Source organism: Streptomyces montanus, from assembly GCF_005786655.1.
In the GTDB taxonomy this organism is placed as follows: Bacteria; Actinomycetota; Actinomycetes; order Streptomycetales; family Streptomycetaceae; genus Streptomyces; species Streptomyces sporangiiformans.
Window position 1 is genome coordinate 10,338 of record NZ_VBZC01000018.1, and the last position, 57,671, is coordinate 68,008.

The window sequence follows — 57,671 nt, forward strand, 5'->3', positions numbered from 1 at the left end:
GTCTGCCTTGCGGCCTCGTCCTCAAGCGCCGGACGGGCTGATTGATGTCGGCCTCGGCTGAAATGTTCAGCCCTGCCCTCGGCCCCAGCGCCGATCTTCAGCCCCGGGCCCCGAGGCTCGGCCGGCGCCTGAATGCTCAGCGTGGGCCGCGAGAATTCAGCCCCTCTGGGGGCACCTCCCAGCGCTGGCTGGGGGAGTTTGAGAGGCGGGGGTCCGGGGGCCGGCCCCCCGGAAACGGGGTCCGGGGCGGAGCCCCGAGTGGGCAAGGGGGCGCAGCCCCCTTTGGCGGGGTCTGGGGCGGAGCCCCAGAAGGATGGGACGGGTAGGGGCGGCGGGGGCGAAAAACCCCGTCACCTAGGGACCCGCACCACGCCCTCCTGGATCACCGAGATCGCCAACCGCCCGTCCCGCGTGTAGATCCGGGCCTGCCCGAGCCCCCGTCCCCCGGAGGCCGACGGAGACTCCTGGTCGTACAGGAGCCATTCGTCGGCGCGGAACGGACGGTGGAACCACATCGCGTGGTCCAGCGAAGCACCGACGACGTCACCGACAGCCCAGCCACCCCGCCCGTGCGCGAGCAGGATGGAGTCGAGAAGCGTCATGTCGGAGACGTACGTGGCAAGACACACATGCAGCAGCGGATCAGCGGTGAACTCGTCGAGTTTGCCGTTCGTACGGAACCACACCTGGGAGCGCGGCTCACGCGCCTCCCCCACCGTGGCGAACGGCGGCGCGTCCACATACCGGAGGTCCACCGCCTCCCGCGCCTCCAGCAACCTCTCCAGGACGCCCGGTTCACGGAACACGTCCGCGTACCGGGGCAGCGTCTCCTCCGCGGTCGGCAGCGTCTCGGGGTCGGGCGAGGCCGGCATGTCGGCCTGGTGCTCCATGCCTTCCTCGTACGTCTGGAAGGACGCGGAGAGGTGGAAGATCGGCTGCCCGTGCTGCACGGCCACGACCCGTCGGGTCGTGAAGGAACGGCCGTCGCGGATGCGGTCCACGGTGTAGACGATCGGCGCGCCGGGGTCTCCGGCGCGCAGGAAGTACGCGTGCAGGGAGTGGGCGAGCCGGTCCTCGGGAACCGTACGCCCGGCGGCGACCAGCGCCTGCGCGGCGACCTGCCCGCCGAAGACCCGCGGGACGACGGCGGACCGTGACCGGCCGCGGAAGATGTCCCGCTCGATCCGCTCCAGGTCGAGCAGATCGAGCAGGGACTGAAGTGCCTGACTCATGCCGGTGCCTACAGGCCCATGTCCTTCGCGATGATCATCTTCATGACCTCGCTCGTGCCGCCGTAGATCCGGTTGACGCGGTTGTCGGCGTACAGGCGGGCGATCGGGTACTCGTTCATGAAGCCGTAGCCGCCGTGCAGCTGGAGGCAGCGGTCGATGACACGGTGCGCGACCTCGGTGCAGAACAGCTTGGCGCTCGCGGCCTCGGCCGGAGTCAGCTCGTCCGCGTCGAGGGCTTCCAGGGCGCGGTCGGCGACGGCCTGGGCGGCGTCCACCTCGGCCTGGCAGGCGGCCAGCTCGAACTTGGTGTTCTGGAAGGCGGCGACCGGCTTGCCGAAGACGGTGCGCTCCCGCACGTACTCCTTGGCGAACCGGACGGCGGCCTCGGCCTGCGCGTAGGCGCCGTAGGCGATGCCCCAGCGCTCGGAGGGCAGGTTCCCGCCGAGGTAGGAGAAGCCCTTGTTCTCCTCGCCCAGCAGGTCCTCGACCGGCACCTTCACGTCGACGAACGCCAGCTCGGCCGTGTCGGAGACCTTCAGGCCGAGCTTGTCCAGCTTGCGGCCGACGGAGTAGCCCTCGGCCTTGGTGTCGACGGCGAACAGGGATATGCCGAAGCGGCGGTCGTCCTCGCGCGGGGCGGCGGTCCGGGCGCACACGATCACACGGTCGGCGTGCACACCGCCGGTGATGAAGGTCTTGGCGCCGTTGAGCACGTAGTGCGTGCCGTCGTCGGAGAGCTTCGCGGTGGTCTTCATGCCCGCGAGGTCGGAGCCGGTGCCCGGCTCGGTCATCGCAAGGGCCCACATCTCCTCGCCGGAGACGAACTTCGGCAGGAACCGCTTCTTCTGCTCGTCGCTGGCGAGCATCTTGATGTACGGCAGGCCGAGCAGCACGTGCACGCCGGAGCCTCCGAAGGAGACGCCCGCGCGGGCCGTCTCCTCGTACATCACGGCCTCGAACTTGTACGAGTCGATGCCGGCGCCGCCGTACTCCTCGTCCACGCGGATCCCGAAGACACCCAGCTCGGCGAGCTTGTAGTAGAAGTCGCGCGGAGCCTGGCCCGCGGCGAACCACTCGTCGTAGACCGGTACGACCTCGGCCTCGATGAAGGCGCGCAGGGTCTCCCGGAACGCCTCGTGATCCTCGTTGAACACCGTACGGCGCACGCCGCCCACCTCCACCTGCATTACGTACACGGGGTACATGTCTAAGCGCTTGCTCAGCACCAACCGTACCGGCGAGTACAGACACCCGTCCAGACCAACCACCCCGTAACGCTCGTCACGCCCCGGCCGCCGCGAAGGCCCCCTTCGCCATCCGCCGCAGCAGCGTCGCCGTGGCCGCACGCCCCGGGAGCGAGCCCGGGCGACCGAGATGCGGCGTGGAGTTCAGCAGCCCGAACACCGAGTGCACCGCCGAGCGAGCGGCCGGCTCGGCCAGTCCGGGATACACCTCGCGGACCACCTCCACCCACAGCTCGACGTACTGCCGCTGGAGCTGCCGTACGAGCTTGCGGTCGCTGTCCCGGAGGCGGTCCAGCTCGCGGTCGTGCAGGGTGATGAGGGGACGGTCGTCGAGCGCGAAGTCGATGTGCCCCTCGATGAGCGAGTCGAGGACCGCCTCAGGGCCCACGGGAACCCCGCGAACCCCGGGGGTCCCGGGGTTCCCCCCGCCCTCGGCCTCCTGCAGGCGCCGCTTGGCACCGGTCAGCAGCTGCCCGCTGATCCCCACGAGCAGCTCGGCGAGCATCGCGTCCTTGCCCGCGAAGTGCCGGTACAGACCGGGTCCGCTGATGCCGACCGCCGCGCCTATCTCGTCGACCCCGACGCCGTGGAAGCCGCGCTCGGCGAAGAGCCGGGCGGCTTCCTTGAGGATCTGTTCGCGGCGCGTGGGGGCGTGGGTTCTGGTGGCCATGAAAGCAATTCTAGACAGGGAGGTTAGCGGTCGTTAACCTGAGGGAAAACGCGTTAACGCTCATTAACAAAGTGAGGGGACTCCGCGATGCAGGAGGCACCGGAGCTGACGAGCGCGGCTGATCCCGCGTCGGCGGCCTGGCGGGCCAACGAGGCGGCACACCGCGCGCTCGTCGACGAGCTGCGGCAGAAGCTGGCCACGGCCCGCCTCGGCGGCGGCGAGCGGGCGCGGGCGCGGCACACCGCGCGCGGGAAGCTGCTGCCGCGCGACCGCGTGGACACGCTCCTCGACCCCGGCTCGCCCTTCCTGGAGCTGGCCCCGCTGGCGGCCGACGGGCTGTACGGCGACCAGGCGCCGGCGGCGGGCGTCATCGCCGGGATCGGGCGGGTGAGCGGCCGCGAGTGCGTGGTCGTCGCCAACGACGCCACCGTCAAGGGCGGCACGTACTACCCGATGACGGTGAAGAAGCATCTGCGCGCCCAGGAGGTGGCGCTGGAGAACCGCCTCCCCTGTGTCTACCTGGTGGACTCCGGCGGCGCCTTCCTGCCCCTGCAGGACGAGGTGTTCCCCGACCGCGAGCACTTCGGGCGGATCTTCTACAACCAGGCGCGGATGTCGGGGGCGGGCATTCCGCAGATCGCGGCGGTGCTGGGCTCGTGCACGGCGGGCGGTGCGTACGTGCCCGCGATGAGCGACGAGGCCGTGATCGTGCGCGGTCAGGGCACGATCTTCCTGGGCGGTCCGCCCCTGGTGAAGGCCGCGACGGGCGAGGTCGTCACCGCCGAGGAGCTGGGCGGCGGCGAGGTCCACTCCCGGGTCTCCGGGGTGACCGACCATCTCGCGGAGGACGACGCGCACGCGCTGCGGATCGTCCGCACGATCGTCTCCACGCTCCCCGCCCGCGGACAGCTGCCCTGGTCGGTCGCGCCGGCCGTGGAGCCGAAGGCGGACCCTGCCGGGCTGTACGGCGTGGTGCCGGCGGATTCCCGCACCCCCTATGACGTACGCGAGGTCATCGCGCGCGTGGTCGACGGTTCGCGTTTCGCGGAGTTCAAGTCGGAGTTCGGGCAGACCCTCGTCACCGGCTTCGCCCGTGTGCAAGGGCACCCGGTGGGGATCGTCGCCAACAACGGCATCCTGTTCTCCGAATCCGCCCAGAAGGGCGCCCACTTCATCGAGCTCTGCGACCAGCGCGGTATCCCTCTGGTCTTCCTGCAGAACATCTCCGGCTTCATGGTCGGGCGTGACTACGAGGCGGGCGGCATCGCCAAGCACGGCGCCAAGATGGTCACGGCGGTGGCCTGTACGCGCGTACCGAAGCTGACGGTGGTCATCGGCGGGTCGTACGGCGCGGGCAACTACTCGATGTGCGGCCGGGCGTACTCGCCACGCTTCCTGTGGATGTGGCCGAACGCCAAGATCTCCGTGATGGGCGGCGAACAGGCCGCGTCGGTCCTCGCGACCGTCAAGCGCGACCAGCTGGAGGCGCGCGGCGAGGCCTGGCCGGCCGAGGAGGAAGAGGCCTTCAAGGAGCCGATCCGCGCGCAGTACGAGCACCAGGGGAACGCCTACTACGCGACGGCCCGGCTCTGGGACGACGGTGTGATCGACCCGGCCGAGACCCGGCAGGTACTGGGTCTGGCCCTGACCGCGTGCGCCAACGCGCCCCTGGGTGAGCCCGGGTTCGGCGTCTTCCGGATGTGACCGGGTGAGGGGACGGACGACGATGTTCGACACAGTGCTGGTGGCCAACCGGGGCGAGATCGCCGTACGGGTCATCCGTACGCTGCGGTCGCTGGGCGTGCGCTCGGTGGCGGTGTACAGCGACGCCGACGCGGATGCCCGGCATGTGCGTGCGGCGGACACGGCGGTACGGATCGGTCCGGCGCCCGCGGGCGAGAGTTATCTGTCGGTGGAGCGGCTGCTGGAGGCCGCGGCGCGCACCGGGGCGCAGGCGGTGCACCCGGGCTACGGCTTCCTCGCGGAGAACGCCGCGTTCGCGCGCGCGTGCGCCGACGCCGGGCTGGTCTTCATCGGGCCGCCCGCGGACGCGATCGCGTTGATGGGCGACAAGATCCGTGCCAAGGAGACGGTGCGGGCGGCCGGGGTGCCGGTCGTGCCGGGGTCGAACGGCAGCGGGCTCACGGACGGCCAACTGGCCGACGCCGCCCGCGAGATCGGTATGCCCGTGCTGCTGAAGCCCTCGGCCGGCGGTGGCGGCAAGGGCATGCGGCTGGTCAGGGACGCGGAACGGCTCGCCGACGAGATCGCCGCCGCCCGCCGCGAGGCCCGCGCGTCCTTCGGTGACGACACGCTGCTGGTGGAGCGGTGGATCGACCGGCCCCGGCACATCGAGATTCAGGTGCTCGCGGACGGCCACGGACAGGTGGTGCACCTGGGCGAGCGCGAGTGCTCCCTCCAGCGCCGGCACCAGAAGGTCATCGAGGAGGCGCCGAGCGTGCTCCTCGACTCCGCGACGCGCGCGGCGATGGGCGAGGCGGCGGTCCAGGCGGCCCGGTCCTGCGGTTACGAGGGTGCGGGCACGGTGGAGTTCATCGTGCCCGGCGGTGACCCTTCCTCGTACTTCTTCATGGAGATGAACACCCGCCTCCAGGTCGAGCATCCGGTGACCGAGATGGTCACGGGGGTGGATCTGGTGGAGTGGCAGCTGCGGGTCGCGGCGGGCGAGAAGCTGGCTTTCGACCAGGACGACATCACGCTCACCGGGCACGCGGTCGAGGCCCGTATCTGCGCCGAGGACCCCTCCCGGGGCTTTCTGCCCTCCGGCGGCACGGTGCTCGCGCTGCACGAGCCGCAGGGTGACGGCGTGCGTACCGACTCCGGGCTGAGTGAGGGGACGGAGGTCGGTTCGCTGTACGACCCGATGCTGTCGAAGGTCATCGCGTACGGGCCGGACCGGGCGACGGCGCTGCGGAAGCTTCGCGCGGCGCTGGCGGAGACGGTGACGCTGGGCGTGCAGACGAACGCCGGGTTCCTGCGGAGGCTGCTGGCCCACCCTGCCGTTGTGGCTGGGGAGTTGGACACGGGGCTGGTGGAGCGGGAGGTCGAGGGGCTCGTTCCGGGGGAGGTGCCGGGTGAGGTGTACGTGGCAGCGGGGTTGCTGCGTCAGGCGGGTCTTTTCCCCAAGCGGCCTGAACGGCCTCGTCCTCAAACGCCGGACGGGCTGAGTGGCGTCAGCCCGGGCTGGGTTGATCCCTTCTCGCTACCCAGTGGTTGGCGGCTCGGCGGCGAACCGGCGTGGACTGTGCACCACTTGCGCGTACCAGGGCAGGAACCCGTGACCGTCCGCGTACGCGGCCCTCTGCACGACGCGGACGTCTCTTGGGGGCCTGGGGGCATGCCCCCAGCTTCGGGAAGGGGTGGGCTTGGGGAAGAGGAAGCCCCCTCCACCGCCACCCTCCACCTCGACGGCCTCACCCACACCTTCCACCGCGCCGCCGGCACTTGGCTCGGCCGCGACGGCGATTCCTGGAACGTCCTGGACCACGACCCCGTCGCCGCCTCCCTCACCGGTGCCGCCCGCGCGGGAGTCGACTCGCTCACCGCCCCCATGCCCGGCACGGTCACCGTCGTGAAGGTCGCCGTGGGGGACGAAGTGGCGGCCGGGCAGAGCCTGTTGGTGGTGGAGGCGATGAAGATGGAACACGTCATCTCCGCCCCGCACGCCGGCACCGTCACCGAGCTGGACGTCACACCGGGCACGACCGTCGCCATGGACCAGGTGCTGGCCGTGCTCGAGCCGCTCGCAGCTCGAACCGCGGAGGAGGACACCGCATGACGACCCCCGAACTGGGACTTCCCATGGCCGTTCCGGCACCGGGGCTCCCCGCCACCGTAAGGATCCATGAGGTCGGCGCCCGCGACGGTCTGCAGAACGAGAAGGCCACCGTCCCCACCGAGGTCAAGGCCGAGTTCATCCGGCGGCTCGCCGAAGCGGGGCTCACCACCGTCGAGGCCACCAGCTTCGTCCACCCGAAGTGGGTGCCCCAACTGGCCGACGCGGAGCAGCTGTTCCCCCTCGTACGGGACCTGTCCGACCTGAGCGGCACCGCCCTGCCCGTCCTCGTGCCGAACGAACGCGGACTGGACCGGGCCCTCGCCCTGGGCGCGACCCGTATCGCCGTGTTCGCCAGCGCCACGGAGTCCTTCGCGAAGGCCAATCTCAACCGGACGGTCGACGAGGCGCTGGCCATGTTCGTGCCGGTGGTCGACCGGGCCAAGGCGCAGCGCGCCCACGTCCGCGGTTATCTCTCCATGTGTTTCGGCGACCCCTGGGAGGGCCCGGTTCCCGTGGCCCAGGTCGTACGGGTCTGCCGGGCCCTGGTGGACATGGGCTGCGACGAACTGAGCCTCGGGGACACGATCGGCGTGGCGACCCCGGGCCATGTACGGGCACTCCTCGCCGCGCTGGGCGGGGCGGGCGTCCCCGTCTCCGCCCTCGGCGTGCACTTCCACGACACCTACGGCCAGGCGCTCGCCAACACCCTGGCCGCGCTGCAGCACGGGGTGACCACCGTCGACGCGTCCGCCGGGGGTCTGGGCGGCTGCCCCTACGCCAAGTCCGCCACCGGCAACCTCGCCACCGAGGACCTTGTGTGGATGCTGCGGGGCCTCGGCATCGACACCGGAGTCGACCTCGACCGTCTCATCGCCACGAGCGTGTGGATGGCCGACCGACTGGGCCGACCCAGCCCTTCCCGCACCGTCCGCGCCCTCTCCCACAAGGAGTGATCCCCATGTCACTGGACCATCGTCTCTCTCCCGAACTCGAGGAACTCCGCCGTACGGTCGAGGAGTTCGCTCACGACGTCGTGGCGCCGAAGATCGGCGACTTCTACGAGCGCCACGAGTTCCCGTACGAGATCGTCCGCGAGATGGGCCGCATGGGTCTGTTCGGGCTGCCGTTCCCGGAGGAGTACGGCGGCATGGGCGGCGACTATCTGGCGCTCGGCATCGCGCTCGAGGAACTCGCCCGGGTGGACTCCTCGGTGGCCATCACGCTGGAGGCGGGCGTCTCGCTGGGCGCGATGCCCATCCATGTGTTCGGCACCGAGGAGCAGAAGCGCGCGTGGCTGCCGCGGCTGTGCACGGGCGAGATCCTCGGCGCCTTCGGTCTGACGGAGCCCGACGGCGGCTCGGACGCCGGAGCGACCCGTACGACCGCCCGCCTCGACGCGTCGACGGACGAATGGGTGATCAACGGGACCAAGTGTTTCATCACCAACTCCGGGACGGACATCACGGGCCTGGTGACGGTCACGGCGGTCACGGGCCGCACCCCGGAGGGCAAGCCGCACATCTCGTCGATCATCGTCCCGTCGGGAACCCCCGGCTTCACGGTCGCGGCTCCGTACTCCAAGGTCGGCTGGAACGCCTCGGACACAAGGGAGTTGTCCTTCGACGACGTACGCGTCCCCGCCGCGAACCTGCTGGGCGAGGAGGGCCGCGGTTACGCCCAGTTCCTGCGCATCCTCGACGAGGGCCGCATCGCCATCGCGGCGCTCGCGACGGGTCTGGCCCAGGGCTGCGTGGACGAGTCCGTGAAGTACGCCAAGGAGCGCCATGCGTTCGGGCGTCCGATCGGCGCGAACCAGGCCATCCAGTTCAAGATCGCCGACATGGAGATGAAGGCGCACACGGCCCGCCTCGCCTGGCGCGACGCCGCGTCCCGCCTGGTGAGCGGTGAACCCTTCAAGAAGGAGGCGGCACTGGCCAAGCTCCACTCCTCCACGATCGCCGTCGACAACGCCCGCGACGCCACCCAGATCCACGGCGGCTACGGCTTCATGAACGAGTACCCGGTGGCCCGCATGTGGCGCGACTCCAAGATCCTGGAAATCGGCGAGGGCACGAGCGAGGTCCAACGCATGCTGATCGCCCGGGAGTTGGGCCTGGCTGGCTGATAACTGCCGCAAACCCGCCCCTGCGACACCCGGGCCACGAAGGGGGTGCACAGGGCTCGCACAGGCGCGGACACGGACACCTTCCGACGTTTCCGCAGGTGAACCCCGCCTTCTGGACACCAGATGAGGTTAGGCTAACCTACCTTTGAACTTGTCCGATGGGCGATCCGCCCTGTGCGAAAGCAGTCACCACATGTCCAACGCCCGTTCCGCCCACCTCACCCGCCGCGGCATCCTCGCCGCGGGCGGCGCCCTCGGTCTCGGCGCCGTCCTCGCGGCCTGCGGCGACGAAGACGCGAAAAGCGGGGACTCGGCGGACAACACACAGGCCGCCAAGTCCGGCTCGTGGACCTTCAAGGACGACCGTGGCAAGACCGCCAAGGGTGACAAGATCCCGACGAACATCGTCGCGTTCACCGGTGTCGCCGCCGCGCTCCACGACTACGGCATCGAGGTCAAGGGGGTCTTCGGCCCGACCAGGACCAAGACCGGCAAGGCCGACGTCCAGGCCGGCGATCTCGACATCAGCAAGGTGACGATCCTCGGCAACGAGTGGGGCCAGTTCAACATCGAGAAGTACGCGGGCCTGGCCCCCGACGCCCTGATGACCACGACGTTCGACGACGCGGGCACCCTCTGGTACGTCCCCGAGGAGTCCACGAAGAAGATCCTCGCCGTCGGCGCTCCGAGTGTCGCCATCTCCGTCTACGACCGCCAGTTGACCGAGTCGCTGCAGCGCATGCTGGACCTCGCCGAGTCGCTGGGCGCCGACGTGAAGTCCGACGCGATCACCTCGGCCAAGAAGCGCTTCGAGGACGCCGCCGCCAAGCTGCGCGCCGCCGCCAAGGCCAAGCCCGACATCAAGGTGCTGGCCGGCTCCGCGAGCCAGGACATCTTCTACGTCTCGGGCACGAACCTCTCCATCGACCTGGAGTACTTCAAGGCCCTCGGCGTGAACTTCGTCGAGCCCCCCGCCTCGGCCCTGAAGGACAGCGGCGGCTGGTTCGAGAACCTGAGCTGGGAGAACGTCGACAAGTACGACGCGGACATCATCATGATGGACAACCGCTCCTCGACCATCCAGCCCGCCGACATCACCGAGGCCACCTGGAAGAAGCTGCCCGCGGTCAAGGCGGGCCAGGTCATCGCCCGCGACCCCGAGCCGATCCTGTCCTACGACAAGTGCACGCCGCTGCTCGAAAACCTCGCCGAGGCCATCACAAAGGCGAAGAAGGTCAGCTAGACGCGCCACTGAAAGGCCGGTTGGAAATCTGCGGACCGTTTACGGCTGGTCGCGCCCACGCGGCGGAGCCGCATATGTCGCAGTCCCGCGCCCCTGAAGGGGCGCGCCACGGCCCCCGGAGTCTCATCCGCCCCCTGACGTCTACTCAGGAGCACCCCCATGACGACGGCCGTAGCCGCCCCGTTCCGTTTTTTCTCTCTCCAGGTCGTACGGACGAGGCGGCTCGGCCCGTCTCTCGTCCGGGTCTCCCTCACGGGCTCCGATCTGCACGCCTTCGCCTCCGACGGCCGCGACCAGAGCCTGTCGCTCTTCCTGCCGCGGCCGGGCCAGTCGGAGCCCGCCATCCCGGTCGAGGAGGGCGACGGCTGGTGGCAGGCGTGGCGTGAACTGCCCGACGACGTACGGGCGGTGATGCGTTCGTACACGCTGCGCGCCCTGCGGCGCGACGCGCACGGCAGCACCGTCGAGATCGACATCGACTTCGCGCTGCACGGCGTGGAGCCGGGGGCCGGGACGCCCGCCGGCCCCGCGTCCCGCTGGGCGTCCCAGGCCCGGCCCGGCGACCGCGTCGTCGTGCTCGGCCCCGCCGTCGCCGACAACAAGGCGATACGTTTCCGCCCGCCCGTCGACACCGACCTGGTCGTCATGTGGGCGGACGAGACCGCTCTGCCCGCCGCCACGGCCATCCTGGAGTCGCTCCCGGCGGGGACCAGGGCCCGCGTCTGGCTGGAGGTTCCGCACGCCGGTGACCGCCTGGAGCCCCTCACCGCCGCGGACGCCGAGATCACATGGCTCGTACGCGACGAGGGGGCACCCGACGCCCTCGACGCGATCCGCGCCGCCGAACTCCCGCACGCGAGGGCCCCGTACGCCTGGATCGCGGGCGAGTCGGGCCGCGTGAAGGAGCTGCGCCGGCATCTCGTGCGCGAGCGGGAGCTCGACCGCAGGCGGGTCACGTTCGTCGGCTACTGGCGGCGCGGGATGACCGAGGAGCAACTGCGCGAGCGGGGAGAGGGATAGATCACATCGCTCTGTGATCACCTCTTCACGAATTGAAACTTAGGTTAGCCTAACCTAAGTTGAACCTCGCGTTCCGCCTCTCTTCCTGTCCCCCGGAGGAAACACCCCCATGCGCTCGCACCTGCTCAATGACACGACCACGGAGCGGTACCGCGGCTCCGTGACCGAAGGAATCGAGCGGGTGGCGGCCAGAATCGCCACCACCGACCGTCCGTTCACCGGCGTCACGGTCGACGCCCTGGCTCCCCGCATCGAGCGGATCGACCTGGACCGCCCGCTGCACGACACCACCGCGGTCCTCGACGAGCTGGAGGAGATCTACCTCAAGGACGCGGTCTACTTCCACCACCCGCGCTATCTCGCCCACCTCAACTGCCCGGTCGTCATCCCGGCCGTGGTCGGCGAGGCCGTTCTGTCGGCCGTCAACTCCTCCCTGGACACCTGGGACCAGTCGGCCGGCGGCACCCTCATCGAGCGCAAACTCATCGACTGGACCACCGAGCGCATCGGCCTGGGCCCGGCCGCCGACGGCGTGTTCACCAGCGGCGGTACCCAGTCCAACCTCCAGGCGCTGCTGCTGGCCCGCGAGGAGGCCAAGACCGACTCGAACGCCAAACTGCGCGTCTTCGCCTCCGAGGTGAGCCACTTCAGCGTCAAGAAGTCGGCCAAACTGCTCGGCCTGAGCCCCGACTCGGTCGTCTCCCTGCCCGTCGACCACGACAAGCGCATGCAGACGGTCGCACTCGCCCACGAACTGGAGCGCTGCCGCCAGGACGGACTGATCCCGATGGCCGTCGTCGCCACCGCGGGCACCACCGACTTCGGCTCCATCGACCCGCTGCCCGAGATCGCCGAGCTGTGCGACCAGTTCGGCGCCTGGCTGCACGTCGACGCGGCGTACGGCTGCGGGCTGCTCGCATCGCGGAAGAACCGGGACCGCATCGACGGCATCGAGCGCGCCGACTCCGTCACCGTCGACTACCACAAGTCCTTCTTCCAGCCGGTCAGTTCGTCCGCCCTGCTGGTCCGCGACGCGGCCACGCTGCGGCACGCCACGTACCACGCGGAGTACCTCAACCCGCGCCGCATGGTGCACGAGCGCATCCCCAACCAGGTCGACAAGTCCCTGCAGACCACTCGCCGCTTCGACGCCCTCAAGCTGTGGATGACCCTGCGCGTGATGGGTGCCGACGGCATCGGCGAGCTCTTCGACGAGGTCTGCGCCCGCGCGGCCGAGGGATGGGAGCTGCTCGCCGCCGACCCGCGCTTCGACGTGGTCGTCCAGCCCTCGCTGTCCACCCTGGTCTTCCGCCACATCCCGGCCGACGTCACCGATCCGGCCGAGATCGACCGCGCCAACCTGTACGCCCGCAAGGCGCTGTTCGCCTCCGGTGACGCGGTCGTCGCGGGCACCAAGGTCGGCGGCCGCCACTACCTCAAGTTCACCCTGCTCAACCCCGAGACCACGACGGCCGACATCGCCGTCGTACTCGACCTGATCGCCGGCCACGCCGAGCAGTACCTGGGAGAGTCCCTTGACCGCGCTTCCTGAATCCCCGGAAAAGATCCGCGACTTCGTGGGGATCGGGCTGGGCCCCTTCAACCTCGGCCTCGCCTGCCTCACCGAGCCGATCACCGAACTCGACGGGGTGTTCCTGGAGTCCAAGCCGGACTTCGCGTGGCACTCCGGGATGTTCCTGGAGGGCGCGCACCTCCAGACGCCGTTCATGTCGGACCTCGTCACCCTGGCCGACCCGACGTCCCCGTACTCCTTCCTCAACTACCTGAAGGCGTCCGGCCGTCTGTACTCGTTCTACATCCGCGAGAACTTCTACCCGCTGCGCGTCGAGTACGACGACTACTGCCGCTGGGCGGCCGCACAGCTCTCCGGCATCCGCTTCAACACGACGGTCACCGAGGTCACGTACGCGGACGACGTCTACGTCGTACGGACGGAAGGCGGCCAGACCTACCGCGCCCGCCACCTCGTGCTCGGCACCGGTACACCGCCGTACATCCCCGAGGCCTGTCAGGGTCTCGGCGGGGACTTCATCCACAACTCCCGCTACCAGCAGCACAAGCGGGAGCTCCAGCGGAAGAAGTCCATCACGCTGGTCGGCAGCGGACAGTCCGCCGCGGAGATCTACTACGACCTGCTGAGCGAGATCGACGTCCACGGCTACCGGCTGAACTGGGTCACGCGCTCCCCGCGGTTCTTCCCGCTGGAATACACCAAGCTCACGCTGGAGATGACCTCCCCGGAGTACATCGACTACTTCCACGCGTTGCCGGAGCGGACCCGATACCGCCTCCAGTCGCAGCAGAAGGGCCTGTTCAAAGGCATCGACGGCGAACTGATCAACGAGATCTTCGACCTGCTCTACCAGAAGAACCTCGGCGGCCCGGTCCCCACGCGCCTGCTCACCAACTCCTCGCTCACCACCGCGTCCCACGACAACGGCATGTACGTCCTGGGCCTGCGCCAGGAGGAGCAGGAGAAGGACTACGAGCTGCACTCCGAGGGCCTGATCCTGGCGACCGGCTACCGGTACACCGAGCCCGAGTTCCTGAAGCCCGTACGCGACCGGATCCGCTACGACGCGCAGGGCAACTACGACGTGGCCCGCAACTACGCCATCGACACCACGGGCCGCGGAATCTTCCTGCAGAACGCCGGCGTGCACACGCACTCGATCACATCGCCGGACCTCGGCATGGGCGCGTACCGCAACGCGTACATCATCCGCGAGCTGCTCGGCTCCGAGTACTACCCCGTCGAGAAGGCCATCGCGTTCCAGGAGTTCGCCGTTTGACGTCTCCCCGTCTCTTGGGGGCGGGGACTCCCACGGCTCGCGCCATGGTCTTTCCTGCTTCGTCGCCGACTGCCCGCCCGGAGGAACTCCGTTGAGGTCTTACATCGGCTCCACAGGCCGACACCGCCTGCCCGGCGGCCAGAATGTTCTGGGCGGCATTGTGGTCCCGGTCATGCCAGGTGCCGCAACCTTCGCACGCCCATTCCCGGACGCTGAGAAGCAGTTCGTCGCGAATCAAGCCGCACGTCGAGCATGTCTTGCTCGATGGGAAGAAGCGGTCGATCGCAACAAGTTCGCGCCCGTACCAGGCGCACTTGTACTCCAGCATGGAACGCAGCTCTGTCCACGAAGCGTCGGAGATCGATCGCGCCAGGGTGCGATTGCCCAGCAGATTGTGGACGCTGAGATCCTCGATCACGACCAGTTGGTTCTCCTGGACGAGCCGAGTGGACAATTTATGAAGGAAATCTCGCCGCCGATCGGCGATCCTCGCATGGATCTTCGCTACTTTCACGCGAGCCTTGGCCTGGTTCTTGGACCCCTTCTCTTTACGGGCAAGGTCCCGCTGGGCGACCGCCAGCCGAGCGCTGTCCCTTCTCTCGCACTTCGGGTTAGCAACCTTCTCCCCCGTAGAGAGGGTCACGAGGCTGCTGATTCCAACGTCGATGCCGACCGCGCTGTTGTCGGCCGGAAGAGGCCTCACCGTGGTGTCCTCCACCAGAAGGGACACAAACCAGCGCCCTGCCGCGTCACAGGAGACAGTGACCGTACTCGGCTCCGCGCCATCAGGCAGGGGACGCGACCAGCGAACGTCAAGTGGTGCTCTCATCTTGGCCAGAGTCAGACGACCATCGCGCCACTTGAACGCCGATTTCGTGTACTCGGCAGCCGCCCTGGTTTTCTTCTTCGACTTGAAACGCGGGTACTGCGCGCGCTTGGCGAAGAAGTTCGTGAATGCCGAATGCAAGTGACGCAAGGTCTGTTGGAGGGGCACCGAGGACACCTCGGTCAGATAGGCCAGCGCTTCGGTCTTCTTCCACTCCGTCAGCATCGCGGAGGTTTCCGCATAAGAGATTCGACGGCTTTCGTCCGTCCACGCCCTACTGCGAGCGTCCAGCGCCATGTTGTAGACCTTACGCACGCACCCGAACGTCCGGAACAGCTCCTCCGCCTGTTCCATCGTCGGATAGAAGCGGTACTTGAATGCCCGCTTCACGTGCTGATCTGCCACTCCTCAAACGCTAGCCGCCCTCCCGCGTACGTCGTGTGGTTTTCGTGAAACTCCACCCCTCAATCGATCAACGCGTTTTCCTGTCCCGTCCCCACGACGGGGAGATCTGCACAAGGAGTTCCCGATGAGCGCCGCCTCCCAAGTCGGCACCTTCACCATCCGTCCCCTCGACCCCCTCAAAGACGCCGAACTGCTGCACTCCTGGGTGACGCACCCCAAGGCGGCCTACTGGATGATGCAGGACGCCAAACTCCAGGACGTGGAGCGCGAGTACATGGCCATCGCGGCCAACGAGCACCACCACGCGTACCTGGGGTTCCACGACGGTGAACCCGCGTTCCTGATGGAGAAGTACGACCCCCGGTACATCGAGCTCGTCGGCCTGTACGAACCCGAGCCGGGCGATGTCGGCATGCACTTCCTGGTGGCGCCGACGGACACCCCGGTGCACGGCTTCACCCGAGCCGTGATCACCGCGGTGATGGAGTCCCTGTTCGCCGACCCGCGCACCCGGCGGGTCGTGGTCGAGCCCGACGTCACCAACAACGCGGTGCACGCACTCAACGAAGCCGTCGGCTTCGTGCCCGCACGTGAGATCGACAAGCCGGAGAAGCGCGCGCTGCTGTCCTTCTGCACGCGCGAACGCTTCTTCAACAGGCACAGCTTGGCTGCGCGAGGAGTTTCGATATGACCCTGTCCGACGCCGTGGCGCATCTGTCCCCCCACCGCTGGGCGCGGGCCAACCGCCTCCTCATCCGCAAGGCGCTCGCCGAGTTCGCGCACGAGCGGCTCATCACGCCGGAGCCGGAGCCCTCGCCGCAGGGGGACGAGGGCACTGGCCGGTACGTCGTCCGCAGCGACGACGGTCTGACCCGGTACGAGTTCACCGCCACCCGCCGCGCCCTCGACCACTGGCAGATCGACGCCGACTCGATCACCCGCCACCACGACGGCCGTGAACTCCCGCTCACCGCCCTCGACTTCTTCATCGAGCTGAAGAAGACGCTCGGCCTGAGCGACGAGATCCTCCCCGTCTACCTGGAGGAGATCTCCTCCACCCTGTCCGGGACCTGCTACAAGCTCACCAAGCCGCAGATCCCGGCCGCGGAGCTGGCCCGCTCCGGCTTCCAGGCCATCGAGACCGGCATGACCGAGGGCCACCCCTGCTTCGTCGCCAACAACGGCCGGCTCGGCTTCGGCGTCCACGAATACCTCTCCTACGCCCCAGAGACCGCGAGCCCCGTCCGGCTGGTCTGGCTGGCCGCGCACCGCTCGCGGGCGGCCTTCACGGCGGGCGTGGGCATCGAGTACGAGGCGTTCCTGAGGAACGAGCTGGGCGCCGAGACGGTCGAGCGCTTCCACACCGTTCTGCGCGAGCAGGACCTCGACCCGGCCGACTACCTCCTCATACCCGTCCACCCCTGGCAGTGGTGGAACAAGCTCAGTGTGACCTTCGCGGCCGAGGTCGCCCAGCAGAACCTCGTGTGCCTGGGCGAGGGCGACGACGAGTATCTCGCCCAGCAGTCGATCCGGACCTTCTTCAACAAGAGCGCCCCGGAGAAGCACTACGTGAAGACCGCCCTGTCGGTCATCAACATGGGCTTCATGCGCGGCCTGTCCGCCGCGTACATGGAGGCGACCCCGGCCATCAACGACTGGCTGGCCGGGCTCATCGACAACGACCCGGTGTTGAAGTCCACCGGCCTGTCGGTCATCCGCGAGCGCGCGGCCGTCGGGTACCGGCACCTGGAGTACGAGGCCGCCACCGACCGTTACTCGCCGTACCGCAAGATGCTCGCCGCGCTGTGGCGCGAAAGCCCCGTGTCCTCGCTGCAGGAGGGCGAGTCCCTGGCCACGATGGCCTCGCTGGTGCATGTCGACCACGAGGGCGCGTCCTTCGCGACCGCGCTGATCGAACGTTCGGGCCTGCCGCCGGTGGAATGGCTGCGCCGCTATCTGCACGCGTATCTCACGCCGCTGCTGCACAGCTTCTACGCGTACGACCTGGTGTTCATGCCGCACGGCGAGAACGTCATCCTGGTCCTCAAGGACGGCGTCGTGCGGCGCGCGATCTACAAGGACATCGCCGAGGAGATCGCGGTCATGGACCCGGACGCGGTGCTGCCGCCCGCGGTCGAGCGGATCCGCGTCGAGGTGCCCGAGGACAAGAAGCTCCTGTCGATCTTCACGGACGTCTTCGACTGCTTCTTCCGCTTCCTCGCCGCGCATCTCGCCGGTGAGGGCGTCCTGGACGAGACCGACTTCTGGCAGACGGTCGCCGACTGCGTACGCGACTACCAGACGGCGAGGCCCGAACTCGCCGACAAGTTCCGGCAGTACGACATGTTCGCGCCCGCGTTCGCACTGTCCTGCCTCAACCGGCTGCAGCTGCGGAACAACAAGGAGATGGTGGACCTCGCCGACCCGTCCGGAGCCCTCCAGCTCGTCGGGACGCTGAAGAACCCCATCGCCGGGCTGTAGCCGTAGCACCTGCCACAGTCACGGGGCACCCACAGACAGGCGGGCGCCCCCACGTACGGTCCCAGGGGGCGCCCGCCGTCGTATCAACTAGCGGGTGGGCCAGCGAACTCGCGGAGACCGTAGTAGCGATCTGTTCTCTGTCCATGCTGAGCGCCCGCAGGGCTGCCCGACGGAGCGAGGGAATACGAACAACCGTCCCACGGATCACCAGTCGCGGTGATCGCCGGACAAAGCACGGTCGTGCGTGCGGGTGTCGTACTACGGTCCGGGATTGTGAAGCTGGTGGTGCAGGTGAAGCTCCTGCCGACGCGCGAGCAGGCGTCGGCGCTGGAGGCGACCCTGCACGCCTGCAACCGAGCCGCCACCTACGCCTCCGCCGTCGCCTTCGTCAAGGACCTGACGGACCGCAACGGTCTTCAGAAGGAGGTGTACACGGATCTGAAGGCGACCTTCGGGCTGTCCGCACAGCCGGCGGTGCGGGCGGTGAAGAAGGTCGTCGACGCCTACGCGACTCTGAAGGCCAATCTGCGAGCCGGGAATCTGGGGCCGCCCACCTCCCGGCGATACCGCAAGGCGGTCAGCACCCCGATCGCCTTCCGCCCGGAGGCCGCCCAGCCGTTCGACGACCGCTGCCTGTCGTGGCAGTACGACGCGCGCACCGTCTCCATCTGGACCGTGGACGGGCGAATGAAGTGGCTCCGGTTCGCCTGCTCACCTAACCAGCTCAAGATGCTCGGAGCTCATCGTAGGGGCGAGAGTGACCTGGTCCAGCGGGGCGGAACGTGGTTCCTGATCGCCACCTGCGACGTGCCGGATCCCGAGGTGCGCGATCCGGTCGACTGGATCGGGGTGGACCGAGGCATCGTGAACCTGGCCACGACCAGCGACGGCATCAACCACCAAGGACGGCGGCTATCACGCTACCGGCGCTGGCAGGCCCGCAAACGCGCCGAACTCCAGGCCAAGCAAACCCGCTCGGCCACCCGCCGCCTCGCCCACCGCACGCAGAAGGAGCGCCGCCATGCTACCCAGGTGAACCACACGATCAGCAAGGAGATCGTGTCCGTCGCCCAACGCACCGGTCGCGGCATCGCCGTCGAGGCACTCGACGGCATCCGCGAGCGGGTACGGCTACGCGGCGACCAGCGGGGCATCCTCTCCTCGTGGCCCTTCCACCAGCTCGGACAGCACCTCGCTTACAAGGCCCGGCGGGCTGGGGTGCCCTTCCTTGAGGTGGATGCGGCATACACCTCGCAGCGCTGCCCGCGCTGCGGCCACACCGAGCGGGCCAATCGGCCCGCCCGGGACCACTTCCGCTGTCGTCGGTGCGGGCTCGCTGGCCCTGCCGACGTCGTCGCCGGGGTCAACGTGCGCAACCGCGCACGCTCGGCGTGGGTGTTCGTCACCGCACCCGCACCCTCCCCCTGAAGCTGAGGGGGGATGAGTGGATGCGACCCGTGACCGTCCTGTCGTAGGGGGTAGTCGGGAGCGCGACGAGGTGTGAACGACCGAGTACACAAGCTCGGCCGTTCACGGCCGAGAAGGTGACAAGCGCTCCCTTCCATGAGCTCACCCAAGAGCCCTCCACGAGCCCCGATGGGTATAGACCAACTCTCTCGCGAGACCGATGAAACAATCCCCCGTATGGCGGAAATCATCCAGAAGGACGGCACCTGGGCCTTCGACGGCGATGCCGTGCGGCTCACCCCGGGCCGCGAGAAGAACGTGAGCCTGCTGCGCAAGACGCTGGGCGAACTCACCGTTCCGCTGGGTGCGTTGGCGGGGATCTCCTTCGAGCAGGGCAAGAAGTCCGGGCGGCTCAGAATCCGGCTGCGCGACGGTGCCGACCCGCTGTTACAGGCGACCGGCGGCAAGCTCGTGGACTCCTCCGACCCGTACCAACTGGCCGTCGAATCGGACCGGTACGGCGTCGCCGAGTACTTCGTGGACGAGATCCGCAACGCGCTGCTGCTGGATCAGGTGCCGTCCACCGCCGTCGACCGCTATCTGCTGCCGGGACCGTCCGTGCCGCTGTCGGTGTCCGCCGGGGACGGCACCGCGAGCTTCGACGGGGAGTCCATCCGGCTGGAGTGGAACTGGAAGACCGAGGAGGCCAAGGCGGCGGCCGGCGGCCGCACGCTCGCCCTCGCCGACATCCGGGCCGTGGAGTGGCACCCTGCGGCCGGCCTCGAGAACGGCTACCTCCGCTTCACCGTCCACAACGCCGCGACCAAGGCCCCGCCGAAGTACGACCCCAACTCCGTGGAACTGTGGGGCTTCAAGAAGGACCCGCTCATGGCGCTGGTGGCGGCGGCGGTACAGGCGCGCCTCCCGCATCCGTCGGCCCCACCGGTCGCGGACGCGCCGCCGAAGCGGCACTCCCCCGGCGCCGCCTCCGCCCCGGAGCAGCCCGCCGAGGCCGACCATGACGCCCTGCTGCGCCGTCTGCGCGAGCTCGGCGAGCTGCACAAGTCCGGGGTCCTCACGGACGAGGAGTTCACGCTGGCCAAGCAGGCGGTTCTCAAGCGGATGTAGCGGGCGGTCCTCAAGCGGATGCTCAGGACCGCCCGTCCGCGGCCGGTCAGGCCCGGCGCGCGAGGGTGAAGCGGTCGACCTCCTCGCCCGTCTCGGCGATTCCCCGCACGGTCAGCGTGGCCGTGCGCCCCTTGGGCGCGGGTGTCACATCCACCCGCAGGAACGAGTAGTCCAGATACCGCACACGCGACCAGGCGACCGTCTCCTGCTGCCGGCCGCCGTCCTTGAGGCAGACGAACGACGAGACGGCGTCGTTCTCCTTCTCGTGCCCCTCGTACGACTCGTCGGCGCTGAACGTGTACAGGCTGCGGCCCGCCGCGCCCGCCGTCACGTACACGACGCCGTCCGTCTCCGGGTGGGCGGTGCCGCCGATCGGCAGCTGCCGGGAGACCTCGCCGCTCTTGATCACGTCGGTGCGCTCGTAGACGTGGTTGTGGCCGTTGATCACCAGGTCGACGGTGTACTTCTCGAACAGCGGCACCCACTCCTGGCGCACCCCGCCCTCGGAGGCGTGGGCGGTCGAGGTGCAGTACGCGCAGTGGTGGAAGAAGACGACGATGAAGTCGATGCCCTCCGCGGCGCGGTACTCACGCAGCCGGCGCTCCAGCCATGCCGTCTGCGTGCCGCCGGAGATACCGAGGTTGGCCGGGATCTCGAAGGAGATGTCGTTGGCGTCCAGCGAGATCACGGCGGTGTTGCCGTGCACGAAGGAGTAGACGCCGGGCAGGTTCTTCTTGTCGGGCCCGTTCTCCGGGAGTTGCCAGCGGGCCTCCTCGCCGCCGTAGCCGTTCGGCGAGTACCAGGCCTCCATGTCGTGGTTGCCGTACGACACCATCCACGGCACCTGCTTGGCGACCGACTCGGTCTGGGCGAGGAACTGGTCCCAGACGCGCGAGTCGAAGCCGGTGTCGGAGGTCTTGCCCTGTCCCGTCGGGTCGCCGTACGCGATGTCGCCCGCGTGCAGGTGGAAGGCCGGGTTCTGACCGAGGATCAGGCTGTCGTTGGCCAGCGCGTGGTAGCTGACGCCCTGGTCGCCGAAGGCGGTGAAGGTGAACGGCTCGGCGTACGCGGGCGCGGTGGTGAAGGTGCCGATCGTGCCCGCGAGATGCGGGGCCGCCGGGTCGAAGCCGTCGTGGCCGACGCCGTAGTAGTAGGTACTGCCGGGGCGCAGACCCGTGAGCCGGGCGTGCAGGTAGTACTGGGTGTGGTTGCCGCTCGCGCCGACGCCGGCCGGGGTGAAGAGCGTCCTGACCTCGGCCTCGATCTTGCGCGAGAGGTCCCACGGGTGGGCACCGATGCGGATGTACGGCTTCCGCACCGCGACGGGGACCTGCCAGGAGACGGTCATCTCGGTGCGCGGGTCGGCACCGTAGGCGAGGTGGCGGCCGAGGGGAGCGACGAGGGAACCGTCGACCTCATCGGTGCGCGTCGTCTGACTCGGAACCGCCGCCTCGGCGGTCGCGCCCGGCACGAAGGCGCCGCCCACGACGGCGCCCAGGGTGACGGCACCGCCTCTGATCATCGTTCGCCGGGAGAATCTGGCGCGCAGATACTCGTGCTGCTCGGCCAGGCTCATCCGCTCGGCCAGTTTCTCCGGGACACCCATGCGGGGAATGTTCATGGCCCGAAAGGTCCTCCCCGCACCCTTCGCCCTGCGGGCCACAGAATGAACGGGTTCCGAACAGCCTCCCATGAGAGTTTCAACAGTCATGTGCCCGATATCGGGCAGGATTCTTGCGATTACTCGCGCTTTACCTCAGGATCGACGGGTGCACGATGACCTTGTTGATCACCTGACGCGCTCCTCGGCCCTGAGCCGGGGCGAGGCGCTGCGCGTGATCCAGGATGTGCTCGCCTACTTCGACGAGACGACGGAGGACTACGTCCGTCGCCGCCACCGAGAGCTCCAGGCCCAGGGCCTGGTGAACTCGGCGATCTTCGAACGGATCGCGGCGGACCTGAAGTACCGCGCGGTCGCGCCGCCCGAGCTCACGCTCAGACAGCTGCGCCGCATCGTCTACGGCTGACCGCCGGACGACAGAGCCGAACGAACGACAGAGGGGAACCGAGGGAACGTATGTGCGGAATCGTGGGATACATCGGCAGGCGTGATGTGGCACCGCTCCTCCTCGAAGGACTGCAGCGCCTCGAGTACCGGGGATACGACTCGGCGGGCATCGTCGTGACCAGCCCGAAGACGCCCGGCCTCAAGATGGTCAAGGCCAAGGGGCGGGTCCGCGACCTGGAGGCGAAGGTCCCCGCCCGGTTCAAGGGCACCACCGGCATCGCCCACACCCGCTGGGCCACGCACGGCGCGCCATCCGACGTGAACGCGCACCCGCACCTGGACGCCGAGGGCAAGGTCGCCGTCGTCCACAACGGCATCATCGACAACGCCTCCGACCTGCGCAGGAAGCTGGAGGCCGACGGCGTCGAGTTCCTCTCCGAGACCGACACCGAGGTCCTCACCCACCTCATCGGCCGCTCGCAGGCCGTGAAGCTGGAGGACAAGGTCCGCGAGACGCTGCGCGTCATCGAGGGCACGTACGGCATCGCCGTCATGCACGCCGACTTCCCCGACCGCGTCGTGGTGGCCCGCAACGGCTCCCCGGTCGTCCTCGGCATCGGCGAGAAGGAGATGTTCGTCGCCTCCGACGTCGCCGCGCTCGTCGCGCACACCCGCCAGATCGTCACCCTCGACGACGGCGAGATGGCGACCCTCAAGGCCGACGACTTCCGTACGTACACCACCGAGGGCACCCGTACGACCGCCGAGCCGACCACCGTGGAGTGGGAGGCCGAGTCGTACGACATGGGCGGCCACGACACGTACATGCACAAGGAGATCCACGAGCAGGCCGACGCCGTGGACCGGGTGCTGCGCGGCCGCATCGACGACCGGTTCTCCACCGTGCACCTGGGCGGCCTGAACCTGGACGCCCGCGAGGCCCGCAAGATCCGCCGGGTGAAGATCCTCGGCTGCGGCACCTCGTACCACGCGGGCATGATCGGCGCCCAGATGATCGAGGAGCTGGCCCGTATCCCCGCGGACGCCGAGCCGGCCTCCGAGTTCCGCTACCGCAACGCGGTCGTCGACCCCGACACGCTGTACGTCGCGGTGTCCCAGTCCGGTGAGACGTACGACGTACTGGCAGCCGTGCAGGAGCTGAAGCGGAAGGGCGCGCGGGTCCTCGGCATCGTGAACGTGGTCGGTTCTGCGATCGCCCGCGAGGCCGACGGCGGCATGTACGTGCACGCCGGCCCCGAGGTGTGCGTGGTGTCCACCAAGTGTTTCACCAACACCACGGTCGCCTTCGCTCTGCTCGCGCTGCACCTCGGCCGCACCCGCGACCTGTCGGTCTCCGACGGCAAGCGGATCATCGAGGGCCTGCGCAGGCTGCCCGGCCAGATCTCCGAGATGCTGGAGCAGGAGGCGGACATCAAGAAGCTGGCGGAGGACTACGCCGAGGCCCGCTCGATGCTCTTCATCGGCCGTGTACGCGGCTACCCGGTGGCCCGTGAGGCCTCGCTGAAGCTCAAGGAGGTCTCGTACATCCACGCCGAGGCCTATCCCGCCTCGGAGTTGAAGCACGGCCCGCTCGCGCTGATCGAGCCCGCGCTGCCCACCGTGGCGATCGTCCCCGACGACGACCTCCTGGAGAAGAACCGCGCGGCCCTGGAGGAGATCAAGGCCCGCAGCGGCAAGATCCTCGCGGTCGCCCACCGGGAGCAGGAGAAGGCCGACCAGACGATCGTCGTCCCCAAGAACGAGGACGAGCTCGACCCGATCCTGATGGGCATCCCCCTCCAACTCCTCGCCTACCACACGGCCTTGGCCCTGGGCCGGGACATCGACAAGCCGCGCAACCTCGCCAAGTCGGTGACGGTGGAGTAAATCCACCGGCGCCGCTCACAGAACAGCTCTCCGTGTGTGCCACCCGCACACGGAGAGCCGTTCTTTTTCAGGAGCCGGGGCCGCCCAAACCCCGGCTCGCGGCTGCCTCAGCCGGTGGCCGTCACCCCCCGGCCGGCAGCGCGTCCTCGCGGCAGTGCCGTCGGCCAGTGGGCCAGGGCCGCCGTCGCCGCGTACCAGGCCATCAGGCCGGACGCCGCCGCGAACCAGCCACCGGCCCTGGTGAGCGCTTCGGAGTCGCCGAACCGCGCGACGGCGAGGAGGAGAAGGGCGACGAAGAGCAGTCCGTACGCCCCGCGTGTGAGGGTGGCACCACCGGACGCACCGACGGTCAGGCTGAGCGCGACGAGCGCGAAGAGCAGCAGGAACAGCCCGGCCGCGTTGTCCGTGACCTGGGTGTCCGCGCCGACGCCCCAGGTGAACCAGAACGCCCCGAGCCCGGCGAACGCCGTACCCGTGAACGCGTCGCGGTCGCGCAGCGCGAGGAGACCGGCGACGAAGAGCGCGATGCCACCGACGTAGGTGGCGAGCGAGACGGCGTCCCCGGCTGTCACGCCGTCGATCACTTCGGTGTGACCGAGGCCGAAGGCCAGCAGGGTGACTCCGAGGGCGAGATGACCAAGTGTCGTGGTGGTGCTTCCCGCAGAGACGTCGTTGTCCACGGCGGGCTCCCTTCATGCACGTGCGGTGGTGCGGTGAGGTGCCGGTCGTATGTCCGTCGACCGGCGAACGGTTTGTACCCTTCACAAGGGCACAAACCACCTCTACGCGCCAGTAGATTTGTCCACGTACAGAAGGAGGTTGACGCTCGCGGCGGCTCGTCTCACCTGGGACAACGGCGAGTTACGGAATGGCAACGCCGGAGGCGTCGAGAACGGGCCGGGTGCGCTCGCGCGCGGGCGCGGGCGCGGGGGTCACGGAATGACGATCACCGGGCGCTGTGCGCGCTTCGCGAGCCGCCCCGCGACCGAGCCGAAGATCCGCCCGACGATGCCGTGCGTGGTGCCGACGACGATCGCGTCCGCCTCGTACTCCCGCCCGACCTCCTCGAGTTCGTGGCAGATGTCGCCGCCGCGCTCGACAAGGATCCACGGCACTTCGGACAGGTATTCCGCACAGGCGAGTTCAAGCCCGAGCACCTCGGTGCGGTGGTCCGGAACATCGACGAAGACCGGGGGCTCACAGCCCGCCCACACCGTGGTCGGCAGCCGGTTGGCGACGTGCACGATGATCAGGCCGGAGCCGGAGCGATGCGCCATCCCGATCGCGTAGGCGAGGGCGCGTTCACTGGACGTCGAGCCGTCGAAGCCGACGACGACACCGTGCTTGAACGCCGGATCGCAGGACTGACGTGTTTGTTCCTCCGCCGAGGGCTCGGCCGCCTTGGGGTCGGCGACGGGGCGCTTGCGGTGCGCGGGATCGAAGAATTCTTGTCCGGCCATGAGTGTCTCGGCGTTTTGATCCTCGTGGGTGGGACGACAGGTGCTACGGAGCTGTGTCCGGGAATCATCTTCCCAACCCCATACCCCCAAGGGTACGGCGGCACGCCTCCTCTGCCCAGATCCCGCACTCACCGCGGGAGGGTTCCCCGGAGCATGCACGAGAGAGCGCCCGCAACGCAATGGTTGCTGCCACGTACAGGCGGTTTGCACAGGGTTCCGCTGGGCTTCACCCCGCTCATCGCGTCCCCGGCCGCCCCCGACCGCCGGCCGTGACCGGCCCACCACCGTGACCGGCCGGTCGGCCATGCGTTGAACCCCCGTAACCCGCCGCCCCAGGGAGCCCCACCGTGCCCGGACCCTCGACCGCACCCCGGCCCTCCTCCGGGACACCCGCCGCACAGGACACGGTGAGCGATGTGATCCGCTGGGCGGCCTTCAGCTGCGTCCTGGTGCCCGCGGTGCTCGTCGGGTACGGGACCTCCCTGGCCGGCGCGGCAGGCGCGGCCCTCGGCCTGGCCGCGGTGACCGGGGCGTGCCGGGTCCTGCTGAGGCGCTCCGAGCGGGGCACGCCTCGTCTGCTGAACGAGGAGCGGACGCCGCGTCGCCGGCGGCGCGGCGGGGTCGGCGCGGGAGCACGCAGGAGGTGCCTGTACTCCCGGGGACGCACGCCGGTTGACTGACCGGTTTGCGCGCAAGGACCCATCGGTTTTCAGCCAACTTCTGGGAGCCGCGCATTACTTGGCCGAAGGGGTCATCAACCCCCGTTCGACCTGCACTGAAAGGGGCCCTAAGGGCGCCCGCACCCTACGGGGACCAGCCACGCGGACGAGGCGCACTTCCCTGTAGGACCCACGAGTGCAACGCTTCGTGATCGAATGCTTCACGCCAAGTTGCCATGTCGACAATGTGCCGTGTGCCGAACTGGTCACCCAGGCACCACTGGACACAGTAGATTCGATCTTGACTGTCTTACGGCGGGGGACTCGTGCAGGACCGAGGGGAAACGTGCAGGAGCGACACAACCGAGGAGCCGCGACCACCGAGGGGGGCTTAGCAGTATGAGCCACGACTCCACTGCCGCGCCGGAAGCCGCGGCCCGGAAACTTTCCGGGCGACGCCGCAAGGAGATCGTCGCGGTGCTGCTGTTCAGCGGCGGCCCCATCTTCGAGAGTTCCATACCACTGTCGGTGTTCGGGATCGACCGCCAGGACGCCGGCGTGCCGCGCTACAGGCTGCTTGTCTGCGCGGGGGAGGAAGGGCCCCTGCGGACGACCGGGGGACTCGAACTGACCGCGCCCCATGGGCTGGAGGCGATCTCCAGGGCGGGCACCGTCGTCGTGCCGGCCTGGCGGTCGATCACCGCGCCACCGCCCCAGGAGGCGCTCGACGCCCTGCGCCGGGCCCATGAGGAGGGGGCCCGCATAGTCGGGCTGTGCACCGGCGCCTTCGTACTGGCCGCGGCCGGACTGCTGGACGGCCGTCCCGCGACCACCCACTGGATGTACGCGCCGACGCTGGCGAAGCGCTATCCGTCCGTCCACGTCGATCCCCGCGAGCTGTTCGTGGACGACGGCGACGTGCTGACCTCGGCGGGTACGGCCGCGGGCATCGACCTCTGTCTGCACATCGTGCGGACGGACCACGGCAACGAAGCCGCCGGAGCACTGGCCCGCCGCCTGGTGGTGCCGCCCCGGCGCAGCGGCGGCCAGGAGCGCTATCTCGATCGGTCTTTACCGGAGGAGATCGGCGCCGACCCGCTCGCGGAGGTCGTCGCCTGGGCACTGGAGCACCTCCACGAACAGTTCGACGTGGAGACGCTGGCGGCACGCGCGTACATGAGCAGGCGTACGTTCGACCGCCGCTTCCGCTCTCTCACCGGGAGCGCCCCTCTGCAGTGGCTGATCACGCAGCGGGTGCTCCAGGCGCAGCGGCTGCTGGAGACGTCGGACTACTCGGTGGACGAGGTGGCGGGCCGCTGCGGCTTCCGCTCCCCGGTGGCCCTGCGCGGCCACTTCCGCCGTCAGCTCGGCTCGTCCCCCGCCGCGTACCGGGCCGCCTATCGCGCCCGGCGCCCGCAGTCCGACAAGCCGTCGGACCCGGACGGCTCGCCGCCACCGGTTCATCAGGACGCCCCCGTACCCCTCCAGTCGCGCCGCACGGCCGCGGCGCACGCCGTGGGTCCGACCGCGTCCTTGTCCACGGACCCGGCGAAGGGCGCGACGGAGCTGTACCTGCACGGGCGGCCGAGTGTGCCGGGGCAGCGGAGCGCTCAGTAGAGAGCCGTGGAGACATGGTGGTGAGCCGGGGATGAGGCTCACCGCGTGAGGCGGGGTGCGGCGTGGTCGGAGGACCGTCGCCCGCCCCGCTTCGCTCAAGCGCTGGTCCCGTGCCTGCCCGCCCGCGGCCACGGGCCGTAGGGTGAGACATATGAACGATCGCATGGTGTGGATCGACTGCGAGATGACCGGCCTCTCGCTGTCCGACGACGCGCTCATCGAGGTGGCCGCGCTGGTCACCGACTCCGAGCTGAATGTGCTCGGGGAAGGGGTGGACATCGTGATCCGCCCGCCGGACGCGGCCCTGGAGACCATGCCGGAGGTGGTGCGCACGATGCACACCGCCTCGGGCCTCCTCTCCGAACTGGCCGCCGGTACGACACTGGCGGACGCCGAGGAGCAGGTCCTGGCCTACGTACGGGAGCACGTCAAGGAGCCGGGCAAGGCTCCGCTGTGCGGCAACTCGGTGGGCACGGACCGTGGCTTCCTGCTGCGCGACATGCCGACCCTGGAGGACTACCTCCACTACCGGATCGTCGATGTCTCCTCCATCAAGGAACTGGCCCGCCGCTGGTATCCCCGGGCGTACTTCAACAGCCCGGAGAAGAACGGCAACCACAGAGCCCTGGCGGACATCCGCGAATCCATCGCCGAACTCCGCTACTACCGCGAGGCGATCTTCGTCCCGCAGCCGGGACCGGACTCGGACACGGCCCGTACGATCGCCGCGAAACACGTCCTGCCCGCGAGTTGACGCCCCGCGAAAGGCGGGCGCGAGCACCCCTTCGGACCCTGTACACTTTTTCTTGGCCGGTCGGGAAGTCCACGCGGACAACCACCGGTCATGGTGGGTGTAGCTCAGCTGGTAGAGCACCTGGTTGTGGTCCAGGATGCCGCGGGTTCAAGTCCCGTCACTCACCCTGGATGATCAAGGCCCGACCTGCGAAAGCAGGTCGGGCCTTGTCCGTTGCCGTTCCCACGGGAACACCATGGGAACACCACAGGAACACAGCCCCGTTCCCGCGCGCCTCACGAAGAGGCGCGTGCCATCAGCTTCGCCGGCAGTACGACCTGACGCTTCTCCAGGCCCCGTGAGGCCGCCGGACGGCGGTCCGCTATCTCGCCGAGCAGCAGGTCGAGCATCGCGCGGCCCATCTCCTCTATCGGCTGGCGGACGCTGGTCAGGGGCGGGTCCATATGGCGGGCGATGGCGGAGTCGTCGTAGCCGACGAGGGCCACGTCGTCGGGAATGCGGCGGCCGGCCTCGCGCAGAACCTGGCGGGCGCCGGCGGCCATGACGTCGGAGCCGGCGAAGACCGCGTCCACGACGGGGTGGCGGTCGAGCAGTTCCGTCATCGCGCGGCGGCCGCCCTCCTCCGTGAAGTCACCCGGGACGATCAGGTCCTCGTCCACCTCCCGGCCCGCGTCGCGCAGCGCGTCGCGGTAGCCGTCGATGCGGCGCTGGGCGCCGAAGACGTCGAGGCGTCCCGCGATATGGGCCACGGTGCGGCACCCCCGGGCGAGCAGGTGTTCCACCGCGGCACGGCCGCCGCCGTAGTTGTCCGAGTCGACGGACGGCAGCGTCTCCTCGGCGGACCTGCGGCCGCTGATCACCGCCGGGATCTCCAGCTGTTCCAGCAGGTCGGGGAGCGGATCGTCCGCGTGCACCGAGACCAGCAGGACGCCGTCGACCCGGTGGGCCGCCAGATACTGGGCCAGCCGACGCCGCTCCCGGTCACTGCCCGCGAAGATCAGCAGGAGCTGCATCTCCGTGTCCGACAGGGCCGCGCCCACGCCCCGCAGCATGTCCGAGAAGTACGGCTCCGCGAAGAACCGGGTCTCGGGCTCGGGGACGACCAGCGCGATCGCGTCCGTGCGGTTGGCGGCGAGGGCGCGGGCCGCCGTGTTGGGCACGTAGCCGAGTTCCGCCACCGCCGCCTCGACGGCCGCGCGCGTGGCGTCGCTGACCCGCGGCGAGCCGTTGATCACCCGGGAAACCGTGCCGCGCCCCACTCCGGCTCGCGCGGCGACCTCTTCGAGGGTCGGCCGCTTGCCGCTCCGGCTCCGCGCTCCGTGGACTGCCATGGTCCGCCTCTCATCACACCGCGTTCGGCCTGGAATCTAACAGCCTTGATCCCTGTTCGATGCCTCGCATCAGATCGCGAGATGCCCCGCGACCTGCTGTCCGACGTGTCCGCGGACCGGTCCTCCGTCGCCCGACGCAGAGTGATCCGCCATCCTGTGAAGGTTCGCCCGGCCGGTTCCCGGTGGCCTTCGACCCTCGTTCACGGCGTCAGCTAACAGCCCGATAACTGAAGACATATCTCCCTGCCTTCGCCCTTGACACCCCCGCACGAACCAACGAGTCTTCAATACATCACTGGTGGGAGCGCTCCCACAGTACCTGGCACATACACATCCCGCACGTTCCCCGCCCGAGCCGCAGCTAGATAACGGGCCCAACAGTGCAGTTGGCCGGGGGGTCGGCACGTCAGGCAACAGGAGGACGCAATGCGCACGAGTACCCGCCGGTCCCGCCGGCTGGTGGCCCTCACGGCGGTCGCCGCGCTGGCCACGGGACTGCTGGCCGGCTGTGCCGAGGACTCGGACGACGGCTCTTCGTCGGACGGCGGTGGCGACAGCAGCGGCAAGACGACGATAACCGTCGGTACCTTCGGTGAATTCGGCTACAAGCAGTCCGGCCTCTACGACGAGTACATGAAGCTGCACCCGGACATCGCCATCAAGGAGAACGTCACCACCCGTACCGACGTGTACTGGCCCAAGACGCTGACCCGTCTGCAGGCCGGTTCCGGTACCGACGACATCCAGGCGATCGAGGTCGGCAACATCACCGAGGCCGTGCAGACGCAGGCCGACAAGTTCGTCGACCTCGGCAAGGAGGTCGACAAGTCCCAGTGGCTGGACTGGAAGACCGCGCAGGCCACGACCAAGGACGGCAAGACGATCGGGCTCGGCACCGATGTCGGTCCCATGGCGGTCTGCTACCGCAAGGACCTCTTCAAGAAGGCCGGCCTGGAGACGGACCGCGCCAAGCTCGCCGAGCTGTGGAAGGGCGACTGGGCCAAGTACGTCGACCTCGGCAAGGAGTACATGAAGAAGGCGCCGAAGGGCACCAAGTACGTGGACTCCGCCTCCTCGGTCTACAACGCCGTGGCGGGCGGCTTCAGCGAGCGGTACTACGACAAGGGCGGCAACGTCGTCTGGGACAAGTCCGAGGGCGTGAAGAAGTCCTGGGACGTCGCGATGGAGGTCGCGACCAGCGACATGTCGGCGAAGCTGAAGCAGTTCGACAAGCCCTGGGAGCAGGCCTACGCCAAGGGCAGCTTCGCGACGGTGGCCTGCCCGGCGTGGATGATCGGCTACATCCAGCAGAAGGCCGGTGAGTCCGGCAACGGCAAGTGGGACGTGGCGGCGGCACCGACCGCGTCCAACTGGGGCGGTTCCTTCATCGGCGTGCCGACGGCGAGCAAGCACCAGAAGGAAGCCATCGCGCTCGCGAAGTGGCTGACCGCGCCGGAGCAGCAGGCGAAGGTCTTCGCCAAGCAGGCCAGCTTCCCGTCGACCCCGTCGGCGTACGCGACCCTGAAGCCGAAGGCCGAGACCACGGCATACTTCTCTGACGCGCCGCTCACCCAGATCTTCTCCGACGCGGCGAAGACCAGCCCGACGCAGTACCTGGGCGTCAAGGACCAGCCGATCGGCACCTCGATCACCGACGTGGGCATCCTCCAGGTCGAGCAGAAGGGGAAGACCCCTGACCAGGGCTGGGAGGCGGCCACCAAGGAGATCAAGGACGTGCTCGGCCAGTGACCAGCTCCAAGCAGGCTCTCGCGCAACCCGCGACGAGTGCCGACGCCGCGCCCGGCAATCAGCCGGGCGCGGCCCGGGGCGCTCAGGGTCGCGGTACGCCACCGCCGGGCGACAGCTCCTGGCGCAGCCGGCTGTACCGCTGGGACATGAAGGCGTCGCCGTACGCCTTCATCTCCCCCTTCTTCATCGTGTTCGGGGCCTTCTCACTGGTCCCTCTGCTGTACACGGCCTGGTACTCGCTGCACAACGTGCAGCTGGCCGACCTGGACAAGCAGACCTGGGCGGGGCTGGACAACTACCAGAACCTGCTGTCCTCGGACTTCTTCTGGAACTCCCTGTGGGTCACCTTCGTCATCGGCGTGATCTCGACCGTGCCGCAGCTGATGATGGCGCTCGGGCTGGCGCACCTGCTCAACTACAAGCTGCGCGGCTCGACCGTGTGGCGGGTCGTGATGCTCACCCCGTACGCGACCTCGGTGGCGGCGGCCACGCTGGTGTTCGTGCTGCTGTACTCCTGGGACGGCGGCATGATCAACTGGCTCCTCGACTCCGTCGGGATCAACCCGGTCAACTGGCGTGAGTCCGACTGGGGTTCGAAGTTCGCCGTGTCCACGATCGTGATCTGGCGCTGGACCGGCTACAACGCGCTGATCTACCTCGCGGCGATGCAGGCGATCCCCAGCGACCTCTACGAGTCGGCGGCCCTGGACGGCGCGGGCCGCTGGCAGCAGTTCCGCCATGTGACGATCCCGATGCTGCGGCCGACGATCCTGTTCACGGTGGTCGTCTCCACGATCGGCGGGACGCAGCTCTTCGGCGAGGCCCTGCTGTTCGGCGGGGTCAGTGGTTCGAAGGGCGGATCCGCCCACCAGTTCCAGACGCTCGGCCTGTACATGTACGACCAGGGCTGGATCGTCGGCAACCTCGGCAAGGCGTCCGCGATCGCCTGGTCGATGTTCCTGATCCTTGTGATCATCGCCGTGATCAATCTGGTGGTCACCCGACGCCTGAGGAAAACCCAATGACGACAAGCGATCTGACGCTCCCTCAGGCGGAGAAGCGGGGCTCCCGGCGTCCCCGGATCCTCGGCGCGGGCAAGCAGCTGCACGCGGGACCGGTCACGTACATCATCCTCACCCTCTTCGCGCTGATCTCGCTGGCGCCGCTGGTGTGGACGGCGATCGCGGCCTCCCGCACCGACTCCCGGCTCGCGCAGGCGCCGCCGCCGCTGTGGTTCGGCGGGAACCTGTTCAAGAACCTGGAGACCGCCTGGGAAGAGGCCTCGCTCGGCACCGCGATGTTCAACACGGCGTTCGTCGCGTCCGCCATCACCGTCAGCACGGTGGTGTTCTCCACACTCGCCGGGTTCGCCTTCGCCAAGCTGCGGTTCCGGTTCTCCAGCGCGCTGCTGCTGCTGACCATCGGCACGATGATGATCCCGCCGCAGCTGGCCGTCGTACCGCTGTACCTGTGGATGTCCGACCTCGGCTGGTCCAACCAGCTGCAGACGGTCATCCTGCCGACGCTGTGCACCGCCTTCGGCACCTTCTTCATGCGGCAGTACCTGGTGCAGGCACTGCCCACCGAGCTGATCGAGGCGGCACGCGTGGACGGCGCGAGCAGTCTGCGGGTCGTATGGCACGTGGTCTTCCCCGCGGCGCGGCCGGCGATGGCCGTGCTCGGCCTGCTGACCTTCGTGTTCGCCTGGAACGACTTCCTGTGGCCGATCATCGCCCTCAACCAGCAGAACCCGACCGTGCAGGTGGCGCTCAACTCCCTCGGCACCGGCTACGTCCCCGACCAGGCAGTGATCATGGCGGGCGCGCTGCTCGGCACACTGCCGCTGCTCATCGCCTTCCTCCTGTTCGGCAAGCAGATCGTGGGCGGGATCATGCAGGGCGCCATCAAGGGCTGACCCGCCGCGCCGCCGCCCTACGGGGCCGGGCCATCGCCGCCCCGGCCCCGCCCATCCTTCCCCCCTCCTACCCGTCGGTCCCCACGACCTCTATGGGAGCGCTTCCATGTCTGAGCCCGTGACCTTCCCGTCCACCTTCCTCTGGGGGGCCGCCACCTCCGCGTACCAGATCGAGGGGGCGGTGCGGGAGGACGGCCGCACGCCCTCGATCTGGGACACCTTCAGCCACACTCCCGGCAAGACGGCCGGTGGCGAGACCGGTGACATCGCTGTCGACCACTATCACCGCTACCGCGACGACGTGGCCCTCATGGCGGAGCTGGGCCTGTCCGCGTACCGCTTCTCGGTGTCCTGGCCGCGCGTGCAGCCGACGGGCCGCGGCCCCGCGGTCCAGCGCGGCCTGGACTTCTACCGCCGGCTGGTGGACGAGCTGCTCGCGCGCGGCATCAAACCGGCCCTCACCCTCTACCACTGGGATCTGCCGCAGGACCTGGAGGACGCGGGCGGCTGGCCGGAGCGCGACACGGCGTACCGCTTCGCTGAGTACGCGCAGATCGTCGGCGAGGCGCTCGGCGACCGCGTCGAGCAGTGGATGACCCTCAACGAGCCGTGGTGCAGCGCCTTTCTGGGGTACGGCTCCGGGGTGCACGCCCCGGGCCGGACGGACCCGGCGGCGTCCCTGAAGGCGGCCCATCACCTGAACCTGGCGCACGGCCTGGGAACTTCGGCGCTGCGCGCTGCGATGCCCGCCCGCAACACGATCGCGGTGAGCCTCAACTCCTCAACGATCAGGACGGTTTCGGACGATCCCGCGGATGTGGCGGCGAAGCAGCGGATCGACGACCTGGCGAACGGCATCTTCCACGGCCCGATGCTGCACGGCGCGTACCCCGAGACCCTGTTCGAAGCGACGTCCTCGGTCACGGACTGGTCGTACGTCCTCGACGGCGACCTCGAGACGATCAACCAGCCGCTGGACGCACTCGGCCTGAACTACTACACGCCGGCGCTGGTTTCGGCCGCGGAGGCGGCGCCGAAGGGCCCGCGCGCGGACGGCCACGGCGCGAGCGCGTACTCGCCCTGGCCGGCCGCCGACGATGTGATGTTCCATCAGACCCCGGGCGACCGTACGGAGATGGGCTGGACGATCGACCCGACCGGCCTCCACGAACTGATCATGCGCTACGCGAGGGAGGCCCCGGGCCTGCCGCTGTATGTGACGGAGAACGGCGCGGCGTACGACGACAAGCCCGACCCGGAGGGCCGCGTCCACGACCCCGAGCGGATCGCCTACCTGCACGGCCATCTGTCGGCGGTGCGCCGCGCGATCGCCGACGGCGCGGACGTCCGCGGCTACTACCTCTGGTCCCTCCTGGACAACTTCGAGTGGTCCTACGGCTACGGCAAGCGTTTCGGCGCGGTGTACGTGGACTATTCGACGCTGGCCCGCACCCCGAAGTCGAGCGCCCTCTGGTACGGGCAGGCGGCTCGGTCGGGGGCACTGCCCGACGTGACCACTGAAGAGAACTGAGGCAACGGAATAGACCCGTAATACGGGGGAACGGGGGATGGGGCGCGGCGCCTGAGGGGGGTGCCGCGCCCCTCGCCATTCAGAAAGTCACCCTGCGTGAGCCCGCCGCCCTCTGCCGCCGGCGCTCTAGTCACGACACGTCGCTACCGGGCGAGGCCTCGGCTACACGGCGACCAGGCGCACCCTGTCCCCGCAGAGCTTGGCCATGTCGTCGATGTCCGAGGTCAGCATGACCACCGGGCGGCGCTGCCGCAGCGCCATTTCGGCCACGGCGGCATCGATCGCGTACTTGTGGCCGTGCAAGCCGGCACTGATCAGCATTGCTGAGGCGGTAGTCGGCCAGGTACTCATCCAGGATCTGACCGCGGAGCTCCCGCTCCACCGCCTCCGTGATGAACGCTGAAAACTCGCGCTTGCCGACCCGCCGGCGAATCGCCTCGGCCGTCCCTTCCGGGAGAGAGAGGCTGACTCTGGCGGCGGACCCCTCCTACCTCTGCCGTTCCAGCGCGCCCCCCTCTGGATGCAGCACCCCCTCACCAGCAACCCGCACCCCCGTCTCCTCCCCCGGCCGCACTCGCAGTGGTCCCGCGACGCGGATGCCGACCGGGGTGGCATGGCCGTCGACGGCGACGGTGACCATGGCGTCGTGGCCGTAGAAGCAGACGTCGGTCACCGTGCCCCGGACCGCGCCTTGCGCGGTGGGGCCGGTCAGCCGGAGCTGTTCCGGGCGGAGCAGGACCATGCCGGTGCGCGGGCCTTCGGGCAGGGCGAACAGGGGTACGGTGCCCAGCGCCGTACGCACCGTGCCGTCGGTGTCGACCGTGCCGGGGAGGAGGACGGCGTCGCCGACGAAACCGGCGACCCAGGGGTCGGCGGGGCGCCGGTAGAGGTCCTGCGGGGTGTCGCACTGGGCGACGCGGCCGTCGCGGACGACGGCGACGAGGTCGGCGGTGGACAGGGCCTCCTGCTGGTCGTGGGTGACCAGTACGGCCGTGGCTCCCGTCGCGCGCAGCGCCGTCCGTACGTCCGCCCGCACTCCCGCCCGCAGTGCGCTGTCGAGCGCGTTGAACGGCTCGTCCAGCAGAACCAGTTGGGGGCGCGGGGCGAGCGCCCGTGCCAGTGCGACGCGTTGCTGCTGGCCGCCCGACAGTTCGTGCGGCATGCGGTCGCCGTAGCCGGCCAGGCCGACCAGTTCCAGCATCTCCTCGGCGCGACGGCGTCGCTCGGGGCGGTCCACACCCTTCAGGCCGAAGGTCACGTTGTGCGCCACGCTCAGATGCGGGAACAGCGCGCCCTCCTGCGGGACGATGCCGATGCGGCGCCGCTCGGGCGGCACAGAGACGCCCGCGGCCGGGCCGGTCAGGACGCGGTCGCCCACCCGGACCGTGCCCGCGTCGGCACGCAGGAAGCCGGCGACGATGCGCAGCAGGGTGGTCTTGCCGCAGCCGGAGGGGCCGAGAACGGCGGCCAGGGCGCCGGTCGGCACGGTCAGGTCGAGCCCGCGCAGGACGACGGGGTCGCCGTCCCCGTACGACTTGGTGAGCCCTTCGACGTGCAGTTCGTTCGTGTCCGTCATGTCCGGTGCCTGCCCAGGAGATACGAGGGGACGGCGGCGAGCAGGATCAGCGCTGCCGCGTAGGGGGCCGCCGCGGCGAAGGATCCGGCACCCGTCTCGGTCCAGAGGCGGGTGGCGAGGGTGTCCATGCCGGTGGGGCGCAGAAGGAGGGTCGCCGGGAGTTCCTTCATGCAGACGACGAAGGTGAGGGCGGCTCCGGCCGCCACTCCGGGCGCTGCCAGGGGCACGGTCACCTCGCGCAGGACCTGCCACGGCCGCCGCCCCAGCGACCGGGCCACATCTTCCAGCACGGGCGGCGCCTGGAGCACGGCGGCGCGCGTGGCGGCCACCGCGACCGGCAGGAAGAGGACCGCGTACGCGCAGACCAGGAGCGGGAGTTGCTGGTACAGGGGGTATGCGTAGCGGACCGCGAAGAAGACCAGGGAGAGCGCGACCGTGATGCCGGGCAGCGCGTGGCCCGCGTACGCCGCCTGCTCCAGCAGGCGCGCGCCCCGGCCCCGGTGCCGGGCGGCGATCACCCCGACCGGCAGGGCAAGGACCGTGGTGAGGGCGGCGCCCGCGGCGGCGACCCCGAGGGTGGCCCAGGCGGTGTCGACGAGCCCTCCCAGGTCCCAGGCGGCCGAGCTGCCGGCGGTCAGCCAGTACGCGAGGGTGCCGAGGGGGAAGACGACGGCCACGGCAGCCACTGCGCCGCACCACAGCAGTGCGAGCGGCCGCCACCGGCCCAGCGGGAGCGGAACGGCCGGTCGGGCGGTGCCCGTACCCGTCCTCGCGTGTCCGGCGCGTCCGCGCGTAAGGGTCTCGGCGGCGACCAGTACCACCGTCATCACCACCAGCACGACACTGAGCGCGGCGGCCGGGGTGCGGTCGAAGGACGCGCGGTACGACGTGTGGATGGCCCGGGTGAAGGTGTCGTACCGCATCAGCGAGACCGCACCGAAGTCCGAGAGCACGTACAGCGCCACGAGCAGCCCGCCGCCCGCCGCGGCCGGTCGCAGTTGCGGCAGGGTCACCCGCAGGAAGGTGGCCGACGGGCCATGGCCGAGGGAGCGCGAGGCCTCCTCCTGCGCCGGGTCGATGCCGCTCAGCGCGACGGCGACCGGGAGATGGACGTACGGGAAGCTGACCAGGGTCAGCGCCAGCGCGGCCCCGCCGAACCCGGCGAGTGAGGGCTCGGCGGACAGCCAGGCGAAGGCGGCGACGTAACTGGGCACGGCCAGCGGCAGCGTGGCCAGCACCGACCAGGCGCGGGCGCCGGGCAGGTCGGTGCGCACGGTGAGCCAGGCCAGCGAGACCCCCAGCACCAGGCTGGCCGCGACGACCACGGTGGTGAGGCCGAGGCTGCGGCCGAGCAGGTGCAGGGTGCGTGCGTCGGCGACGACGTCCCAGGCGTAACCGGGGCCGCGTTCGAGGGCGCGGACGGCGAGATAGCCGAGCGGGAGCAGGGCGAAGAGGGCGGCCACACCGGCGGGGACGAGCAGGACCAGGGGTGGTCTGCGCCCGGTCCGCGTACGGAACGTATGACACGCAGGGAACGTAGGGAACGTAGGGAACGTACGGAACCGACCGCGCCCTGCCGGAGCGGATGCCCTTGCCGGGGCGGATGCTCCGGCGGCGGCCGATTCTGCGGCAGAACGCGGCGCGGAACGCGGGGTGTTGGGCACGGCCGTCAGACCAGTCCGACGTCCTGGAGCATGGCCAGGGTCTCCTGGAGGGACTCCAGCTTGCCGAGGTCGATGTCGGGGGATTCGAGGGAGTCGAACGGCGGCAGGCCCTCGACGGTGCTGGTGACGCCCGCGGCCAGCGGGTACTCCTTCGTCTTGTCGGCGAAGTAGGTCTGTGCCTCCTCCGAGAGCAGGAAGTCGACGGCCTTCTGCGCGGCCTCGCTCTGCCCGGCGTCCTTGAGGATGCCCACCCCGGCGACGTTGATCAGCGCGCCGGGGTCCTTGCCGGGCAGGAAGTGGAGCTTGGCGCCCACCTTGTCCTCGCCCTTCTCGGCGACCCGCTCGTACCAGTAGTAGTGGTTGATCAGGCCGAGGGAGACCTCGCCGGACTCGACGGCGTCCAGGGTGGCGAGGTTGTGGGCGTAGGTCTTGGCGCCGTTGTCCTTCAGTGCCTTCAGCCACTCACGGGTGGCGTCGTCGCCCTCCAGGACGCGCATGCCGGTGACGAAGGCCTGGAAGGAGGCATTGGTGGGCGCGAAGCCGACCTTGTCCTTCCACTCGGGCTTCACCACGTCGTGGACGCTGCCCGGGACCTCGCCCTCGGCGACCTTGTCCGGGTGGTACGCGATGACGCGGACGCGCCCGGACGTGCCCACCCAGTCGCCGTCCCCGCTCCGGTAGGCCTTGTCGACCTTGTCCAGGTGGGCCTGCGGGAGCTTCGCCAGCATGCCCTCCTTGGAGAGGGCGCCGAGCGCTCCGGCGTCCTGGGAGAAGAACAGTCCGGCCTTGGTGCGCTCGCCCTCCTCCAGTATCTGGGCGGCCAGTTCGGCGCTGTCGCCGTAGCGCACCTCCACCTTGGTGCCGACGGCCTTCTCCAGCTTGTCGAGGAGCGGCTTGACCAGTTTCTCGTTACGGCCGGAGTAGATGACGAGGGCGGAGTCGCCGCCCTTCCCCTGGCCGCTCCCGTCGTCGTCGGAGCCGCAGGCGGCGAGGGCGGGCAGCAGGAGGCCGGCCGCGACAAGCGCGGTGATTCGGCCAGCCAGGGGGCGTCGCATGGGTGGGCCTTCCTGCATGGCTCGCCGCGACGCCGCAGGTCGCGTCGTCTGTCAGCGAGCGGCGAAGCGATGCTTTTTAGCCAACTGTGAACATGCTATGAATAAGGTAAACCTTGCCTAACCGTCAAGGGATCTGTGTTACCGGCGGACTCTGCTGCGGAAAGGCGCGCACCGTGATCGACCCCTTCGGGCCCCTGCAGGCGCCGCCCACTCTTCGGGCTCCGTCGACCGCCCCGTCCCCCGTGGCCCCCGTCGCGCCCGGCTCGGTGCCGTTTCCCCGACCGCCCGTCGTGCGTCCGCACGGCGTGCCGTTCGCGCGGGGCCTCGCGGCGCACGGCGACCGCGTCGCCCTGATCACCCCTCAGGAGACGCTCTCCTACCGTCGGCTGGCCGAGCGGGTGGCCGCCACCGCCGAGCGCCTCGGACCGGTGCGCCGACTGGTGCTGCTGGCCGGAGCCAATCGGGCCGACGCCCTCGTCATTCACCTGGCGGCCCTCTCCGCAGGCCACCCCGTCCTGCTCGTCCCCGGCGACAGCGACAGCACGATCCGCTCACTGACCACCGCGTACGACCCGGACGTGGTGGCGCGGCCGGGTGCCGACGGCAGTTGGGACCTCGACGAACGGCGCCGCGCGAGCAGCCACACCCTCCACCCGGACCTGGCCCTGCTGCTGAGCACCTCCGGCTCGACCGGCTCGCCCAAACTGGTGCGGCTCTCGCACCAGAACCTGCAGGCCAACGCCCAGTCCATCGCCACGTACCTCGGCATCCGTGACACCGACCGGGCGGCCACCACGCTGCCCCCGCACTACTGCTACGGCCTGTCCGTCATTCACAGCCATCTGCTGCGCGGCGCCGGACTGATCCTCACCGAGCGGTCGGTGTCCGACACCGCCTTCTGGGAGGAGTTCCGCCGCGCCCGCGGCACCTCGCTCGCCGGCGTGCCGTACACCTTCGACCTGCTCGACCGGGTCGGCTTCGAGGGGATGCGGCTGCCGCATCTGCGCCGCGTCACCCAGGCCGGCGGGCGACTCGCACCCGAACGCGTGGCGCGGTACGCGGAGTTGGGGCGCCGGTCCGGCTGGGAGATGTTCGTGATGTACGGACAGACCGAGGCGACGGCACGGATGGCCTACCTGCCGCCGCAACTCGCCACGGAGCGTCCCGAGGCCGTCGGCGTACCGATCCCCGGCGGCTCCTTCCGGCTGCAGCCCGTCGACGACCAGGATGATCCGGAGATCGGCGAACTGGTCTACTCGGGACCGAACGTGATGCTCGGCTACGCCGAGAACCCGGCCGACCTCGGCCTCGGCCGGACCGTGCGGGAACTGCACACGGGGGACCTCGCCCGGCGCGCACCCGACGGGCTGTACGAGATCGTGGGCCGCCGCAGCCGGTTCGCGAAGATCGCCGGTCTACGGATCGACCCCCAGCGCGTCGAGGCGCTGCTGGAGCGGCACGGGGTCACCGCGTACTGCGCGGGGGACGGGGACGCCCTGGCGTTGGCCGTGCTCGGCGCGCCGGGCGCGATCGGTGAGGAGGCCGCCGACAGTGACCGGCTGCGGCGACTGGTGGCCGCCGAGTGCGGACTCCCGGCGCGCGCGATACGCGTCCGGGTCCTCGCCGAACTCCCGCGGCTCGGCACGGGCAAGCCCGACTACGCGGCCGTACGACGGCTGACACGCCCCGCACCGGAGGAAGCGGCCGGGGCACCTGCCGGGGACTTGTGCCGTCTGTACGCCGGGATCCTCGACCGGACCGACGTCACCGAGGACAGCAGCTTCGCGAGCCTGGGCGGCGACTCGCTCTCCTACGTCGAGATGTCCCTGCGGCTGGAGGAGGCACTGGGCGGGCTGCCCACCGACTGGCACACGAAGCCGATCCGTGAACTACGCGCCCTGGCAGCACCCGTGAACGGGCGTACGCGGGCCCCGGAGTCCCCGCGGCTCCGGCGGGTCAGGAGCACCCGTTCTTGGCACACCCGCCCCTGGAACACCCGTCGCTCCCTGGAGACGGGCATCGCCCTGCGCGCCGTGGGGATCGTCCTGATCGTCGCCTCGCACATACCCGTCTTCTCCCTCCAGGGCAGCGCGCATGTGCTGATCGGCGTCGCGGGCTTCAACTTCGCCCGTTTCCATCTCGACTGGGGCGAGCGCCGCGAGCGCCTGCGGCACCTGTGGCGCAGCATCGCCCGCGTCGTCGTGCCGAGCGTGGCGTGGATCAGCTGCGCGGTGGCGCTGACCGGCCTCTACGACCCGGCCAACGCCCTGCTGCTGAACAGCCTGCTCGACCAGGGGACCGAGCGCCACGAGTGGCACTACTGGTTCGTGGAGGCACTGGTCTACTTCCTGGTCGTCCTCGCCGTGCTCATGTCCGTACCGCGGCTGGACCGGTTGGAGCGGCGGTACACGTTCGGGGTGCCGCTGGCTCTCCTGATGGTCGGGCTGATCGGCCGGTACGACCTGCCGGAGGTGGCACCCGCCCGCTTCCATCTGGGACCCACCGTGGTCTTCTGGCTGTTCGCGCTGGGGTGGGCGGCCGCGCGGGCGACCACCGTGCGACAGAGGTCGCTGCTGACGGCGGTGCTCCTGCTCACCATGCCGGGGCTGTTCCACGACCAGCCGCTGCGCACCGCTCTCGTGGCGGCCGGGCTGACGCTGCTGATCTGGGTGCCGACGCTGCCCAGCCTGGGCCCGCTCAACCGGGTCGCGGGCGTCCTGGCGAGCAGCTCGCTCTACATCTACCTGACGCACTTCCAGGTCTATCCCCACTTCGGGGAGGACTTCCCGCTGTCGGCGCTCTTCGCCTCCTTGGTGATCGGCATCGGGTACGCGGCCGTGGCGACGCGAGTCGTCAGATGGCTGTGACGCGGCATCGATGAGGGGCAACTGCCAGAAGCGCCGGGGCTGTTACGGCCCACGGGCCGTCATCACCGGGCCGCTCAGCGGAAGACCGAAGGGGGTGGCGCGGGGGACGCCACGGCTGCCGCGTCCGTGACCGGTGTCGCTCCCCCGGTGAAGTCGAGCAGCGCCGGGCCGTGCTCGACCCGTCCGGGGTGCGGGTCGGAGGCGGCGCGCCGGGTCAGTTCGGCGACCGGCAGCGGCCGGTCGGAGCCGACGAGGACCGCGTTCCCGAAGCGTTTGCCCCGCAGGACCGTCGGGTCGGCGACCAGGGCCAGCTCGGGAAAGACAGCGGCCGCGGTGGCGATCTGGCCACGCAGGTGCGCGAGGGGCGGGCCGTCGGCGAGGTTCGCGGCGTACAGGCCACCGGCTTTGACGACCCGGCGTACGTCGGCGAGGAATTCGGCCGACGTCAGATGGGCGGGTGTCCGCGCCCCGCTGAACACGTCCGCGATGACGAGGTCCGCCCAGCCGTCCGGCACCTTGGCCAGCCCGTCGCGGGCGTCGACGGACCGCACCCGGATCCGGGCGTTCGGTGGCAACGGCAGCTCCCGGCGGACCAGTTGGACGAGGGCCGCGTCGCGCTCGACGACCTGCTGGGTGGAGCGCGGGCGGGTGGCGGCCACATAGCGGGCGAGAGTGAGAGCGCCGCCGCCCAGGTGCACGACGTGCACGGGCCTGCCGGGCGGGGCGGCGAGGTCGATGACATGGCCGAGCCGCCGCTGGTACTCGAAGTCCAGGTACGCGGGGTCGTCGAGGTCGACATGCGATTGCGGAGCACCGTCGATGAGCAGGGTCCAGGCCCGCGCCCGCTCCCGGTCGGGCATCAACTCGGCGAGCCCCCCGTCGACCGCCACGACGACGGCCTCCGGCACCGACCGCCCGCCCCCGGACCGCTTGTTCCTCGCCTTCGCCTTCGCCTTCGCCATCTGCCCATTATCGGGCTGTACGCCCGGGCCGGCTCAGCGAGCCGCGGGAGCTCAGGGCTACCGGCAGTTGTCCGCCGCCTCGATCAACCGAGCCGCCTCATCCAGGGCTGCCCGCAGTACCGCGGGATCGGTGGCGAGGTCCGACTCATCCGGAGACAGCAGCCAGCCGGAGCCCTCGACAGGGGGCTCCGGGGACTCCGCGGGCCCGGGTGCCTCGGGGGGCTCCGGGGCCTCGGCGAGGAGGCCCGCACCACGGCCATCGCCCTGGGCCTGGGTGCATGTGCTGCCCGGTACGTCCCAGGCGTCGGCCGTGCCCGGCGGCACCAGGAAACCGAGCGTGTCGCAGTTGCCGTCGTGCAGGACGGGGCCGACGGCCTCCGCGGCGCCGCGCCGGAGGATGTCGACGGCCTCCAGCCCCTGGCGCGTGGGGACGGTGACGAGGTCGCAGAAGTCCTCGGACCGTGCGCCCCGGCCACCGAGCGGCTCGGCGCCGCACTCGGGGACGGAAGTCGGCGCATGCCGCGCCGTCGAGAGCGGCACACAGGGATCGGTGCTCTGTCTGGCCTCCGCCATGGAACCCTCCTAGATCGAGCTCACCGCATGGTTCAACGCCACGGGGGCGTCAACGGCTACGGCGGAACTCGACCGCAAAGGTTGGCAGTTCATGGCAGATCGTGGATGAGATATCCGTTTTGTAGCTAAACCTTGTGCGACCGACCGGTCACAGAGGGTACCTTCGTGCCCGCCGGAAACCAGACGGGACATGATCAACTCGCCCTGGCTCCGGCATGGTTCGACGGTTCGCGAGAGAGGGCCCGGCCATGGCGTCGTCAACGACGACCTCGTCGTCCCAGTCACCTCGGCCTCCGCGGCCGAACCTCGTCTTCAGGCAGCTGCGCGGGCAGCGCTCGCCGGGCGAGTTCGCCGCGGCGGTGCGACGGGCCGCCCGGGAGATAGGAGAGCGGGTCAGCTGCGACGCGCGCTATGTGGGGCGGGTCGAGGCAGGGGAGATCCGCTGCCCGAACTACGCGTACGAGCGGGTGTTCCTGCATATGTTCCCCGGTCGGACACTGGCCGACCTGGGGTTCGCGCCCCGCTCATCGGTACGCGGACGGGGGGCGCGCGAAACCGAAGATCCGCCCCCTTCGCGTACCGGGATCCCGGCGTACGCGCCACCTGAGACGGACGGGGCGTACGAGCCGTATGACACCTACGACTACGACCACGACACGCACGAGCACCAGCACCAGCACCAGCACCAGCACCAGCACCACGATCGGAACCACGAGGAGAGCGACGTGCAGCGTCGCGCATTCATGACCGGCGGCACCGCCACCGTGGCGGCCGCCACCCTGGGCCCCCTGGGGCTCGCGTTCGGCGGCGTCGCCGCGGCCGCGGACCGTCCCGCACACCGGGTCGGCGAGGCCGAGGCGGGCGCCCTCGAAGAGGCCGTACGGCACATCCGGCTGCTCGACGACCGGCACGGCGCCGACGGGCTGTACAAGAGGGCGGCGGCTCCGATGCGAGCCGCGTACGCCCTGCTCGACGCCGGTGCCACGCGGCCGACGACCGCCGAACGACTGCACGCGGGGGCGGGTGAACTGGCCATCTCCGTGGGGTGGTTGGCGCACGACTCCGGGCGCTTCGGCGACGCGCGCTCGCACTACGCGGAGGCACTCGCGACGGCCCGCATGGCCGGGGATCCGGCCCTGGAGGCGCATGCCTTCTGCAATACGTCCTTCCTGGCGCGCGACGCGGGCCGGCCGCGCGAGGCGGTACGGGCGGCGCAGGCCGCGCAGCGTGCCGCACGGCCGCTGGGCTCGGCCCGGCTGCTGTCACTGCTCTCGATGCGCGAGGCGGGCGGCTGGGCCGGCCTCGCCGACCGCACCAGCTGCGAACAGGCGCTCACCCGTGCCCGGGCGCTGTACGACCGCGGGCCCGGTGACGCCGATCCGGAGTGGATGAGCTTCTACGGAGCGGCCGAACTGGCGGGTCTGGAGGCCCAGTGCTGGTCGACGCTCGGCGACTGGCCGCGCGCGGCCCACCACGCCCGGCGCGCGACGCGGCTCCAGGATCCCCACTTCACGCGCAACCTCGCGCTGTACACGGCCGAACTGGCCGACGATCTGGCCCGGGCCGGGCATCCCGACGAGGCCGCCGCGGCCGGTCTGCGCGTCCTGGACCTTCTGGACCAGGTGCAGTCGTCACGGGTCCAGACGATGCTCGCGGGCACGGCCCGGGTGCTGCTGCCGCACCGCCGTGCGTCGGGTGTGTCGGACTTCCTGGAGCGGCACGCGGCGCTCGCGCGCACGGCGTAGGGACGCGCGCTCCACCTCTTGTCACACGGTCAGGCGGTTGTCGCCGCGCGGTCAGGCCGTGTCCAGGTGCCCGCAGTCGTTCCAGGTCTCGATCGCGGGCTCGCCATAGGCCCAGCCGAGCACCGAGAGGGATGTCGGGTTGAGGCGGATCTTGGCCGCGAAGTCCAGATCGAGGCCCAGCCAGCGGGCGGCTATGGAGCGCAGGATGTGACCGTGCGCGAAGACGAGCGCGTCGCGGTCGAGGGACCGGGCCCACGCGACCACCTCGTCCGCGCGCGCGGAGACCTCGGCAAGGGTCTCCCCCCGGGGCACCCCGTCGCGCCAGATCAGCCAGCCGGGCCGGCCCGCCTGGATCTCGGCGGGGGTCATGCCCTCGTACGCACCGTAGTCCCACTCCATGAGCGTGTCCCAGGCGGTCGCCCGGTCGCCGAACCCGGCGAGTTCGCATGTCTCACGCGCGCGTGCCAGCGGGCTCGTCCGCACCTCGGCCGCCGCGAGCCCGCCGAACGGCGCCCGCGCCAGGCGCTCGCCGAGTAGCTTGGCGCCGCGCCTGCCCTCCTCCAGAAGAGGAACGTCGGTCCTGCCGGTGTGCTTGCCGGACAACGACCATTGCGTCTGTCCGTGCCGGGCCAGCAGGATGCGCGGTGCCATGAAGATGCCTCTCCGGGACGAGTACAGGACGAGTACGGGATGAGTGCGGGATGAGTACGGGACGTATATGTGACATGTACGTGACGTACGGGCCGCGTGGATCGCTCCATCATCGCGCACGCCCGCGCGGGGCAACCCGCCGGGCGATCTTTGCGTCTATGACCACCAGGGCGCCCCGTTCAGGCGTTCGCATACACCGTAGATTGAACGTGGGGCGTGGCACACCGGGCCACGAGACAAAAAGGGGAGGGCGATCGGATGCGGCGGACCGATGTACCGGGCACCGAGGCGGTACTGCGCGCTCGACCCCGCTGGTGGACCGAGCTGCCGCTGATCCTTCTGGTGTACGCCGCGTACTCGGCCGGCCGGCTCCTCGTGCGGGGCGACGTGTCGAGCGCCGTCGACCACGGCCTGGGCATCCTGCGCATAGAGAAGGCCTTCTTCCTCAACGCCGAGCATCCGCTGAACCGTCTCTTCACCCGCGAACCCTGGATAGGCATACCCGCCGACTTCTGGTACGCCTCCCTGCACTACCTGGTCACACCCGCGATCCTGGTGTGGCTCTTCCGGTCCCGCACCGTGCGCTACCGAGCCGCCCGCACCTGGCTGATGGCCTCCACGTTCATCGGTCTGATCGGCTTCACCCTGCTGCCCACCTGCCCGCCCCGCCTGCTGTCGGCGGGGCACGGCTTCGTCGACACGATGGCCCAGTACAGCGACTACGGCTGGTGGGGCGGCGAGGCGAGCGCGCCACGGGGGCTCGGCGGTATGACGAACCAGTACGCGGCGATGCCTAGCCTGCACGTCGGCTGGGCGCTGTGGTGCGGCGTGATGCTGTGGCGGTACGGCCGCACGCCGCTCGCCAAGACCGTGGGCGTCGCCTACCCGTTGATCACCACGCTCGTGGTGATGGGCACCGCCAACCACTACTTCCTGGACGCTCTCGCGGGCGCGCTCGTGATGGGCGCGGGGCTGCTGCTGACCGCGCCGGTGCTGCGGCTCGCGGACACGGCGCGGGCGCGGCTCGGGGTCGCGCGCCTGGCACCCGTCACCACGGTCTCTCGGGGCACAGGTTCCTCAATTGTCAGTGGTGGATGCCAGACTTCCCCGGGTGAGCGAATTCCCCGACAGCGCAAGGCCAGTGCCACCCCGGGCGCCGAGCTGGGAGCCGAGCAGGGAGGCGAGCAGGGAGCCCGTCCCGAAGCGAGTCCCGCCGACGCGGGGGACAGCGCTACGGCAACGGCTCGCTGAGCTGCGCGGACCCGCGGTCCCGCCGCAGCCGCTCGACGCGCGCGCCCTGGCCGCGCTCGCCGCGAACCCCGGCTGCAAGCGGCGCGCGATCCTCGACGGCGCGGGGGTGAACAAGGCCACGCTGGCAAGCGCGCTGGGCTCGCCGTCCGCCTTCGGACAGTCGCAGTTCGCGTTCATGCGGGGCAACGCCTTCGAGGCGCGGGTCAAGGCCGACGGAGGCGCGGAGCTGCTGCGGCTCGTGCACGAGAAGCTGGACCCGGGAGCGGATCCTCCCCAGGGTGCCGCGGTCCCCGACCTCACGGCCGTCGGCCCCGAGGGGCGTGCGGCCCGTACGGCGCTGGCGCTGCGCGAGGCCACCGAGGCCGGATCGTGGACGCTGCTCGACCATCCGCTGCTAGCCCTGGACGTCGCGGGCTCCCCCGCCTTCCTGGAGCCGGACGCCGTGGTGGTGCATCCCGACGGGAGCTGGACGGTCGTCGAGATCAAGTCCTTCCCGATGCTGGACGGTTCGGCGGACGCGGCGAAGGTGGGCGCGGCCGCGCGGCAGGCCGCGGTGTACGTACTGGCACTGGAGCAGGTCGCGGACCGGCTCGGCGCGCCCGTGCGGCGCAGCGCCCAAGACAGCGACCCCGCGCCCGTGGTCCGGCACCGGATCCTCCTGGTCTGCCCCAAGGACTTCTCCAACCTGCCGGCCGCGTCCGCCGTCGACGTGCGCAAGCAGCGCTCCGTGACCCGCCGTCAGCTGGACCGTCTCACGCGCATCGAGGACATCGCCGACTCCCTCCCGGACGGCACCTGCTTCTCCCCCGACCTCCCCGCCGCCGACCTGACCGCCGCGGTCGAGTCGGTCCCCGCCACCTACGCTCCCGAGTGTCTCGCCACCTGCGAACTGGCCTTCCACTGCCGCGCCCGCTCCCGCGCCGAGGGGGCGGTGACGTCGCTGGGCCGCTCGCTGCGGGCGGAGCTGGGCGGCCTGACGACGGTCGACGACGTGCTCGCCGCGGCCCGCGGAACGACCGGCGACCCGACGGACCCGGCGGTCGCCGCCCTCCGCAGAGCGGCGGAACTGCGAGCGGAGGCCCTGGGCAGCCGGTCGCCCGGGCACAACCATTCGCTCGACCACAAGGGGACGCCATGTCCCTGATCGCCACCCTCGCCCGCCTCGAAGCCGTCGACACCGGGCGCGCCCAGCCCCTCGCCACCGTGCGGCACCGGCATCTCTCCGAGCGGCCGCTCGTCTTCGTGCCGCTCACCACCGCCGGGGAGGCCGGGGCCCCGCTCGGCGCGCTGGTCGGCACCGAGCGCGACGCACCGCGGCTGCTCGTCGTGCCGCAGCCGCGGGACCGGGATCTGCGGTTCGCGTTTCTCGCCGAGCTCGCCGACGTCGTACTGCCGTACGTCGACGCGTACGGGGACGCGGTCGAGGCCGCCGAGCGCAGCGAGACCGATCCCGAGACGGGCAAGCGGGTCAAGGTCGAGGTCGAACTGTGCGCGGACTCACCGCAGTTGATCGTGCCGAGCCGCGCCGGCATCGATTTCGTACGGCTGCTGGGGCGCTCCATGCGCTTTCGGCGCACCGCGGAGCAGGACCCGGAGACGCCGCATCCGGCACCGCCGCGCGTGCCGCTGCTCGGGCGGTGGCTGACACACTTCGGGGAGCGGGCCCGGGTGCCCGGCTCCGCGCTGCTGCTCGCCCTCACGGACGTGCTGTCGCGGCACTGGGCCACCGGTCAGAGCAGCCTGGAAGACCAGCACCTCGGTGCCCTGCTCGCCTGGATCGCCCCGCCGGAGGGCGAGCCCGGTGCCGAGGCCGCGCTGCGGGCCGAGCTGCAGCGGGACGCCAAGGGGCAACTGCTGTGCCCGCCCGCCGGACCCGCCACCGACCCGGCGTTCGACAACAAGCTGCTCGCCCCGGCCATCGAGCGCTACGACCGCGCGCGTACGGCGCTCGGGGCCGCCGAGGACGGCCTGGAGGCCGACGACCGGCTCGGTGAACTCACCGCCGCCGAGCGGCACATCCGCGACCTCGTCGAGAGCCGCACCCGCCCCACCTGGGACGCGGTGTGGCGCGGCCTCGACCTTCTGCGCGCGCTGCCCGAGGGCGCCCACGCCGCCGACCGCTGGACGCGCGACCGCTGGTCGTTCACCGGCCACCGGGACCGCGTCCTCGCCGGAGAGCCCCCGCAGCCGCGCCGCGACGACGCGGTCACCGCCGCGAACAAGCTCGCCACGCGCGAGCGCGAACAGGCCCGCCTGGAAGCCCAGGAGGCCCTCGACGACCCGCTCGTCATGGCCGGCCGGCGGCTCGCGGGCGAGGCCTTCGCGGGCGAGGTCACGGACGTGGTCATGGCGTACAGCGAGAGCAAGCGGCCCAGCCCGCGCCCGCTCGTGACGATCCGCTCGGACGACCGCCCGCACCTCGGTGAGCGCGCCAAGGTCTTCCGCTCGCTCGGCGGAAAACCGCAGGCGGCCGAGTTCGTCGAGTACGTCGAACGCGAGGACGGGGGCGAGGACAGGGGCGAGGACGGCGGCGCAGACACCGCCACCGACGCCGACGCCACCGCCGACTCAGACACCGGCACCGACACAGACGCGGCCGGCCTCAGCGTCGTCCTGCGCATCGTCGACAAGATGGGCCGTGGCAAGGAGCCCGAGCCCGGATCCGTCCCCGAGAAGGGCGACCAGCTCTGCTTCACGCTCTTCGAGCACGAGCAGCGGGGCGGCGCGAAGCTGCCCGACCCGGAGGAGACGCCGTGGACCCACGGCGGACCGCCGACTGAGACGTCTGAGACGGCAGAAGCGACCGGAACGACTGGCGCGACTGGGGCAGCGGAAGCGGCGCTTCCGGAGCCCGACCCGGTGACCGAGGAGGATCTTCTGTGACCCCCGCCTCCCCGTCCCCGTTCGACCCCGGCGCAGAGGCCGCCCGCGCCACCGGCGCGATCCTGCGCGACACCCTGCACGGGGCGCACCGCGGGGTCGTCGTGGACTCGCCGCCCGGCGCGGGCAAGTCCACGCTCGTGGTCCGGGCGGCGCTGGAACTGGCCGAGGCCGGGCGCCCGTTGATGGTCATCGCGCAGACCAACGCGCAGGTCGACGACCTGGTCCTGCGGCTCGCCGAGAAGAACCCGGAGCTGCCCGTCGGCCGCCTGCACAGCAGCGACGCGGACCCGTACGACAAGGCGCTCGACGACCTCCCGAACGTCCGCAAGTCCGCCAAGGCCGCGGACCTCTCGGGGCTGGAGGTCGTGATCTCGACCGCCGCCAAGTGGGCCCATGTCAAGGGCGTCGAGCCCTGGCGTCACGCGATCGTCGACGAGGCGTACCAGATGCGCTCGGACGCGCTGCTCGCCGTCGCCGGGCTCTTCGAGCGGGCGCTGTTCGTCGGCGACCCGGGCCAGCTGGACCCGTTCTCGATCGTCGGCTCGGAGCAGTGGGCGGGCCTGTCGTACGACCCCTCGGCGTCCGCCGTGACGACACTGCTCGCCCACAACCCCGAGCTGCCGCAGCACCGGCTGCCGGTGTCCTGGCGGCTCCCCGCGTCGGCGGGGCCGCTGGTCTCGGACGCGTTCTACCCCTACACCCCGTTCCGCAGCGGCACCGGCCACGCCGACCGTCGGCTCGCCTTCGCGGTGCCGTCGGACGGTTCGGGCCCCGACCGGGTCATCGACGAGGCGGCCGAGACGGGCTGGGGCCTGCTGGAACTGCCGGCCCGGCACACGCCCCGCACGGACCCCGAGGCGGTCCGCGCCCTCGCCCAGGTCGTACGCCGTCTCCTGGACCGGGGCGGCGCGGCCACGTCGGAGCGGTCCCCCGATCCCGCCCCGCTCACCGCCGACCGCATCGCCGTGGGCACGGCACACCGGGACCAGGCGGCGGCGGTCCGCGCGGCGCTCGCGGAGCTCGGCGCCGGTGGGGTGACCGTCGACACGGCGAACCGTCTCCAGGGCCGCGAGTACGACGTGACCGTCGTCCTCCACCCCCTCTCGGGCCGCCCCGACGCGACGGCCTTCCACCTGGAAACGGGCCGCCTGTGCGTTCTGGCCTCCCGCCACCGCCACGCCTGCATCGTCGTCTGCCGCGCAGGAGTGACGGACCTGCTGGACGACCACCCGTCCACGGAACCGGTCCAGCTCGGGGTCACGGTGAAGTTCCCGGACGGCTGGGAGGCGAACCACGCGGTGCTGTCACATCTGTCGGAACACCGGGTGTCGTGGCGCCCATGAACGGGACCGCCGACCGGCGGTCCCGCATGCCCTCTTGCGGGGTCAAGGGACAATGGACGGTGGCCCACTACAAGGACGGGTCGCACACCGTACGAGGAGGAGAAGTCATGGCGGAGCCCACGCCGCGCAGGAACGAGCCGCGGCTTCGCCCTGCGCCGCTGCTCTTCGAACCCGCGGAGGCCGCCTCCGATCCGGAGCATTTCTTCGATCTGGAGTCGATCGACGATCCCCGGGCGCTGCTGTCCCGTGCCACGGAGCTGACGCACGCGTTCCGCGCGGCCGCCGACCGGGCCATCGAGTACCAGGCGATCGCCGCCGCGCAGCTCGCCGACCCCCGCCGGTTCGACCGGCTCACCCCGGCCGCCATCGCCGAACGTGCCGAGTGGACCGAGGACTACGCGAAGAGGATGGTCGAGTACGGGCGGGAGCTGCTTCGCGGGGCGGACGGCAACGGGCACGGAATCGGCGATCTCACCTGAGCCGGTCGAGCCGACGACCTCACGTGAGCCCGTGAGCCGACGACCTCACCTGAGCCCGTGACCTGCGGCCAGGAAAGGCCCTTGGCATATGCCGGGCGGGCAAGGTACCCCACATCCACCCCCCGTGTCCCCATTTCCGGCAACTCTCGGGAGTCAATCACTCACCGCCGGTAGATGTATGCGACATGAGCGGCATGAGCGGCACACGGAATCCGGCACGCGCCGTCCCCCAGGGAGCACACACCCTCACGCCGGAGGAAGCCGCCTGGCTCGCCCGCGCGATCAGGCATCCGTGTGGCAGGCTCGCCGCCCTGGAGGACCGGCCCGGCGCGCCCGCGGTCCTGCCCTGCGGTTCCGCCTTCGACGTCGTCAACGCTCCGGTGATCTTCGGCCGCCGCATGCTGGACCGGCTGTGGAACGAGGGCCCTGGCTCGGGCCCGGTGGCCACGCACCGGGGGCGGATACTCCTGTTCGCCACCCCAGGCACCGCGCAGCGTCTGCCCGCGCTCCTGCGGTGGGAGGAATGGGGCTCCGACGGCGGCGCGGGCCGCAGCGGCGCGATCCCGCCCCTGCTCTGCCACGGCAAGGGCGACGCGGTGACGATCCCGACCTTGAGCCCGCCGCCCGCACCGGCACCCGTACCCACATTCGAGCCCGCCGAGGCCGAGCCCGCGCCCCGGCCCAGACCCTCCGAGCCCGAGCGGGTCCCCCCGCCCACCACCGCCCGCTGGCTCGTCGCCCCCGACACTCTCCAGCCCTGGCTGCCCGGCCCGGAGGTCCTGCTCTGGGCCGCCGTACGGGCCGCTCGCCCAGCGCGGATATCGATTTTTCCTCCCGCCGAACAGGATGCTAAGGTCTACGACGTCAGCAGGCGCCGCTAGCTCAGTTGGTTAGAGCAGCTGACTCTTAATCAGCGGGTCCGGGGTTCGAGTCCCTGGCGGCGCACGGTGGCGATGGCGAGGCGTGTTCGCGGAAAACGCGAACCTCCTCGCCATCGTTGTTTTTGCGCGGCCTCGCCGCGCGTTGTGGGGGCTCCGCCACCCACACCCCCCGTGACGTGGGCCTGAGTGACCCCATGGGCAAACACTCACCCCGCCGAGATCGTCACCGTCCACGCGCCCGAAGGCGTGCGGTCCTCCACCTCGATCCGTACGTCCTCCCCCGGCACCGTGAAGCTCTCCCCGAGACCCACCGGCGCGTCCGCGAGCGGCGGATACACGGACTTGTCCCAGCAGGCCTCGGAGGTGGGGTGCGCGTCGATGACCTGGATGGGCCCGCCCCCGGACGCGGTCTCACCGCGCACGCGATAGACGAGCACGCCCTGCGTACAGACCGCCTCGTCGTTCCCTACCGGCCCCCGCGCCTCGAAGGCGATCGCACTGTTCCGCCCGGTACGAACCACGGCCAGCTTCGTCCCACTGCCCAGCCCGAACCCCACCTCCCGCGCCTCCCGCACCTCCCCCGCCTCCCCTGCCGACTCCGAGGCAGCCGTCGTCGCCGCCGTCGCCCCCATCGAGGCAGCCGTCGCCGGCCCCGCCCCCAACGGCTCCAACGTCAGACGCGCGCCGCCCGCGTCACCCGCCCCCTCCACACACGCCACCTGCCGAGGGGCCAGCCAGCCGAGCTTCCACTTGTGCCAGCCGAAGAGATCGGGCGCGAGGCCGAACTGGCTGCCCATGAGGTCCCAGTCGCCGACGTGCGTGTCCCAGTCGCCCTTGCCGTCCGTGGGCCGGTGGTAGAGGTCCGGCAGGTCGAACACATGGCCGGTCTCATGGGCGAGAACCAGCCGGTCCGGCGGGTGCTTCTCGAAAACCGTGACGACGCGGCGGATGTCCTTGCCGTCGGCCCGCAGCGGCGCGTCCAGGTTCACCACCTTCGTCGCGTCCGAGTCCACGCCGGGCGCGTCCGGGTCGGCGACGAAGTAGACGACGTCGTAGCGGGAAAAGTCGACACGCCCATTGGAGACGGCGAGGGCGTCGCGCAGGTACGCGGACCGGCGCGCGGAGTTCCAGTCGCGCTGTATGGCGTACGCGGTGGAGGCCCGCGGCATCTGGATCCACTCGCGGACCGGGTGCGGGCGCAGGGTGAACTTGCCGTAGGAGGCCTGCTCGAAGAACTGGCTGGTGGCCGGGAAGTAGTCGCCCGTCAGGTCGGTGGGCCTGGTCAGCGGCTCGGAGTCCGGGAAGGACAGGAAGACCATCACGGCGTCGAGGCGGCGGGCGGGGCGCGGATAGGAGGCGTTCCAGGTGTCCAGCCCCTCCGAGTGGTGGGCGTCGGTCCGCTTCAGCGCGCACGGAAGGGAGCGGGTCACGGCGATCGAGGGGCCCGTCACCAGGGAGGTCGCGGCGAGCGCCGCCATGGACGTGAACACGGCCGCGGGACCACGCCAGCGGGGTCTCATCCCATCACGGGCGAGCCCCTTGGGGGTGAGCGGACGCCGCACATCGACCTCCGGATGCGGAATTCGGGATACCGCACCCAGCTTGTGGGTTTTTGATCACAGTCACCCTGTTTGCCTGCACCAGAAGGGTGAGTGGGACCGACAACCGGACGACCGGCAGGTCGACACCCCGAGTACTCACGGAACGTCACAAGTGATCGCGTGATGAAGGAACCCGTCCAGGTGCGGGCAGAAACGATCTGTCGCATGGGCTCGTTGTTCCGGAAGACTGAGCAGTAGCTGGAAGGCCTTACGGACAGCCTCTATGATCGGCACACTTTCCTGCGTGGACACGGCCAGAGCGGCCGCCCACCTCCGGCCGACCACCCGACGAGACCTGTACGAGAACGAGTGCACAGCGGGAGCGAACGGTGAGCGGAACGTCCGATGGACCGGCGCCTGCGGCAGACCTCGCCCGGTCAGTCGTAACAGAGAGTGACAACGAGTCACCTCCGCACAAACGGACGCCCCCTGCTGCCGATGCCCCCGCACAACCGGGCGTCGAGGCCCGCACCTTCCGCGCCACCTTCGCCGCCGCGCCCCTCCCGATGGCCGTCGTCGACCGCGAGGGCCTGGTCGTCACGGCCAACGACACGCTGGCCGCGCTGCTCGGCGCGGGCCCGGGCGGCCTCACGGGCCGGATCGCCGCCGACCTGGTGGACCTGGCCTCCGACGCCCGCACCTGGCACGCCTACCGCGAGGTGCTCCGCGGCCGCCAGGCCAGACTTCGCTGCACCCGGCGGCTCAAGCATCCCGACGGCCACTCGCTCTGGGTCCAGGTCACGGTCTCGCCACTGCCCGAGGAGGAGCGGGCCGTGCTGCTCTCCGTCTCGGACATCAGTGCCCGCCACGAACTCCAGGCGCGCCTGCGGCACCTGCAGATGCACGACCCGGTGACCCGTCTGCCCAACCGCACCCTGTTCTTCGAACGCCTGTCGGCCGCGCTGGAACCGGAGGCGTACGAGGAGTCCGGCACCGGCAGGATCGGGCTGTGCTATCTGGACGTCGACGGGTTCAAGGCCGTCAACGACACGCTCGGCCATCGCGTCGGTGACCGGCTTCTCGCGGCCGTCGCCGAGCGGCTGACGCGCTGCGCGGACGAGGCCGGGCACGCGAGGACGGCCACGCCGCTGGTGGCCCGGCTCGGCGGCGACGAGTTCGCGCTGCTGGTCGAGGACTCCACGGGTACGGAGCAGCTGGCGGAGCTCGCCGAGTCCGTACTGGGGTCCCTCCAGGCGCCCTTCGACCTCTCCGGGCAGCGGCTCTCGGTCTCGGCCTCGATCGGGGTCGTCGAGCGGCGCGCCGCCGGCACCACCGCGACCGGTCTGATGCAGGCCGCCGACACGACGCTGTACTGGGCGAAGGCCGACGGAAAGTCCCGCTGGACGCTCTTCGACCCGGAGCGCAACGCCCACCGCATGACCCGCCAGGCGCTCTCCTCCGGCCTCCGGCCCGCCATCGAGCGAGGTGAATTCGCCCTGGAGTACCAGCCGTTGGTGGGGATGGAGGACGGCGGCGTCCACGGAGTCGAGGCGCTGGTCCGCTGGAACCATCCTCAGTTCGGCACCTTGACGCCGAATCGGTTCATCGGACTTGCGGAAGAAGACGGCTCGATCGTGCAGCTCGGGCGCTGGGTGCTGGCCACCGCCTGCAAGCAGGCGCGCCGCTGGCAGCTGGACCATCCGGACGTGCCGCCGGTCTTCGTGAGCGTGAACGTGGCGGTGCGTCAGGTCTGGGACTCGGACCTGGTGGCGGATGTCGCGACGATCCTCGCGGAGACCGGACTCGCCCCGCACCTCCTGCAGTTGGAGCTCACCGAGTCGGCCGTGATGGGCTCCGCCGGCCGCCCGCTCCAGGCCCTGCAGGCGCTCAGCGACATGGGCGTACGCATCGCCATCGACGACTTCGGCACCGGGTACTCGAACCTCGCCTACCTCAGCCGCCTCCCCGTCTCCGTCCTGAAGCTCGACGGCTCCTTCGTGCGCGGCTTCCAGTACGAGGACGCGGGCGACCGTGCCAACCCGGCCGACGAGGTCATCGTCGAGGCCCTCATCCAACTCGCCCACCGCCTGGGCCTGACGGTCACCGCCGAGTGCGTGGAAACCTCCGGGCAGGCCTCCCGCCTGCGCCGCATCGGCTGCGACACCGGTCAGGGGTGGCTGTACTCCCGCCCGGTGGCGCCGGATCGTATCTCCGCACTCCTGACAGCGGAGGACTGCCCGCAGACCTGACCCTGCTCAGGACTGACCTGCCGAGGCCCGACCCTGCCGAGTCGGGCCCTTCTCAGGCCTGAGCCCGCGGCAACCCGTAGGCATCCGCGATCAGTTCGTACGAGCGCAGGCGCAGGTCGCCGTTGTGGGCATGGCTGGTGATCATCAACTCGTCGGCGCCGGTGCGCTTGTGCAGGTCGTCGAGGCCGGAGCGGACCTCGTCCGCCGTGCCGTGGATGACGTTGGAGTTCCAGCTGTCGACGAACTCCCGTTCCATCGGGCTGAATTCGTAGGCCTCGGCTTCCTCCGGGGTCGGCACGAGCCCGGGGCGGCCGGTGCGCAGGCGGACCATGTTCAGGGCCGCGGCCAGGATCTGGCGGCGGGCCTCCTTCTCGTCGTCCGTCGCGAGCGCGGAGACGCCGATGAGGGCGTACGGGGCGTCGAGGACCCCCGAGGGCTGGAACGACTCCCGGTAGAGGTCCAGGGCCGGGATCGTGTTCTGCGCCGAGAAGTGGTGCGCGAAGGCGAAGGGGAGGCCGAGCGTTCCGGCGAGGCGGGCACTGAAGCCGGAGGAGCCGAGCAGCCAGACCGGTGGGCGGTGCGGCGACTGGACGCCGCCGGGAGAGGTGCCCTGGATGGGGCCCGGGACCGCGTGGACACGGGCGTAC

Annotated in this window: 46 protein-coding genes, 2 tRNA genes and 2 pseudogenes (1 of these 50 only partly in view); 32 read left to right on the forward strand and 18 right to left on the reverse strand. The window is 70.3% G+C overall.

Going from position 1 to position 57,671, the window contains the following annotated elements:
* Nucleotides 1–350: 350 nt before the first annotated feature.
* The 3 genes from tesB to FE633_RS17950 form a co-directional block, all read right to left on the reverse strand.
* Entirely contained in the window at nucleotides 351–1,232 is an 882-nt protein-coding gene (tesB, locus tag FE633_RS17940; RefSeq protein WP_138046184.1) for an acyl-CoA thioesterase II, read from the reverse strand.
* Nucleotides 1,233–1,240: 8 nt separating this feature from the next.
* A complete protein-coding gene (locus tag FE633_RS17945; protein ID WP_138046286.1) occupies nucleotides 1,241–2,398 on the reverse strand; it encodes an acyl-CoA dehydrogenase family protein in 1,158 nt (385 codons plus the stop codon).
* Between the two features lie 115 nt (nucleotides 2,399–2,513).
* On the reverse strand, nucleotides 2,514–3,146 hold the full coding sequence (locus FE633_RS17950) for an SACE_7040 family transcriptional regulator (RefSeq protein ID WP_138046185.1): 633 nt from the start codon (nucleotides 3,144–3,146) through the stop codon (nucleotides 2,514–2,516).
* An 87-nt stretch (nucleotides 3,147–3,233) separates the two neighbouring features.
* Between FE633_RS17950 and FE633_RS17955 the strand changes: the two genes are divergently transcribed.
* The 8 genes from FE633_RS17955 to FE633_RS17990 all read left to right on the forward strand — a co-directional run bounded on the left by FE633_RS17955 (nucleotide 3,234) and on the right by FE633_RS17990 (nucleotide 14,146).
* The gene (locus tag FE633_RS17955; protein ID WP_138046186.1) at nucleotides 3,234–4,850 is read left to right on the forward strand and encodes a carboxyl transferase domain-containing protein; all 1,617 of its coding nucleotides are present in this window, start codon (nucleotides 3,234–3,236) and stop codon (nucleotides 4,848–4,850) included.
* A gap of 22 nt (nucleotides 4,851–4,872) precedes the next feature.
* Entirely contained in the window at nucleotides 4,873–6,945 is a 2,073-nt protein-coding gene (locus FE633_RS17960; protein ID WP_138046187.1) for an acetyl/propionyl/methylcrotonyl-CoA carboxylase subunit alpha, read from the forward strand.
* Nucleotides 6,942–7,898, forward strand: a complete 957-nt coding sequence (locus tag FE633_RS17965) for a hydroxymethylglutaryl-CoA lyase (RefSeq protein WP_138046188.1) — start codon at nucleotides 6,942–6,944, stop codon at nucleotides 7,896–7,898. Before FE633_RS17960 ends, FE633_RS17965 begins: the two co-directional genes overlap by 4 nt.
* A gap of 11 nt (nucleotides 7,899–7,909) precedes the next feature.
* A complete protein-coding gene (locus tag FE633_RS17970; RefSeq protein ID WP_138046287.1) occupies nucleotides 7,910–9,070 on the forward strand; it encodes an acyl-CoA dehydrogenase family protein in 1,161 nt (386 codons plus the stop codon).
* Between the two features lie 193 nt (nucleotides 9,071–9,263).
* Nucleotides 9,264–10,313 (forward strand): ABC transporter substrate-binding protein, encoded by a 1,050-nt coding sequence (locus tag FE633_RS17975; protein WP_138046189.1) that lies wholly within the window; start codon nucleotides 9,264–9,266, stop codon nucleotides 10,311–10,313.
* A gap of 159 nt (nucleotides 10,314–10,472) precedes the next feature.
* Nucleotides 10,473–11,333: a siderophore-interacting protein gene (locus tag FE633_RS17980; protein ID WP_138046190.1), complete on the forward strand. Its 861-nt coding sequence runs from the start codon at nucleotides 10,473–10,475 to the stop codon at nucleotides 11,331–11,333.
* A 109-nt stretch (nucleotides 11,334–11,442) separates the two neighbouring features.
* Nucleotides 11,443–12,885, forward strand: a complete 1,443-nt coding sequence (desA, locus tag FE633_RS17985) for a lysine decarboxylase DesA (RefSeq protein ID WP_138046191.1) — start codon at nucleotides 11,443–11,445, stop codon at nucleotides 12,883–12,885.
* Entirely contained in the window at nucleotides 12,869–14,146 is a 1,278-nt protein-coding gene (locus FE633_RS17990) for a lysine N(6)-hydroxylase/L-ornithine N(5)-oxygenase family protein (protein ID WP_171060011.1), read from the forward strand. Before desA ends, FE633_RS17990 begins: the two co-directional genes overlap by 17 nt.
* On the opposite strand, the gene FE633_RS17995 is transcribed toward FE633_RS17990, so the two are convergent.
* Nucleotides 14,073–15,326 (reverse strand): RNA-guided endonuclease InsQ/TnpB family protein, encoded by a 1,254-nt coding sequence (locus FE633_RS17995; RefSeq protein WP_246113694.1) that lies wholly within the window; start codon nucleotides 15,324–15,326, stop codon nucleotides 14,073–14,075. The genes FE633_RS17990 and FE633_RS17995 overlap by 74 nt on opposite strands.
* A gap of 175 nt (nucleotides 15,327–15,501) precedes the next feature.
* Here FE633_RS17995 and FE633_RS18000 point away from each other — a divergent pair, with 175 nt between their 5' ends.
* The 4 genes from FE633_RS18000 to FE633_RS18015 all read left to right on the forward strand — a co-directional run bounded on the left by FE633_RS18000 (nucleotide 15,502) and on the right by FE633_RS18015 (nucleotide 20,393).
* On the forward strand, nucleotides 15,502–16,068 hold the full coding sequence (locus tag FE633_RS18000; protein ID WP_138046192.1) for a GNAT family N-acetyltransferase: 567 nt from the start codon (nucleotides 15,502–15,504) through the stop codon (nucleotides 16,066–16,068).
* Nucleotides 16,065–17,858 (forward strand): IucA/IucC family protein, encoded by a 1,794-nt coding sequence (locus tag FE633_RS18005; protein ID WP_138046193.1) that lies wholly within the window; start codon nucleotides 16,065–16,067, stop codon nucleotides 17,856–17,858. The genes FE633_RS18000 and FE633_RS18005 overlap by 4 nt, the downstream gene beginning before the upstream one ends.
* Before the next feature lie 216 nt (nucleotides 17,859–18,074).
* Entirely contained in the window at nucleotides 18,075–19,286 is a 1,212-nt protein-coding gene (locus tag FE633_RS18010; protein WP_246113680.1) for an RNA-guided endonuclease InsQ/TnpB family protein, read from the forward strand.
* Nucleotides 19,287–19,502: 216 nt separating this feature from the next.
* Complete coding sequence (locus FE633_RS18015) at nucleotides 19,503–20,393, forward strand: DUF4429 domain-containing protein (RefSeq protein WP_138046194.1); 891 nt, start codon at nucleotides 19,503–19,505, stop codon at nucleotides 20,391–20,393.
* Between the two features lie 46 nt (nucleotides 20,394–20,439).
* On the opposite strand, the gene FE633_RS18020 is transcribed toward FE633_RS18015, so the two are convergent.
* Nucleotides 20,440–21,999, reverse strand: coding sequence for a purple acid phosphatase family protein (locus FE633_RS18020; protein WP_171060017.1), 1,560 nt, complete (start codon nucleotides 21,997–21,999; stop codon nucleotides 20,440–20,442).
* A gap of 163 nt (nucleotides 22,000–22,162) precedes the next feature.
* On the opposite strand from FE633_RS18020, the gene FE633_RS18025 reads away from it, so the two are divergent.
* Nucleotides 22,163–22,420 carry a hypothetical protein gene (locus FE633_RS18025; RefSeq protein ID WP_138046196.1) on the forward strand — a complete coding sequence of 86 codons (258 nt, stop codon included), beginning with the start codon at nucleotides 22,163–22,165 and terminating at the stop codon, nucleotides 22,418–22,420.
* 50 nt (nucleotides 22,421–22,470) lie between these two features.
* Nucleotides 22,471–24,288, forward strand: coding sequence for a glutamine--fructose-6-phosphate transaminase (isomerizing) (gene glmS, locus FE633_RS18030; protein ID WP_138046197.1), 1,818 nt, complete (start codon nucleotides 22,471–22,473; stop codon nucleotides 24,286–24,288).
* A 107-nt stretch (nucleotides 24,289–24,395) separates the two neighbouring features.
* On the opposite strand, the gene FE633_RS18035 is transcribed toward glmS, so the two are convergent.
* Complete coding sequence (locus FE633_RS18035; protein WP_138046198.1) at nucleotides 24,396–24,968, reverse strand: GPR1/FUN34/YaaH family transporter; 573 nt, start codon at nucleotides 24,966–24,968, stop codon at nucleotides 24,396–24,398.
* A gap of 252 nt (nucleotides 24,969–25,220) precedes the next feature.
* Nucleotides 25,221–25,748: a universal stress protein gene (locus FE633_RS18040; protein WP_138046199.1), complete on the reverse strand. Its 528-nt coding sequence runs from the start codon at nucleotides 25,746–25,748 to the stop codon at nucleotides 25,221–25,223.
* A 347-nt stretch (nucleotides 25,749–26,095) separates the two neighbouring features.
* On the opposite strand from FE633_RS18040, the gene FE633_RS18045 reads away from it, so the two are divergent.
* The 4 genes from FE633_RS18045 (at nucleotide 26,096) to FE633_RS18060 (ending at nucleotide 28,944) form a co-directional block, all read left to right on the forward strand.
* The gene (locus FE633_RS18045) at nucleotides 26,096–26,428 is read left to right on the forward strand and encodes a hypothetical protein (protein WP_138046200.1); all 333 of its coding nucleotides are present in this window, start codon (nucleotides 26,096–26,098) and stop codon (nucleotides 26,426–26,428) included.
* A 378-nt stretch (nucleotides 26,429–26,806) separates the two neighbouring features.
* Nucleotides 26,807–28,024: a helix-turn-helix domain-containing protein gene (locus FE633_RS18050; protein ID WP_138046201.1), complete on the forward strand. Its 1,218-nt coding sequence runs from the start codon at nucleotides 26,807–26,809 to the stop codon at nucleotides 28,022–28,024.
* Between the two features lie 151 nt (nucleotides 28,025–28,175).
* Nucleotides 28,176–28,778: an oligoribonuclease gene (gene orn, locus FE633_RS18055; protein ID WP_119099402.1), complete on the forward strand. Its 603-nt coding sequence runs from the start codon at nucleotides 28,176–28,178 to the stop codon at nucleotides 28,776–28,778.
* A gap of 93 nt (nucleotides 28,779–28,871) precedes the next feature.
* Nucleotides 28,872–28,944, forward strand: a tRNA-His gene (locus FE633_RS18060).
* Nucleotides 28,945–29,053: 109 nt separating this feature from the next.
* Here the strand turns inward: FE633_RS18060 and FE633_RS18065 are convergent.
* Nucleotides 29,054–30,109 (reverse strand): LacI family DNA-binding transcriptional regulator, encoded by a 1,056-nt coding sequence (locus FE633_RS18065; protein ID WP_138046202.1) that lies wholly within the window; start codon nucleotides 30,107–30,109, stop codon nucleotides 29,054–29,056.
* 426 nt (nucleotides 30,110–30,535) lie between these two features.
* On the opposite strand from FE633_RS18065, the gene FE633_RS18070 reads away from it, so the two are divergent.
* The 4 genes from FE633_RS18070 to FE633_RS18085 all read left to right on the forward strand — a co-directional run bounded on the left by FE633_RS18070 (nucleotide 30,536) and on the right by FE633_RS18085 (nucleotide 35,304).
* The gene (locus FE633_RS18070) at nucleotides 30,536–31,858 is read left to right on the forward strand and encodes an ABC transporter substrate-binding protein (protein WP_138046203.1); all 1,323 of its coding nucleotides are present in this window, start codon (nucleotides 30,536–30,538) and stop codon (nucleotides 31,856–31,858) included.
* Entirely contained in the window at nucleotides 31,855–32,883 is a 1,029-nt protein-coding gene (locus tag FE633_RS18075; protein ID WP_138046204.1) for a carbohydrate ABC transporter permease, read from the forward strand. The genes FE633_RS18070 and FE633_RS18075 overlap by 4 nt, the downstream gene beginning before the upstream one ends.
* The gene (locus tag FE633_RS18080; RefSeq protein ID WP_138046205.1) at nucleotides 32,880–33,773 is read left to right on the forward strand and encodes a carbohydrate ABC transporter permease; all 894 of its coding nucleotides are present in this window, start codon (nucleotides 32,880–32,882) and stop codon (nucleotides 33,771–33,773) included. The genes FE633_RS18075 and FE633_RS18080 overlap by 4 nt, the downstream gene beginning before the upstream one ends.
* 106 nt (nucleotides 33,774–33,879) lie before the next feature.
* The gene (locus tag FE633_RS18085; RefSeq protein ID WP_138046206.1) at nucleotides 33,880–35,304 is read left to right on the forward strand and encodes a GH1 family beta-glucosidase; all 1,425 of its coding nucleotides are present in this window, start codon (nucleotides 33,880–33,882) and stop codon (nucleotides 35,302–35,304) included.
* Nucleotides 35,305–35,466: 162 nt separating this feature from the next.
* On the opposite strand, the pseudogene FE633_RS18090 reads toward FE633_RS18085, so the two are convergent.
* The 5 genes and pseudogenes from FE633_RS18090 to FE633_RS18105 form a co-directional block, all read right to left on the reverse strand.
* A pseudogene (locus tag FE633_RS18090) lies at nucleotides 35,467–35,634 on the reverse strand (DNA-binding protein); the annotation flags it as partial.
* Nucleotides 35,588–35,791 (reverse strand): annotated as a pseudogene (locus FE633_RS49755) (hypothetical protein); the annotation flags it as partial. The pseudogenes FE633_RS49755 and FE633_RS18090, both read right to left, overlap by 47 nt.
* Nucleotides 35,792–36,880 carry an ABC transporter ATP-binding protein gene (locus tag FE633_RS18095; protein WP_138046208.1) on the reverse strand — a complete coding sequence of 363 codons (1,089 nt, stop codon included), beginning with the start codon at nucleotides 36,878–36,880 and terminating at the stop codon, nucleotides 35,792–35,794.
* Nucleotides 36,877–38,343 carry an ABC transporter permease gene (locus tag FE633_RS18100; protein ID WP_246113681.1) on the reverse strand — a complete coding sequence of 489 codons (1,467 nt, stop codon included), beginning with the start codon at nucleotides 38,341–38,343 and terminating at the stop codon, nucleotides 36,877–36,879. The genes FE633_RS18095 and FE633_RS18100 overlap by 4 nt, the downstream gene beginning before the upstream one ends.
* Nucleotides 38,344–38,549: 206 nt before the next feature.
* Nucleotides 38,550–39,599, reverse strand: a complete 1,050-nt coding sequence (locus FE633_RS18105) for an iron ABC transporter substrate-binding protein (RefSeq protein ID WP_138046209.1) — start codon at nucleotides 39,597–39,599, stop codon at nucleotides 38,550–38,552.
* 173 nt (nucleotides 39,600–39,772) lie between these two features.
* Between FE633_RS18105 and FE633_RS18110 the strand changes: the two genes are divergently transcribed.
* Nucleotides 39,773–42,466, forward strand: a complete 2,694-nt coding sequence (locus FE633_RS18110) for an AMP-binding protein (protein ID WP_246113682.1) — start codon at nucleotides 39,773–39,775, stop codon at nucleotides 42,464–42,466.
* Between the two features lie 74 nt (nucleotides 42,467–42,540).
* Here FE633_RS18110 and FE633_RS18115 read toward each other — a convergent pair whose 3' ends face one another.
* Nucleotides 42,541–43,428, reverse strand: coding sequence for a spermidine synthase (locus FE633_RS18115; protein WP_138046210.1), 888 nt, complete (start codon nucleotides 43,426–43,428; stop codon nucleotides 42,541–42,543).
* 57 nt (nucleotides 43,429–43,485) lie between these two features.
* Nucleotides 43,486–44,001, reverse strand: coding sequence for a hypothetical protein (locus tag FE633_RS18120; RefSeq protein ID WP_138046211.1), 516 nt, complete (start codon nucleotides 43,999–44,001; stop codon nucleotides 43,486–43,488).
* A gap of 248 nt (nucleotides 44,002–44,249) precedes the next feature.
* Here FE633_RS18120 and FE633_RS18125 point away from each other — a divergent pair, with 248 nt between their 5' ends.
* On the forward strand, nucleotides 44,250–45,746 hold the full coding sequence (locus FE633_RS18125) for an NsdA family TPR-like regulatory protein (protein ID WP_138046212.1): 1,497 nt from the start codon (nucleotides 44,250–44,252) through the stop codon (nucleotides 45,744–45,746).
* A gap of 51 nt (nucleotides 45,747–45,797) precedes the next feature.
* On the opposite strand, the gene FE633_RS18130 is transcribed toward FE633_RS18125, so the two are convergent.
* Nucleotides 45,798–46,397, reverse strand: coding sequence for a histidine phosphatase family protein (locus FE633_RS18130; protein WP_138046213.1), 600 nt, complete (start codon nucleotides 46,395–46,397; stop codon nucleotides 45,798–45,800).
* A gap of 258 nt (nucleotides 46,398–46,655) precedes the next feature.
* On the opposite strand from FE633_RS18130, the gene FE633_RS18135 reads away from it, so the two are divergent.
* The 7 genes from FE633_RS18135 (at nucleotide 46,656) to FE633_RS18165 (ending at nucleotide 53,298) form a co-directional block, all read left to right on the forward strand.
* A complete protein-coding gene (locus tag FE633_RS18135; protein WP_138046214.1) occupies nucleotides 46,656–47,648 on the forward strand; it encodes a phosphatase PAP2 family protein in 993 nt (330 codons plus the stop codon).
* Between the two features lies 1 nt (nucleotide 47,649).
* Nucleotides 47,650–48,792, forward strand: coding sequence for a hypothetical protein (locus FE633_RS18140; RefSeq protein WP_138046292.1), 1,143 nt, complete (start codon nucleotides 47,650–47,652; stop codon nucleotides 48,790–48,792).
* A complete protein-coding gene (locus FE633_RS18145) occupies nucleotides 48,783–50,531 on the forward strand; it encodes a hypothetical protein (protein ID WP_138046215.1) in 1,749 nt (582 codons plus the stop codon). Before FE633_RS18140 ends, FE633_RS18145 begins: the two co-directional genes overlap by 10 nt.
* Nucleotides 50,528–51,874 (forward strand): AAA domain-containing protein, encoded by a 1,347-nt coding sequence (locus tag FE633_RS18150; protein WP_138046216.1) that lies wholly within the window; start codon nucleotides 50,528–50,530, stop codon nucleotides 51,872–51,874. Before FE633_RS18145 ends, FE633_RS18150 begins: the two co-directional genes overlap by 4 nt.
* Before the next feature lie 107 nt (nucleotides 51,875–51,981).
* Entirely contained in the window at nucleotides 51,982–52,353 is a 372-nt protein-coding gene (locus FE633_RS18155; RefSeq protein ID WP_119099416.1) for a hypothetical protein, read from the forward strand.
* A gap of 194 nt (nucleotides 52,354–52,547) precedes the next feature.
* Nucleotides 52,548–53,234, forward strand: a complete 687-nt coding sequence (locus FE633_RS18160) for a hypothetical protein (RefSeq protein ID WP_138046217.1) — start codon at nucleotides 52,548–52,550, stop codon at nucleotides 53,232–53,234.
* Nucleotides 53,225–53,298 (forward strand) — tRNA-Lys (locus FE633_RS18165). Before FE633_RS18160 ends, FE633_RS18165 begins: the two co-directional genes overlap by 10 nt.
* A gap of 142 nt (nucleotides 53,299–53,440) precedes the next feature.
* Here the strand turns inward: FE633_RS18165 and FE633_RS18170 are convergent.
* Nucleotides 53,441–54,754: a M6 family metalloprotease domain-containing protein gene (locus tag FE633_RS18170; RefSeq protein WP_138046218.1), complete on the reverse strand. Its 1,314-nt coding sequence runs from the start codon at nucleotides 54,752–54,754 to the stop codon at nucleotides 53,441–53,443.
* Between the two features lie 410 nt (nucleotides 54,755–55,164).
* Here FE633_RS18170 and FE633_RS18175 point away from each other — a divergent pair, with 410 nt between their 5' ends.
* On the forward strand, nucleotides 55,165–57,024 hold the full coding sequence (locus tag FE633_RS18175; RefSeq protein ID WP_138046219.1) for a putative bifunctional diguanylate cyclase/phosphodiesterase: 1,860 nt from the start codon (nucleotides 55,165–55,167) through the stop codon (nucleotides 57,022–57,024).
* 52 nt (nucleotides 57,025–57,076) lie between these two features.
* Here FE633_RS18175 and FE633_RS18180 read toward each other — a convergent pair whose 3' ends face one another.
* Nucleotides 57,077–57,671 carry the 3' portion of an LLM class flavin-dependent oxidoreductase gene (locus FE633_RS18180; RefSeq protein ID WP_138046220.1) on the reverse strand. Its footprint extends 500 nt past the window's final position, so the window shows 595 of its 1,095 coding nt (coding positions 501–1,095); its start codon lies beyond the right edge, outside the window; the stop codon is at nucleotides 57,077–57,079.

Bases quoted from the DNA above. Each gene is read 5' to 3' on its own strand.
- FE633_RS18065 (WP_138046202.1), bottom strand. From the start codon at position 30,109: ATGGCAGTCCACGGAGCGCGGAGCCGGAGCGGCAAGCGGCCGACCCTC.
- FE633_RS18105 (WP_138046209.1), bottom strand. From the start codon at position 39,599: ATGCGACGCCCCCTGGCTGGCCGAATCACCGCGCTTGTCGCGGCCGGC.
- tesB (WP_138046184.1), bottom strand. From the start codon at position 1,232: ATGAGTCAGGCACTTCAGTCCCTGCTCGATCTGCTCGACCTGGAGCGG.
- FE633_RS17955 (WP_138046186.1), top strand. From the start codon at position 3,234: ATGCAGGAGGCACCGGAGCTGACGAGCGCGGCTGATCCCGCGTCGGCG.
- FE633_RS18155 (WP_119099416.1), top strand. From the start codon at position 51,982: ATGGCGGAGCCCACGCCGCGCAGGAACGAGCCGCGGCTTCGCCCTGCG.
- orn (WP_119099402.1), top strand. From the start codon at position 28,176: ATGAACGATCGCATGGTGTGGATCGACTGCGAGATGACCGGCCTCTCG.
- FE633_RS18020 (WP_171060017.1), bottom strand. From the start codon at position 21,999: ATGGGTGTCCCGGAGAAACTGGCCGAGCGGATGAGCCTGGCCGAGCAG.
- FE633_RS18050 (WP_138046201.1), top strand. From the start codon at position 26,807: ATGAGCCACGACTCCACTGCCGCGCCGGAAGCCGCGGCCCGGAAACTT.
- FE633_RS18130 (WP_138046213.1), bottom strand. From the start codon at position 46,397: ATGGCACCGCGCATCCTGCTGGCCCGGCACGGACAGACGCAATGGTCG.
- FE633_RS18125 (WP_138046212.1), top strand. From the start codon at position 44,250: ATGGCGTCGTCAACGACGACCTCGTCGTCCCAGTCACCTCGGCCTCCG.
- FE633_RS18085 (WP_138046206.1), top strand. From the start codon at position 33,880: ATGTCTGAGCCCGTGACCTTCCCGTCCACCTTCCTCTGGGGGGCCGCC.
- FE633_RS17980 (WP_138046190.1), top strand. From the start codon at position 10,473: ATGACGACGGCCGTAGCCGCCCCGTTCCGTTTTTTCTCTCTCCAGGTC.
- FE633_RS17960 (WP_138046187.1), top strand. From the start codon at position 4,873: ATGTTCGACACAGTGCTGGTGGCCAACCGGGGCGAGATCGCCGTACGG.
- glmS (WP_138046197.1), top strand. From the start codon at position 22,471: ATGTGCGGAATCGTGGGATACATCGGCAGGCGTGATGTGGCACCGCTC.
- FE633_RS17965 (WP_138046188.1), top strand. From the start codon at position 6,942: ATGACGACCCCCGAACTGGGACTTCCCATGGCCGTTCCGGCACCGGGG.
- FE633_RS18135 (WP_138046214.1), top strand. From the start codon at position 46,656: ATGCGGCGGACCGATGTACCGGGCACCGAGGCGGTACTGCGCGCTCGA.
- FE633_RS17975 (WP_138046189.1), top strand. From the start codon at position 9,264: ATGTCCAACGCCCGTTCCGCCCACCTCACCCGCCGCGGCATCCTCGCC.
- desA (WP_138046191.1), top strand. From the start codon at position 11,443: ATGCGCTCGCACCTGCTCAATGACACGACCACGGAGCGGTACCGCGGC.
- FE633_RS18170 (WP_138046218.1), bottom strand. From the start codon at position 54,754: ATGAGACCCCGCTGGCGTGGTCCCGCGGCCGTGTTCACGTCCATGGCG.
- FE633_RS18070 (WP_138046203.1), top strand. From the start codon at position 30,536: ATGCGCACGAGTACCCGCCGGTCCCGCCGGCTGGTGGCCCTCACGGCG.
- FE633_RS18005 (WP_138046193.1), top strand. From the start codon at position 16,065: ATGACCCTGTCCGACGCCGTGGCGCATCTGTCCCCCCACCGCTGGGCG.
- FE633_RS18145 (WP_138046215.1), top strand. From the start codon at position 48,783: ATGTCCCTGATCGCCACCCTCGCCCGCCTCGAAGCCGTCGACACCGGG.
- FE633_RS18015 (WP_138046194.1), top strand. From the start codon at position 19,503: ATGGCGGAAATCATCCAGAAGGACGGCACCTGGGCCTTCGACGGCGAT.
- FE633_RS18080 (WP_138046205.1), top strand. From the start codon at position 32,880: ATGACGACAAGCGATCTGACGCTCCCTCAGGCGGAGAAGCGGGGCTCC.
- FE633_RS17950 (WP_138046185.1), bottom strand. From the start codon at position 3,146: ATGGCCACCAGAACCCACGCCCCCACGCGCCGCGAACAGATCCTCAAG.
- FE633_RS18120 (WP_138046211.1), bottom strand. From the start codon at position 44,001: ATGGCGGAGGCCAGACAGAGCACCGATCCCTGTGTGCCGCTCTCGACG.
- FE633_RS18095 (WP_138046208.1), bottom strand. From the start codon at position 36,880: ATGACGGACACGAACGAACTGCACGTCGAAGGGCTCACCAAGTCGTAC.
- FE633_RS18000 (WP_138046192.1), top strand. From the start codon at position 15,502: ATGAGCGCCGCCTCCCAAGTCGGCACCTTCACCATCCGTCCCCTCGAC.
- FE633_RS18040 (WP_138046199.1), bottom strand. From the start codon at position 25,748: ATGGCCGGACAAGAATTCTTCGATCCCGCGCACCGCAAGCGCCCCGTC.
- FE633_RS18160 (WP_138046217.1), top strand. From the start codon at position 52,548: ATGAGCGGCACACGGAATCCGGCACGCGCCGTCCCCCAGGGAGCACAC.
- FE633_RS17995 (WP_246113694.1), bottom strand. From the start codon at position 15,326: ATGGAACAGGCGGAGGAGCTGTTCCGGACGTTCGGGTGCGTGCGTAAG.
- FE633_RS18115 (WP_138046210.1), bottom strand. From the start codon at position 43,428: ATGGCGAAGGCGAAGGCGAAGGCGAGGAACAAGCGGTCCGGGGGCGGG.